The following is a 56,264-nucleotide window of genomic DNA, read 5'->3' as shown; positions in this document are numbered from 1 at the left end:
ATCGCGTACCTGGTGGACAAGCGGTCGCGCGGCTTCGACCTGTGCATCTACATGCTCGGCGCGGACCACCACGGCTACATCGGCAGGCTCAAGGCCGCCGCGTCGGCGCTCGGCGACGACCCGGCGTCGGTGGAGGTGCTCATCGGCCAGCTGGTGAACCTCGTCAGCGAGGGCAAGCCGGTGCGGATGAGCAAGCGCGCGGGCACCGTGATCACCATGCAGGACCTGGTGGACGCGGTCGGCGTGGACGCGGCCCGGTACGCGATGAGCCGGTCCTCGGTCGACTCGTCCCTGGACATCGACCTCGACCTGCTGCGCAAGCGGAGCAACGACAACCCGGTGTTCTACGTGCAGTACGCGCACGCGCGGCTGTGCTCGGTGCAGCGCAACGGCGCCGACCTCGGCGTCACGCCCGGCGACGCGGTCGACCTGCTCACCCACGACCGGGAGGGCGACCTGATCCGCACGATCGGCGAGTTCCCGCGGGTCGTCGCCACCGCCGGTGAGCTGCGCGAACCGCACCGCGTCGCGCGGTACCTGGAGGAGTTGGCGGGCACCTACCACCGGTTCTACGAGGCCTGTCGGGTGTTGCCGAGGGGCGACGAGGAGACGACCGAGCTGCACCGGGCCCGGCTGAGCCTGTGCCTGGCCACCCGCCAGGTGTTCGCCAACGGCCTCGCGCTGCTGGGCGTGACCGCGCCGGAGCGCATGTGATGCGCGCGCACCCGGCCGGTCCCCGGCACGCCGACGTCATGGTCCCGTCGAACACGGCGGGCAACCGACCGTCCTCCGCGCAGGCATTGGACGCGCTGCACCCTCAGGTGTGGCCCCGCAACGCCGAACGCGGCGACGACGGCGCGGTCCGCTTGGCGGGCGTGGACGTGCGCCAACTCGCCCAGGAGCACGGCACCCCGCTGTTCGTGATGGACGAGGCCGACTTCCGCGCGCGCTGCCGCGAGCACGCCGAGGCGTTCGGCGACCCGACCCGCGTGCACTACGCGTCCAAGGCATTCCTGTCCGTCGCGGTGGCCCGGTGGGTCGCCGAGGAAGGCCTCAGCATCGACGTGGCCAGCGGCGGCGAGCTGGCCGTGGCGCTGCGGGCCGAGTTCCCGCCGGAGCGGATCGCGCTGCACGGCAACAACAAGTCCGTCGCAGAGCTGACCACCGCGGTCGAGGCCGGTGTCGGCGCGGTCGTGCTGGACTCGTTCTACGAGATCGCCCGGCTGGACCAGGTCGCCCGCGAACGCGGCCGCGTGCAGCCGGTGATGATCCGGGTGACGGTCGGTGTCGAGGCGCACACGCACGAGTTCATCGCCACCGCGCACGAGGACCAGAAGTTCGGCTTCTCGCTGTCCTCCGGCGACGCGGCGGAGGCCGCCCGCCGGGTGCTGAAGTCCGACGGGCTGCGGCTGATCGGCCTGCACAGCCACATCGGCTCGCAGATCTTCGACGCCAGCGGCTTCGAGGTCGCCGCGCGCCGGGTCATCGGGCTGCTCGCGGAGCTGCGCGACGAGCACGGCGACGCACTGCTCGACCACGTGACCACGGTGGACCTCGGCGGCGGCCTCGGCATCGCCTACACCGCCGACGACGACCCGCCGCCGCCCGCGGAGCTGGCCAGGCAGCTGCGGAACATCGTGGCCAAGGAGTGCGAGCACGCCGAGCTGCCCGTGCCGAAGATCGCGGTCGAGCCCGGCCGCGCCATCGTCGGCCCCGGCACGGTGACGCTGTACGAGGTGGGCACCATCAAGGACGTCGAGCTGGACGCGGGGGTGGTGCGCCGGTACGTGAGCGTGGACGGCGGCATGAGCGACAACATCCGCACCGCCCTCTACGACGCGGTCTACGACTGCCGGCTCGTGTCCCGCGCCGCGGGCGAGGACGCGCAGCCGGTGCTGTGCCGCGTCGTGGGCAAGCACTGCGAGTCCGGTGACGTGGTCGTGCGCGACTGCTGGCTGCCCGACGACCTCGCGCCCGGCGACCTGATCGCGGTCGCCGCGACCGGCGCGTACTGCTACTCCATGGCCAGCGGCTACAACCGACTGCCCCGGCCCGCGCTCGCCGCGGTTGCGGACGGCCAGGCCCGGTTGCTGCTGCGCCGGGAGACCGAGGAAGACCTGTTCCGCCTGGAGGTATGAGAAGTGGCAAGCCACGAGGGCAAACCGATCAGGGTCGCGTTGCTGGGCTGCGGCACGGTCGGCACCGAGGTGGTCCGGCTGCTCACCGACCAGGCGGCCGACCTCACCGCGCGGGTCGGCGCGCCGGTCGAGGTGACCGGCATCGCCGTGCGCAGGCCGAACAAGCACCGCGACGTGCCCGCCGAGCTGCTGACGACCGACGCGGCGGCACTGGTGGCCTCCGACGACGTGGACGTGGTCGTGGAGGTCATCGGCGGCATCGAGCCCGCCCGCACGCTGCTGCTCGCCGCGTTGCGCGCGGGCAAGTCGGTGGTGACCGCGAACAAGGCGCTGCTGGCCGAGCACTCGGCGGAGCTGTTCGAGGCCTCCGACGCCTCCGGGGCCGACCTGTACTTCGAGGCGGCGGTGGCGGGCGCGATCCCGCTGCTGCGCCCGCTGCGCGAGTCGCTGGCCGGTGACCGCATCACCAGGGTGATGGGCATCGTCAACGGCACCACGAACTTCATCCTCTCGGGCATGGACTCCACGGGCGCCAGCTACGCCGAGACCCTGGAGGAGGCGACCCGGCTCGGGTACGCCGAGGCGGACCCGACGGCCGACGTGGACGGGTTCGACGCCGCGTCCAAGGCCGCGATCCTGGCGTCCCTGGCGTTCCACAGCCGGGTCACGGCCGCCGACGTGCACCGCGAGGGCATCGCGGCGGTCAGCGCCGCCGACATCGCCGCCGCCAAGGCCCTGGGCCGCACGGTGAAGCTGCTGGCGATCTGCGAGCGGGTCACGACCGAGGGCGCCGAGGGAATCTCAGTGCGCGTGCACCCGGCGATGATCCCCACCTCCCACCCGCTGGCCAGCGTGCACGGCGCGTTCAACGCGGTGTTCGTGGAGGCCGACGCGGCCGGCGAGATGATGTTCTACGGCCAGGGCGCGGGTGGCGCCCCGACCGCCAGCGCGGTGCTCGGCGACCTCGTCGCGGTGGCCCGCAACCGGGTGCACCGCGGGCGCGGTCCGCGTGAGTCGGCCTACGCGGCGCTGCCCGTCCGACCGATGGGCCAGACGCCGACGCGTTATCACATCAGCCTCGACGTCGCCGACCGGGCGGGCGTGTTGTCGCAGGTAGCGGCGGTGTTCGCGGAACACGACGTGAGCATCGCGGCGGTGCGGCAGGAGGGTCGGGTCGACGACGCCAGCCTGGTGATCGTCACCCACGCCGCGACCGACGCGGCACTGCGGTCGACCGTGGACAAAATCGGCGGGCTGCCCGTGGTTCGGGAAGTGGTCAGCGTGATGAGGGTGGAAGGCGAAGAAACATGACGATCCAAGCGGGCGTGCGACCGGGGTGGCCCGGCATCATCCACGCCTACGCGGACCGGATCGAACTCCCCGAGGGCGCCAAGGTCGTCACCCTCCACGAAGGCGGCACGCCGCTCGTCGCCGCCGAGCACCTGTCGGAGCTGACCGGCTGCGACGTCTACATCAAGGTCGAGGGCGCGAACCCGACCGGCTCGTTCAAGGACCGCGGCATGACCGTGGCCATGACGCACGCGCTGGCCAGCGGCATCCGCGCGGTGATCTGCGCGTCGACCGGCAACACGTCCGCCAGCGCGGCGGCGTACGCGGCCAAGGCCGGGCTCACCGCCGCGGTGCTCGTGCCGCGCGGCAAGATCGCGCTGGGCAAGCTCGCCCAGGCGGTCGCGCACGGCGCGAAGATCCTGCAGATCGACGGCAACTTCGACGACTGCCTGGAGCTGGCCTCCAAGACGGCGACCGAGTACCCGATCACGCTGGTGAACTCGGTGAACCCGGTGCGGTTGATCGGCCAGAAGACCGCCGCGTGGGAGATCTGCGACGTGCTCGGCCGCGCGCCGGACGTCCACTGCCTGCCGGTCGGGAACGCGGGCAACATCACCGCGTACTGGCGCGGTTACTCCGACTACCACGCCGACGGCGTGATCGGCGCCACGCCCCGGATGTTCGGGTTCCAGGCCGCGGGCTCCGCGCCGCTGGTGCTCGGGCAGCCGGTGGCGAACCCGGAGACCATCGCGACCGCCATCCGGGTGGGCAGCCCGGCGTCGTGGACCGGCGCGGTGGCCGCCAAGGAGGAGTCCGGCGGGCTGTTCGAGGCCGTGACGGACGAGAAGATCCTGGAGGCCTACCGGCTGCTGGCCTCGACGGAGGGCATCTTCGTCGAGCCCGCGTCCGCGACCAGCGTCGCGGGCCTGCTGGCCACGGTCGCGGACGGTCGGCTGCCGAAGGGCTCCACGGTCGTCTGCACGGTCACCGGCCACGGCCTGAAGGACCCCGACACGGCCCTGCTCGGCATGTCCGAGGTCAAGCCGGTGCCGGTGGACCCCGGCGCCGTCGCGACCGCCCTGGAGCTGGCGTGACGGCCATGGCCGCCCGCGGTGTCCGCGTCACCGTGCCCGCGTCCACGGCGAACCTCGGCTCGGGGTTCGACGCGCTCGGCATGGCGCTGGGCGTGCACGACGAGCTGGAGTTCGCCGTGACCGACGGCGGCCTGGTGGTGGAGGTGTCCGGCGAGGGCGCCGCCGACGTGCCGACCGACGAGCGTCACCTGGTCGTGCGCGCGTTCCGGGCGGCGTGCGAGCTGGTCGGCGTCGAGGCGCCGGGGCTGCGGCTGACGTGCCGCAACGCCATCCCGCACGCCCGGGGCCTCGGGTCGTCCGCGGCGGCCGTGGTGGCCGGTGTGGCGGCCGGATTCGCCCTCGCCGGTCGCGAGTCGGACACGAGCGCGTTGCAACTCGCCGCGGAGTTCGAGGGCCACGCCGACAACGCGGCGGCGGCGATGTTCGGCGGCGTGGTGATCGCGTGGACGCAGGGTGACCGCTTCCGCGCGGTCCGTGTGGACCCGCACCCCGGTGTGACGCCGGTCGTGCTGGTGCCCGCGGAGGAGTCGTCGACCCACACCACCCGCGGGCTGCTGCCGTCGAAGGTGCCGCACGAGGACGCGGCGTTCGCGGCGGGGCGGTCCGCGCTGGCCGTGCACGCGCTCACCGCGGACCCGTCGCTGCTCCTCGACGCGTTGGACGACCGGCTGCACGAGCCGTACCGGGAACCCGCCTGGCCTGCGACGACGCGGCTGGTGCGGTCCCTGCGGGAGGCGGGGGTGGCGGCCGCGGTGTCCGGTGCGGGACCCACGGTCCTGGCCCTGCCACCGGACGGGGTGGTGCCGCCCCGGGTGGACACGGCGGGGTTCCAGGCGCGTCGGGTGCCGGTCGACCTGGCCGGAGTCCGGGTTGCGCCACTCGGCTGAGTGATGCGACGCGCCGTGCCCCGGTTGTTGCACCCGGCCGGACCGGCGTCTACCCTCGGGGCCATCAGTCACCGCGCGCACGGGCGCCGGTGTGGTGCCCGGACGTTCGTTCCGGATCGCATTCCTCCAGTGACTTGGCTCTGTGCCGTATGGACGGGGCCGACGCTGGAAGGCACCCGCTCGCCGTGTGACCGAAGTCCCGCACCGGAGGACTCCGCTTTCGTGCGCGTTCCGCGCCGTCGCCAGGTCCGCCTGAACCGGGACGAAACTGCCGCACCGCATTCCGTCGGACGGCAGGTCCGCTGGAACGCGTAGGAGGCGCGCTCCGGTCAGGAAGGACATGTGTGACCAACACCGATGTACTGAGCAGCCAAGCTCCTGCTGCTCCCAATCCCGCTGCCAGTAGTTCCGGAGCCGAGGAGAACGCTCTGACCACCCCTTCGAACGGCAGCGCCACGCCGCGCAAGCGCGCGGGCCTCTCTGGAATGGTGCTGGCCGAACTCCGTGAACTCGCAGGTCAGCTGGGCATCACCGGCACGGCCGGCCTCCGCAAGGGCGACCTGATCGCCGCCATCAAGGAGCGGCAGGGCGGCACCTCCGGTCGGGGCAGTGCCGCGACGCCGCCCAAGGCCGAGAAGAAGGCCGAGGCTCCCAAGGCGGTCGTCGAGAAGGCGCCCGTCGCGGAGAAGAAGGCCGCCGAGGCTCCCACCGCGGTGGAGAAGCCGACCCAGCAGCAGCTCGACGTGACCGACCGTCCCGCCGAGGAGGAGGGCGGCCGCCGCGGCAACCGCCGCCGCCGTTCCGCCAACCGCCCCGCGGGCAGCCCCGAGGCCCCGGCCGCGGACGCCCAGCCGGCGCAGGCCGACCGGCCCGTCCAGGCGGACCGCGTCCAGACCGACCGCCAGCAGGGCGACGGCCGCCAGGACGGTCGCCAGCAGGGCGAGCGCGTCGAGCGGCAGGATCGCGCCGAGCGGTCGGACCGGGGTGACCGGCAGGACCGCGGCGACCGGCAGGACCGCTCCGAACAGCGCGAACAGCGCCAGGACCGGGGCGACCGCGGCAACCGCGGCGACCGGCAGGACCGCGGCGGGCGTGACGACCGCGGCGACCGCGGTGGCCGTGACCGTGACCGCGACCAGGGGCGCAACCGCCAGCAGAGCGGTCCGGGCGACGACGACGAGGACGGCGGCCGTCGCGGTCGCCGCTTCCGCGACCGCCGCCGTCGCGGTGGCCGCGGCGACGACACCGGTCCCGCCACCGACACGGAGGTGCGCGACGACGACGTCCTGCTGCCCGTGGCGGGCATCCTCGACGTGCTGGAGAACTACGCGTTCGTCCGCACCTCGGGCTACCTGGCCGGGCCGAACGACGTGTACGTGTCGTTGTCGCTGGTCCGCAAGTACGGGCTGCGCCGCGGCGACGCCCTGATCGGCGCCGTGCGGCAGCCGCGCGACGGCGAGCAGCAGCGGCAGAAGTTCAACCCGCTGGTGCGGGTGGACAAGATCAACGGCCTCGACCCGGAGGAGTCCCGCAACCGGCCGGACTTCACCAAGCTGACGCCGCTGTACCCGAACGAGCGCCTGCGCCTCGAGACGGAACCGCACATCCTCACCACGCGCGTCATCGACCTGGTGATGCCGATCGGCAAGGGCCAGCGAGCCCTGGTCGTGTCGCCGCCGAAGGCGGGCAAGACCTCGGTGCTCCAGTCGATCGCGAACGCGATCACGAAGAACAACCCCGAGTGCCACCTGATGGTGGTGCTGGTGGACGAGCGGCCTGAAGAGGTCACCGACATGCAGCGGTCGGTGAAGGGCGAGGTCATCGCCTCCACCTTCGACCGCCCGCCGTCGGACCACACCACGATCTCGGAGTTGGCCATCGAGCGGGCGAAGCGCCTGGTCGAGATGGGTCACGACGTGGTCGTGCTGCTGGACTCGATCACCCGGCTGGGTCGTGCCTACAACCTCGCGGCCCCCGCGAGCGGCCGGATCCTGTCCGGTGGTGTCGACTCGACCGCGCTGTACCCGCCGAAGCGGTTCCTGGGCGCGGCCCGGAACATCGAGGGCGGCGGCTCGCTGACCGTCATCGCGACGGCCCTGGTCGAGACCGGGTCCGCGGGCGACAGCGTGATCTTCGAGGAGTTCAAGGGCACCGGCAACGCCGAGCTCAAGCTCGACCGGAAGATCGCGGACAAGCGGACCTTCCCGGCGGTGGACGTCGACTCGTCCGGCACCCGCAAGGAAGACCTGCTGCTCTCGCCGGACGAGTTGGCGGTCATGCACAAGCTGCGCAGGGTGCTGCACGCCCTGGACAGCCAGCAGGCCATCGACCTGCTGCTCGACCGGCTCCGCAAGAGCCGGACGAACATCGAGTTCCTGATGCAGGTGGCCAAGACCACCCCGGGCGCGGACAACGACTGACCGCGTCCGACCACCGAGGGCCCGTCCGGCAGTCACGCCGGGCGGGCCCTCGGGCGTCTCGGGTGATCGGCAGGCGGGCGCTCGGGCCGGGGCGTGTCCTGGGTTGGCGGTGGCGCGGGCGGTCGGCTGGCGGGCGGTTCGGGCTGGTCGGCTGCGGCGCGGGTGGTCGGCTGCCAGGCCGTTCGGGCTGGTCAGGGGCCTGTCAGCAGGGTGGCGCGGGTGAGGCCAGACCGGCCTCGGCCAGCTCGGCGGTGCGGCGGCGTTCCAGGAAGTACTGGGCCACCAGCAGCGCGGTGACCGGGACGCCCAAGCCCACGACGGCCGCCACGGGCACCCGCACGCCGTCCAGGAGCACGCCGACCGCCAGCACGGCCGTCAGGTACGGCCAGCGCAGCCACGCGCGTTGCCACCGGGCGGTCCACGCGACCGTGCCCGAGGTCGCGACGCCGACGGCCACGCCCGCGCCGAACACGGGGCTCGTCAGGGCGAGCTGTGCCGGAGCACCCACCAGCAGGCCACCCAACCCGGTGAGGCCGAGGACGGCGATGCTGAACAGGAAGGGCACGGCCAGCCACGAGGTCAGTGACAGGGGACGCCCGACAGTGCAGAACACGCGGCCAGTGTGGCGTCCGCGCAACGTGGACCGCTGCTGTCTGTAGTTCAGCGGTTACCTCGTGCGCCAAATGGTCGACCGCCATCGGCGAGCGGTTGTGACACCAGCCACGGGGAACAAGCGTGCGAGGGCTCGCGTTGCAGTCGGTGACAGCCGATCTGGCACACTGTCGGGTCGAGTCCGGCTCCGGTTCACCTCGAAGAATCCCCAACGAGGACCCGGCGGCCACTTAGGAAAGGACAAGACGTTGAAGACCGGCATCCACCCCGAGTACGTGACGACCGAGGTCACCTGCGGCTGCGGCAACACCTTCGCCACCCGCAGCACCAAGACGTCCGGCGCCATCCACGTCGAGATCTGCTCCAACTGCCACCCGTTCTACACGGGCAAGCAGAAGATCATGGACACCGGTGGCCGGGTCGCGCGCTTCGAGGCCCGCTACGGCAAGCGCGCCAAGTAGCTGCCACGACGGCGTCCACCCCGACTTCGCGGGTGGACGCCGTTGTCGTCTCCGCACCACGCCAGACCCCTCGCCAGACGCTGAGACCGGAGCAAGATCGTGACGCTGGACGCCCTGCTGGCCGAGCACGCCGAGCTGGAAGCCAAGCTCGCCGACCCCTCGGTGCACGCCGACCAGGCGGGCGCGCGGAAACTCGGCAAGCGCTACGCCGAGCTGACCCCGATCGTGAAGACCGCTCGCGAGCTGGAGCAGGCGAGGTCCGACCTGGAGACGGCCCGTGAGCTGGCCGCCGAGGACGCGGTGTTCGCCGAGGAGGCCGAGCAGCTCGCCAAGACCGTCCCGGCGCTGGAGTCGAAGCTGACCGAACTGCTCCTGCCGCGCGACCCGCACGACAGCGCGGACGTCGTGCTGGAGATCAAGTCCGGTGAGGGCGGCGAGGAGTCGGCCCTGTTCGCGGGCGACCTCCTGCGCATGTACCTGCGGTACGCCGAACGGCACGGGTGGAAAGCCGAAGTGCTCGACGGCACGGATTCCGACCTGGGCGGCTACAAGGACGTCACGGTGGCCATCAAGAGCCGCGCGGACACCCCCGACGGCGTGTGGTCGCGGCTGAAGTACGAGGGCGGCGTGCACCGCGTGCAGCGGGTGCCGGTGACCGAGTCGCAGGGCCGCATCCACACCTCCGCCGCGGGCGTCCTGGTGTTCCCCGAGGTCGACGAGGTCGAGGTCGAGATCGACGAGAACGACCTGCGGATCGACGTGTTCCGCTCGTCCGGCAAGGGCGGGCAGAGCGTCAACACGACCGACTCGGCGGTGCGCATCACGCACCTGCCGACGGGCATCGTGGTGTCCTGCCAGAACGAGCGCAGCCAGCTGCAGAACAAGGCGCGCGCGATGCAGGTGCTCCAGGCCAGGCTGACCGCGCTGGCCGAGGAGAAGCAGCAGCAGGAGGCGTCGGACGCCCGGCGCACGCAGATCCGCACCGTGGACCGCTCCGAACGGGTGCGGACGTACAACTTCCCGGAATCACGCATCTCCGATCACCGGGTCGGGTACAAAGCCCATAACCTGGATCAAGTGCTCGACGGCGACCTCGACGCGGTGCTGGACGCCCTGGCGGCGGCAGACCGGGCGGAGCGACTCGCCGCCGGGTGAGGCGAGGACGAGGGGACGCGCGATGGCGGAAATCCTGGTGAACCCGCGGAGCGCTCCCCTCGATGCCGTGCTGGAGGTCCGGGTCGTCGACCTGCCACCGGACGAACGGGTCACGGTGAGCGCGTCCACGGGCGACTGGTCGTCCTCGGCGGTGTTCCTGGCCGACGAGCGCGGCGTGGTGGACCTGACCAGGCACGCGCCGGTCGAGGGCGACTACTCGGGCGTTGACCCGATGGGGTTGTTCTGGTCCATGACCCGGACGGGTGAGTCGGCCGGGCCCGCGCTGGTCGAGGTCGTCGGGGTCGGCAAGGTGGAGCTGGACCGGCGGACCGTGCCCGAAGGGGTGCGGCGGACCGAGGTGCGCGAGAACGGCCTGGTCGGGGTGCTGTTCGAGCCCGAGGGCGAGGGCGTGCACCCCGGCGTGCTGGTCCTGGGCGGGTCCGAGGGCGGGCTGCACGAGCTGGACGCGGCGCTGCTCGCCGGGCACGGGTTCGCGGCCCTCGCGCTGGCCTACTTCGGTGCGCCCGGCGTCGCCGAGGACCTGGTAGAGGTGCCGCTGGAGTACGTCGGGACCGCGCTGGAGTGGCTCGGCGCGCGAGCGGGGAAGCTCGGTGTCGTCGGCGGATCGCGCGGTGGTGAGCTGGCGCTGTTGGCCGGTGCGACGTTCCCGGCGGTCAAGGCCGTGGTGAGCGTGGTCGGCAGCGGCGTCGTCACGCAGTGCATCGGGCCGGGTTCGAGGTTGCTGCAGAAGCTGGAGCACGAGGCCGCGTCGTGGACCTGGCAGGGCAGGCCGCTGCCGTACCTGCCGTACGCGATCCCGGCGGAACTGCGCCGCGCGGTGGTCGACGGTGAGCCGGTGCCGCTGCGGTCGGCGTTCGACCTCTCCGACGGCATCCCGGAGGACGCCGAGATCCCCGTCGAGCGGGTCGAAGGCGGTGTGTTGCTGCTCTCATCCGGGCAGGACGAGTCGTGGCCGTGCGCGGAGCTGAGCGAGGTCGCGTGGCGCCGGCTGACCGGGCGTGGCCACGCGTTCCGGCACGAACGGGTGGTGTACCCCGAGGCAGGACACCTGATCGCGGGGCCCCCGCACCGACCGGCGACGGACGTCGTGGTGCCGGGCCCCGGCGTGCGGTTCGCGATGGGCGGCACGCCCGCCGCCACGGCCGCCGCGCGCGCCGACGCGTGGCGTCGGACAGTTGAGTTCTTGTCGGACCAACTGGGCACCTAATGTGTCGTTCATGAGCGCACACTTTGACGTCGTGGTCCTCGGTGCGGGGCCAGGCGGGTACGTCGCCGCGATCCGGGCGGCCCAGCTGGGGCTGAAGACGGCGGTCATCGAGGAGCGTTACTGGGGCGGGGTGTGCCTGAACGTGGGCTGCATCCCGTCGAAGGCGCTCCTGCGCAACGCGGAGCTCGCGCACCTGTTCACCCACGAGCAGAAGACCTACGGCATCCAGGTCGACGGCACGGTGAAGTTCGACTACGGCGTCGCCTACGACCGCAGCCGCAAGGTCGCGGACGGGCGCGTCAAGGGCGTCCACTTCCTGATGAAGAAGAACGGCATCACCGAGTACAACGGTCGGGGCACCTTCCTCGACGCGAACACCATCCAGGTGGGTGATGAGACCGTCACGTTCTCGCACGCGATCATCGCGGCGGGCGCGACGACCCGACTCCTCCCGGGGACGAAGCTGTCCGAACGGGTGGTGACGTACGAGGAGCAGATCCTGTCGCAGGACCTGCCCGAGAGCATCGTCATCGCCGGCGCGGGCGCCATCGGCGTGGAGTTCGCCTACGTGCTGCACAACTACGGCGTGAAGGTCACCATCGTCGAGTTCCTCGACCGGGTGGTGCCGCTGGAGGACGCCGAGGTGTCGGCGGAGCTGGCCAAGCGGTACAAGCGGCTCGGGATCGACGTGCGGACGTCGACGCGGGTCGAGTCCATCGACGACTCCGGGCCGCGCGTGCGGGTCACCGTGTCGAAGGACGGCGCGCAGGAGGTCCTGGAGGCCGACAAGGTCCTGCAGGCCATCGGCTTCCAGCCGCGGGTCGAGGGCTACGGGCTGGAGAAGACCGGCGTTCGGCTGACCGAGCGCGGCGCGATCGAGGTCGACGGGCGCGGGCGCACGAACGTGGAGAACATCTTCGCGATCGGCGACGTGACGGCGAAGCTGATGCTCGCGCACGCCGCCGAGTCCATGGGCATCATCGCCGCGGAGACCATCGCGGGCGCGGAGACCATGGAGCTGGACTTCGTGATGATCCCGCGGGCGACCTACTGCCAGCCGCAGATCGCGTCGTTCGGGTGGACCGAGGCGCAGGCGCGCGAGCGCGGGTTCGACGTGAAGGTGGCGAAGTTCCCGTTCACCGCGAACGGCAAGGCGCACGGCATCGGCGACTCGGCCGGGTTCGTGAAGCTGATCAGCGACGCCAAGTACGGCGAACTGCTCGGCGGTCACCTGATCGGGCCGGACGTGACCGAGCTGCTGCCGGAGCTGACGCTGGCCCAGCAGTGGGACCTGACCGTGCACGAGGTGGCGCGCAACGTGCACGCGCACCCGACGTTGGGCGAGGCGGTCAAGGAAGCCGTGCACGGGCTGGCCGGGCACATGATCAACTTCTGAGCGGCTTAGGCTGGGTCCATGACCCGACACCCGTTGCGGCTGGCCATCAACGAAGCGGAACGCGTGCTGGCCGCGGCGGGTGTCGACAGCCCGCGCGTGGACGCCGAGCTGCTGGCCGCCCACGTGCTCGGCGTCGAGCGCTCGCGCCTGCCCCTGATCCCGCTGGTCGACCCGCCGGTGGTGGAGGCGCTGCACAAGCTCGTGCGGCAGCGCGCGACGCGCGTGCCGTTGCAGCACATCACCGGGCGGGCGTACCTGGGCGCGGTGGATCTGGAGGTCGGTCCGGGCGTGTTCATCCCGCGGCCGGAGACCGAGCTCATGCTGGAGTGGGGTCTGTCCACTGTGGAGTCGAAGGACCCGGTGGTGGTGGACCTGTGCACGGGTTCCGGCGCGCTGGCGCTGGCGGCGGCGCACCGGTTGCCGGACGCGACCGTGCACGCGGTCGAGCGTGATCCGTCGGCGTTGGCTTGGGCGCGGCGCAACGCGGAGGCCCGGGCGGCACTGGGCGACACGCCGATCATCTTGCACGCCGGTGACGTGACGGTGCCGGATCTGTTGTCGGATCTGGACGGGCAGGTCGACCTGGTGCTGTGCAACCCGCCGTACGTGCCGGACGGGACCGAGGTGCAGCCGGAGGTGGGTGAGCACGACCCGCGGCACGCGGTGTTCGGCGGTGCGGACGGGCTCGAGGTGATCCGGCACGTGGTGGCGTTGGCGGCGCGGTTGCTCAAGCCGGGTGGGCACGTGGCGATCGAGCACGACGACAGCCACGGTGTGGTGGTGCCGGAGTTGCTGGCGTCGCGTCGGGTGCTCACGGACGTCGAGGATCACCGTGACCTGGCGTGGAGGCCGAGGTTTGCGACGGCGCGGCGGGTGTAGGCGGGTGTGTAGGGGTGTTGGGGTGTGTTGGGTGTGGGTTCAGGGGGTAGAGCGGTCGACCATGGAGGACAGGCGGGATCTGGTCAGGTCCCACTCCTCCGGTGGGCCCGCCGAGTAGAGGACGTATTCGACGCCGGCGGATTCCCAGAACGCGGTGGCGACCCGTTTCGGGCCTGATGGGGTGTTCTCGTCGAATTCCCAGGTGACGGCCGGGTGATCGCGGATCGTCGTCGCGGTGAGGGTGACGCGGCGGTGGCCGGGTTCGCGTTCGCGGTCCGCGGCGGCGCGGGTGATGCGGTCGAGGAGTGGTGTCGCCGGGTCGGTGACCGGTGCGCCGCCGAGGCGGAGTTCACGGCGGGGGGACGTCGGGTCGGTGGCGACGAGGGTCGTGGCGACGGTGCCGGTGGTGACCGTCCAGTTGGCCGGGATGGCGGTGGTGAGGCCGCCCGGTGCTTCGACCCGTTGCAGGTCTGGGGGGAGGGTGGTGGTTGTGGTGGGTTGGGTCGTGGTGGGTGCGTTGGTGGTTGGTTGGGTGGTGGTTGGTTGGGTGGTGGTGGTGGTGATGGTGGGTAGGAGTGCGGCGGCGGTGGGTGGTGGTCGGGTCGAGGTCAGGTAGCCCGCGGTGCCGGCCAGGACGATGTACAAGGCGGTGCAGGTCAGCGCCAAGGGGAGGGCGCCGAGTTGGTTCTTCGCATTCACTGGACGCCTCGCCATCGGGATAATCTGGACGTCAACGCTCCGCCGAGTCAATCGGAGAACCCGCGATGGCTGTCAATGGGCCGAACGAGTGGAGCGAACTGCGGGAATGGTTGACGGCGCGCATCACCCGCGTCGACCTGACCGATTTCGACGATCCCGATCGCGTGCGCTTGGCCCGTGCGTTGACTGCGCTGACCGCGGCGTTGGGCGAGGGTCATGACGACGAGAGCCACGTGGCCGCCGCGGTGGTGCGCGGTGAGCTGGGACGTGGCGGCGCGCCTCGGGCCGATGACGTGCTGCGGACGCACCTGGCCATCGCGCTGGCGGCCCGGACGGCGGAGGTGCGCAGCGTGACGCCGGAGGGTGCGCTGATCGTGACGGACGCGCGCCAGGTGGCGGAGTGCCGGGCGTTGGCCGAGGAGATCCTGGCGCTCAGCCCGCACCCGGAGCTGATCGCGTTCGCGACTGATCTGCGGAGGCGGTTGGACGCGGCGCAGGGGTGGCGGTGGGTGGAGCCGGACGTGTGGACGGCGGCGGTGGTCGGGCTGGCGGTGCTGGTGCTGCCGTTCGTGGGTGGGGCGATCGGCAACGCGGTGGTGACGGTGGCGGGTGTGGCGGTGGGAGGGGCGCTGGTGTTCGGGTTTGTGGTGGCGCATCGGAAGCGGCAGTGGGCGGTGGACGCGGATGCGGCGTTTGGGCGTGGTTGAGTTCCGTCCGGTGGTGTCGCTCGGGTCCGGCTCGATTTGACATGGGGCCCTTACGGGCACTCCAGGCAGGCCAAAGCCGGCAGGCCCGGCGGGGTAAAGCGCCGGCAGGCCCGGCGGGGTAAAGCGTCCCGCCAGGCCTGCCGGCTTCGACCAGCCTAAAGCACCCGAACCCATGTCAAATCGGGCCTCTGCGGGGCGGTTGCGGGTCCGTTGTGCGGCCGAGTTCTTCGATATGAACGTTCCTGGCTGGCGGACCGGGCGTTTGAGTGTGACCTCGGCCGCTGGGGTTGGGTCTGCTGTGCTTGGATCAGCAGGGTGAGCACGATCTACGATTGTGGTGTCCAGGCTGATCGCGCGGCGGGGCTTGAGGCTGCGGCGGGAGCGGTGAGGGCTGGGCGGTTGGTGGTGTTGCCCACGGACACCGTGTACGGCATCGGGTGTGACGCGTTTGATGCGGCGGCCGTTCGTGGGCTGTTGGAGGCCAAGGGGCGTGGGCCCGACATGCCGGTGCCCGTGTTGGTCGGGTCCTGGACGACGATCGACGGGTTGGTCCTCGGGGTTCCCCGGCAGGCGCGGGCGTTGATCGAGGCGTTTTGGCCCGGTGGGTTGTCGCTCGTGCTGCCCCACGCGCCGTCGTTGGCGTGGGATCTCGGTCACACTCGGGGCACGGTGATGTTGCGGATGCCGTTGCACCCGGTCGCGTTGGAGTTGCTGCGGGACGTCGGGCCGATGGCCGTGTCGAGTGCCAACAAGTCGGGCTTCCCGCCGGCGGGGACGGTGCAGGAGGCCTGGGACCAGCTTGGCGAGGAGGTCGGCGTCTACCTGGACGGTGGGCCGGCGGCGGAGAACATCGCGTCCACGATCGTGGATCTGACCGGTCCGGACCCCGTGGTGCTGCGGGAGGGTGCGGTGGCGGTCGGTCAGGTGTCCGAGGCTCTCGGGGTCGAAGTCGAGGTTGCCCGCTAGTGGATCTTCCCGGTCGGAGTAGCGTGGTGCTCCCGTCGCACGAACCACCCGACACCCCATCGCCGAGGGGCTAGCTTGCCGTGGGCCAGTTGCCTGCCGTGTCCAACGTCCTCCCCGTCCGGGAGTACCTGCTCGTCGCGCTGACCGCCGCGGTCGTGACGTTCCTGCTCGTCGGCCTGGTGCGCGCGTTGGCGTTCCGGATCGGCGCGGTCGCCTACCCCCGCCAACGCGACGTGCACGTCCAACCCATGCCGCGGATGGGCGGCCTCGCCATGTACGGCGGGGTTCTCGGCGGCATGCTCCTGGCGCACCAGCTGCCGGTGCTGCGCTCGGCGTTCGACTTCTCCTACGACCCGTACGCGGTGATCGTGGGTGGTGGCGTGATCGTGCTCGTCGGCGTGCTGGACGACCGGTTCGAGCTGGACTCCCTGACGAAGCTCGCCGGCCAGGTGACGGCGGCGGGCATCCTGGTGCTGTTCGGGCTGCAGTGGCTGCTGTTCTGGGTCCCCTGGGGTGACGACGGCGAGGGCACCGGCTCGCTGCTGTCGCTGGACCAGAACCAGGGCGCGATCCTGAGCGTGCTGCTGGCCGTGACGATGGTCAACGCGATGAACTTCGTGGACGGCCTGGACGGGCTGGCGGCGGGGATCGGGCTGATCGCGGCGGCCGCGACGTGCGTGTTCTCGATCGGGTTGCTGGCGAACAACGGCGGTGACGTGGGCGCGTACCCGCCCGCGCTGATCGCGGCCACGTTGGCCGGCGCGTGCCTCGGCTTCCTGCCGCACAACTTCAACCCGGCGCGGATCTTCATGGGCGACTCCGGGTCGATGCTGATCGGGCTGATGCTCGCGGCGGCGACGATCTCGGCGTCGGGGAAGATCAACTACGAGTCGGTGCGGGCCACCGACGTGCTGGGCCTGCTCTCGCCGTTGGTGGTGGTCGCGGCGGTGCTGTTCGTGCCGCTGCTGGACCTGCTGATGGCCGTGGTGCGGCGGACGCGGCGGGGTGAGAGCCCGTTCTCCGCGGACAAGATGCACCTGCACCACCGGCTGCTGGAGATCGGCCACTCCCAGCGCCGCGCGGTGCTGCTGATCTACTTGTGGGCGGGCGTGCTGGCGTTCGGCGCGGTGGCGCTGACGCTGTTCGACGTCGTCGTGGTGGTGTGGTGCCTGGCGATCGGACTTGTTCTCGCGTTGTTGGTCTCCGCGATACCAAGACTTCGTGAAGTCCGCCGCACATGACCCCCGATGGTGGGGTGAGAACCAAGGCTTCTTTACACTCGGTCTCGACCAGTGGACAGTGCTTGGCCCTTTGGGGGTGACATGAGCCAGGACAAGACGGAGTGGACCCACGAAGCCGTCGTGCAGCGACTCGCGGGGGAGATGTACCGCAGCGCGCTGTGGGCGGCGCTCGCGACGGTGGTCGCCGGAGCGATCCTCTGGACTGTGCTGGCCGGTGTCCCCGGCCTGGTCGCCGCGCTGATCGGCGGCGCGCTCGCGTGCCTGTCGTCGGCGGGCACGTTGCTGCTGATGCACCGCACCGCCGCCATGCCCCTCCAGGTGATCATGGTCGCGGCGCTCGGCGGGTTCATGGGCAAGCTGATCCTGCTGTTCGCGGTGGTCGCGCTGCTGCGCCAGTTCCCCGTGCTGCACGCCAACGCGCTCGCGTTGACCATGGTCGCGACCATCGTGGTCGCCACGGTCATGGAGGTGCGCGCTTCCAAGCGCAGTCGCAGTCAGATCATCATCCCGACCCCTGGAAACACCTGATCTACCGACTGGTACGGTGCGCGCAGGACGGGACACCCAGGTAGGTGGGGTGCCTCTCGCGGGCGCTTGCGGTCCGTAAGGTACGTTAAGTCCCGATCGTGACGATTCCCCCGGCGGAGTGAACGCCGGCCGGGAGAACCGGAAGGAACACAGTGACCACGATGGTGCTGGCTGCGGGTGATGAGTTCGTCGCACCCGGAGTGAAGGACTTCTTCCTCCCACCGATCTTCGGTGAGGTCACCAAGCCCATGGTGCTTCTGGTGCTCTCGATCTTGATCATCGGTGCGTTCTTCATCGCGGCGACCCGCAACCTCAAGCTCGTTCCCGGCAAGTTCCAGTTCGCCGCGGAGTCGCTCTACGACATCGGGCGCAACTCGATCGCACGCGAGCAGATCGGCGCCAAGGACTTCAAGCCCTTCGTGCCGCTGATCCTCACGGTCTTCACCTTCATCCTGGTGAACAACCTGTTCGGGCTCATCCCCGTCGTGCAGTTCCCGACGATGTCGCACATTGGATTCCCGCTCGCCGTCTCGGTGCTGGTGATCTACCCGGTGTACCACTTCGTCGGGTTCAAGCGCCACGGTTTCGTCGGTTATCTGAAGAATCAGACCATGCCGCCCGGCGCGCCGTGGTTCGTGCTGATCCTGCTGATTCCGATCGAGTTCTTCCAGAAGTTCATCCTGAACCCGCTCACGCTCGCGATCCGAGTTTTCGCGGCCATGTTCGCGGGTCACCTGCTCTTGCTGGTGTTCACCCTGGCCGGTGAGTACCTGCTCTTCTCCGGCGGCATCACCGTCGTGGTCGCGCCCATCGCGTTCGCCTTCGCCATCGGGCTGACGTTCCTGGAAGCGCTGATCATGGTGCTGCAGGCCTACATCTTCGCGTTGCTGTCCGCCAACTACATCGGCGCGGCGCTGGCCGAAGAGCACTGAGAAATCACACGCCTCCGATCCGCGAGCGTTCGCGGACCGAGTTGGAAAGGGAACACCACAAGTGAGCGCTATCGTTCTTGCCCAGGAAGCCGCGACCGTCAACCTCAACCAGGGTCTCGCGGCCATCGGCTACGGCCTCGCGGCGATCGGCCCCGGCATCGGCGTGGGTCTGATCTTCTCCTCGGTCATCAACGGCACCGCCCGTCAGCCCGAGGCTCGCGGCGTGCTGCTGAGCCTTGCCTGGACCACCTTCGCCATCGTCGAGGTCCTCGCGCTGCTCGGCTTCGTCGTCTACTTCCTCGCCATCGGCTGATCTAGGTTCATCGCAATAAGGAAGGTTTGTGATGACTACCCTCATCCTGGCGGCGGAAGAAGGGGCCATCAACCCCGTTCTCCCACACCCGTCCGAAATCATCATCGGCCTGATCGCGTTCCTGCTGCTGCTCTTCGTCATCAAGAAGTTCGTGTCACCGCGCTTCGAGACGTTGTACGCGGAACGTGCCGCCAAGATCGAGGGCGGGATCGAGAAGGCAGAGCAGGCGCAGGCGCAGGCACAGGCGACGCTCGAGCAGTACAAGGCGCAGCTGGCCGAGGCCCGCGCCGAGGCCGCCCGCATCCGTGACGACGCCCGCATCGAGGGCGAGCAGATCATCACGGAGCTGCGCACCAAGGCGCAGGAGGAGTCCGCGCGGATCATCGCCGCCGGGCAGACCCAGCTGGAGACGCAGCGCGCGCAGATCGTCGCCGAGCTGCGTGGCGAGCTGGGCCGGCTGGCCATCGACCTGGCGGACCGGGTCGTCGGCGAGTCGCTGGAGGACGAGGTGCGCCGTCGGGGCACCGTCGACCGGTTCCTCTCCGAGCTCGACGGCACGTCGGCTCCGGCCGCCAAGTGAGGGAACGCCGATGACGCTGCACGCCGCTAGCCGTGACGCCCTGGCCGCCGCCGAACTGCGGCTGCTGGAGGTCGTCGACGGCACGAAGGACAGCTCCGCCCTCGGCAAGCTGGGCAGCGAGCTGTTCGCGGTCGTCAGCCTGCTGTCGGCGCAGCCCGCGCTGCGCCGCGCGCTGGCCGACAACTCCTCGGACCCCGAGTCCCGGGAACAGCTGCTGCACGGCCTGCTCGACGGCAAGGTCGCCGACGTGACCGTGCAGGTGCTGGCCACGGTCGTCACCGCGCGCTGGTCCAGCCCGCGCGAGCTGGTCGACGGCGTCGAGTCGCTGGCCCGCACCACGCTGCTGGTGCGGGCGGAGCGGGACGGCAAGCTCGACTCCGTCGAGGACGAGCTGTTCCGGCTCGGCCGGATCATCGCGGGCAACCACTCGCTGGAGCTGGCGCTGTCCGACCCGGCGGCCGAGCCCGCGGGCAAGGTCGCGCTGGTCGACAGCCTCGTGTCGGGCAAGGTCGACGAGACCACCAAGACCCTGGTGGACCAGCTCGTCCGCGAACCGCGCGGTCAGGGAGTCGTCAACGGCCTCGGCGACCTCGCGTCGCTCGCGGCCAAGCGCCGGGAACGTTCCGTCGCCTACGTCCGTTCCGCCGTCGAGCTCGACGCGGCGCAGCAGGACCGCCTCGAGGCCACGCTGACCCGGATCTACTCCCGGCCGATCGCGTTGCACGTCGAGGTCGACCCCACGCTGCGCGGCGGTCTGCTGATCAAGATCGGCGACGAGGTCATCGACGGAAGCGTGGCCGGTCGCCTGGCGTCACTGCGCCGCGACCTCGCCGGCTGACCGACCGGAACCGCGGCCCACAAGCCCCTTTCCCAGAACGAAGTGAGAGCAGGAACGACATGGCGGAGCTGACGATCTCGTCGGACGAGATCCGCAGTGCGATCGAGAAGTACGTCTCGACCTACTCCCCGGAAGTCAGCCGGGAAGAGGTCGGCGTCGTCGCGGAGACCTACGACGGCATCGCCATCGTCGAGGGTCTGCCCGGCACCATGACCAACGAGCTGCTGGAGTTCCCCGGCGGCGTGCTCGGTGTGGCCCTGAACCTGGAAGTCCGCCAGATCGGCGCGGTCATCCTGGGCGACTTCGACAAGATCGAAGAGGGCCAGGAGGTCAAGCGGACCGGCCAGGTGCTCTCCGTGCCGGTCGGCGACGGCTTCCTCGGCCGCGTGGTGAACCCGCTCGGCCAGCCGATCGACGGCCTCGGCGACATCGTGGCCGACGACAACCGCGCGCTGGAGCTGCAGGCGGCGTCCGTGCTGCAGCGGCAGCCGGTGAACGAGCCGATGCAGACCGGCATCAAGGCCATCGACTCGATGACCCCGATCGGCCGCGGCCAGCGCCAGCTGATCATCGGCGACCGCAAGACCGGCAAGACCGCGGTCTGCATCGACACGATCATCAACCAGAAGAAGGCCTGGGACTCGGGTGACCCGCAGCAGCAGGTCCGCTGCGTGTACGTCGCCATCGGCCAGAAGGGCTCCACCATCGCGGGCGTCAAGGCCGCGCTGGAGGAGGCGGGCGCGCTGGAGTACACCACCATCGTCGCCGCCCCCGCGTCCGACTCGGCCGGCTTCAAGTGGCTCGCGCCCTACACCGGCTCGACCATCGGCCAGCACTGGATGTACCAGGGCAAGCACGTCCTGATCGTGTTCGACGACCTGACCAAGCAGGCGGAGGCGTACCGCGCCATCTCGCTGCTGCTGCGTCGCCCGCCGGGCCGCGAGGCCTACCCCGGCGACGTCTTCTACTTGCACTCGCGCCTGCTCGAGCGCTGCGCGAAGCTGTCCGACGACATGGGCGGCGGCTCGATGACCGGCCTGCCGATCATCGAGACCAAGGCCAACGACGTGTCGGCGTACATCCCGACCAACGTCATCTCGATCACCGACGGCCAGTGCTTCCTGGAGTCCGACCTGTTCAACGCCGGTGTGCGCCCGGCCGTCAACGTGGGTATCTCGGTCTCCCGCGTCGGTGGCGCCGCGCAGATCAAGGCGATGAAGACGGTCTCCGGCTCGCTGCGCCTCGACCTGTCGCAGTTCCGCGAGCTGGAGGCGTTCTCCGCCTTCGCCTCGGACCTCGACGCGGCGTCCCGCGCCCAGCTGGAGCGCGGCGCGCGCCTGGTCGAGCTGCTCAAGCAGGGCCAGTACTCGCCGGTCCCCGTCGAGGAGCAGGTCGTCTCGATCTACCTCGGCACCAAGGGCCACTACGACGACATCCCGGTGGGCGACATCCGCCGGTTCGAGTCGGAGTTCCTGGACCACGTCCGGCGCAGCCACGAGGTCATCCTGTCCGACATCCGCGAGTCCAAGAAGTTGTCGGACGACACGGAGAAGGGCATCGTGGACGCCGTCACCGCGTTCAAGCAGCAGTTCACCGCGTCGGGCGGCGCGACCACCGTGGTCAACGAGGCGCCCGCCAACGCGATGGACGCCGACAAGGTCGGACAGGAGTCGGTGAAGGTCAACCGGCCCGCTCCGACCGAGAAGTGACGTAGGCATGGCGGCACAGATCCGGGAGCTGCGCCAGCGGATCCGCTCGGTCAACTCGACCAAGAAGATCACCAAGGCGTACGAGCTCATCGCCACGTCCCGTCTCGCCAAGGCGCAGACGAGGGTCGCGGCGTCGCGTCCCTACGCGGAGGAGATCACCTCGGTCCTCTCCGCGCTGGCGACCGCGTCCGCGAACCTCGACCACCCGCTGCTGACCGAGCGCAAGAACCCCCGCCGCGCCGCTGTCCTGGTCGTGACCAGCGACAAGGGCATGTGCGGCGGCTACAACGCCAACGTGCTGCGTGCCGCGGAGGAGCTGCTGTCGCTGCTGCGGTCCGAGGGCAAGGAGCCCGTGCTCTACGTCATCGGCCGCAAGGGCGTCGGCTACTACAAGTTCCGCGGGCGGACCATCGCCGGCGAGTGGACCGGTTTCTCGCAACTGCCGCACTACGTCAACGCGGTCGAGGCCGGTGACGCGCTGGTCAAGGCGTTCGTGGCGGGCAGCGACGACGAGGGCGACAAGCCCGGCCCCGACGGCGTGCTCGGCGTCGACGAGCTGCACGTGGTCTACACCGAGTTCAAGTCGATGCTGAGCCAGACGCCGGTCGCCAAGCGGATCGCGCCGATGGTCGTCGACTTCGACCCGGAGCCGCAGAAGCTCCAGTCGGTGTACTCGTTCGAACCGAACGCGGAGACGCTGCTGGGCGCGCTGCTGCCCAAGTACGTGAAGACCAGGCTCTTCTCGGCACTGCTGGACGCGGCGGCCTCGGAGTCGGCGGCGCGCCGGACCGCGATGAAGGCGGCGACGGACAACGCCACCGAGCTGGTCCGCAACCTCAGCCGCCAGGCGAACCAGGCCCGTCAGGCCCAGATCACCCAGGAGATCAGCGAGATCGTCGGTGGCGCCTCCGCGCTTACCGGGGGCGCAGGAAGTGATGAGTGACATGAGTGCTACTGCCACCACCACCCGCACCGGCCGTGTGGTCCGGGTGATCGGTGCCGTCGTCGACGTGGAGTTCCCGCGTGACGCGGTGCCGGAGCTGTTCAACGCCCTGCACGCCGAGATCACCGCCGAGGCGGTGGCCAAGACGCTGACCCTGGAGGTCGCCCAGCACCTGGGTGACAACCTGGTCCGCACCATTTCGATGCAGCCCACCGACGGCCTCGTCCGCGGCGCCGCGGTGTCCGACACGGGCAAGGCGATCAGCGTGCCCGTCGGCGACGTCGTCAAGGGCCACGTGTTCAACGCGCTGGGCGACTGCCTGGACGAGCCCGGCCTCGGCCGCGACGGCGAGCAGTGGGGCATCCACCGCAAGGCGCCCGCGTTCGACCAGCTCGAGGGCAAGACCGAGATCTTGGAAACGGGCATCAAGGTCATCGACCTGCTGACCCCGTACGTCAAGGGCGGCAAGATCGGCCTGTTCGGCGGCGCGGGCGTGGGCAAGACGGTGCTCATCCAGGAGATGATCACCCGTATCGCCCGCGAGTTCTCCGGCACGTCGGTGTTCGCCGGCGTCGGCGAGCGCACCCGTGAGGGCACCGACCTCCTCCTCGAGATGGAGGAGATGGGCGTGCTCGGCGACACCGCCCTGGTGTTCGGTCAGATGGACGAGCCGCCCGGCACGCGCATGCGCGTCGCGCTGTCCGCCCTGACGATGGCGGAGTACTTCCGCGACGTGCAGGGCCAGGACGTGCTGCTGTTCATCGACAACATCTTCCGGTTCACCCAGGCGGGTTCCGAGGTGTCGACCCTGCTGGGCCGCATGCCGTCCGCCGTGGGCTACCAGCCGACGCTGGCGGACGAGATGGGTGAGCTCCAGGAGCGCATCACCTCGACGCGCGGCAAGTCGATCACCTCGCTGCAGGCCATCTACGTGCCCGCGGACGACTACACCGACCCCGCGCCGGCCACCACGTTCGCCCACCTGGACGCGACGACGGAGCTCTCCCGTCCGATCTCCCAGAAGGGCATCTACCCGGCGGTGGACCCGCTGTCCTCGTCCTCCCGGATCCTCGAGCCGTCGATCGTCGGCGAGGAGCACTACCGGGTGGCGCAGGAGGTCAAGCGGATCCTGCAGAAGTACAAGGAGCTGCAGGACATCATCGCCATCCTCGGCATGGACGAGCTGTCCGAGGAGGACAAGGTCCTCGTCGGCCGCGCCCGTCGCCTGGAGCGCTTCCTCGGCCAGAACTTCATCGTGGCCGAGAAGTTCACCGACCAGCCGGGCTCCTTCGTGCCGATCAAGGACACGATCGAGGCGTTCGACCGCGTCTGCAAGGGCGAGTTCGACCACTACCCGGAGCAGGCGTTCTTCTCCTGCGGCGGGTTGGACGACGTCGAGGCCAACGCCAAGCGGCTCGCCGGCAAGTAAGTCGGGTTTCGTCGAAGGGCCGTTCCCCGCTCGGGGGACGGCCCTTCGGGCGTTCACGGGGAGGCCCAGCCGAGGGCGCGTGAGATGGCCAGGCCGCACGTGCGCACGGCGGGCACGACGGTGTCCGTGCGGGTGCCGGTGGGCACGACGACGGACACCGCGGCCACCACGTCGCCGTCCGGCCCGCGCACCGGCGCGGCGACCGAGTAGGTGATCATCTCGATCTGGCGGTCGCTGATGGCGTACCCGTCGCGGCGCACGCGGGCCAGCGTCTCCCGCAGCTCCGGCGCCGACACGATCGTCCTCGGCGTGAACCGCTTGAGCGGCGCGGCCAGCACGGCCTCCTGCACGGCGACGGGCGCGGCGGCCAGCAGCACCAGGCCGACGCCCGTGCAGTGCGTGGGCATCCGGCTGCCGACCCGCGTCACCACGTTCACCGCGTCGTGCGCCGAGATCCGCTCCACGTACACGACCTCCGTGCCGTCGCGCACGGCCAGCTGCACGTTGTGCCGCGTGACCTCGTACAGGTCCTCCAGGAACGGCAGGGCCCGGTCGCGCAGGTCCAGGCTGCCGGGCGACAGCGCGCCCAGCTCCAGCAGCCTCAGGCCGACGCAGTAGCGGCCGTCCGGGGCGCGGTCCAGGGCGCGCAGCTCCACCAGGGACGCCACCAGCCGGTGCGTGGTGCTCAGCGGCAGGCCGGAGTGGCGGCTCAGCTCGGACAGCGTGACCGCCGGTCGGTCCACGGTGAACACCGACAGCAGCGAGAACGCGCGCTCCAGCAGGGACTTCGGTGGCGGCACGGGCCCAGTCTCCCAGCGGCCTTCCACCCATCGGAAACCACACTGCCCGGACCCAGGTGACCCGCGTCACCCTCGCGGTGGGACAACCGGGTGCTCCCGCTGGGCTGGACGGTGGTGCTGCTGCGGGCGTCGGCGCGGGGGCCGGCCGACTGTTCCGGCCCGGTGTGCGGCGGTCGACCATCGGCTGGTTCGCCGCGTCGGCGGCGTTTCCTCGGCGTGCTGGGCGTACGGCTGCCGACCGTCGGCGTGCTGGCGGCGGCGCTCGGCGCGGTCGCGGTGACCGCCGTCGGAGCGGCTCGCGGGCGGGTCGCGGGCGGGTCGCGGCGGGCCGTGACGGCGTCTGGGGGTGGCTGGTGCGGCGGGGTGTTCCGGTCACCGTTTAGACTGCGGTTGACTCCAGTCGACTCAGGGAGATGCGCGTGGCCGAGATGACCGTCCAGTTGGTCGCGGTGGAACGCCGCCTGTGGTCCGGCACGGCCACCACGGTGGTCGCGCAGACGCTCGAAGGCGAGATCGGCATCCTGCCCGGCCACGAGCCGGTGCTCGGCCAGCTGGTCGAGGGCGGCGTGGTCCGGATCCGCACCACGGACAACGAGCTCGTGACGGCGGCCGTGCACGGCGGGTTCCTCTCCGTGACCGGTGAGGGAGTGAGCATCCTCGCCGAGGACGCGGAGCTCTCCCACGAGATCGACGTCGAACAGGCCCGGTCGGACGCGCAGAACGCGGACGACGTGCAACGGGCCAGGGCCATCGCGCGGCTTCGCGCCGCCGGACACTCGGCCTGACGCGGACGAGCGGACGAACGCCGTGGGGATCGCCGAACTGGTGGGAGTGGTCCTCTTTGGCGCGGTGCTCGTCCTCGCGTACCTGGCGTGGCGCCGCGTCCGGCTGCTGCGCGCGGGCGGTGTGCACGTCGCGCTGAGGTCGAGACTCGCGGGCTCCGGCCGGGGCTGGCACCTGGGCGTCGGGCACTACCGGGGTGACGAGTTCACCTGGTTCCGCGTGCTGAGCCTGAGCTCCGGCCCGGACATGGTCATCTCCCGCGAAGGCTTCGAGATCGACGACCGCCGCGAGCCCACCGCACCGGAGGCGTACGCGATGCCCGCGGGCGCGGTGGTACTCCGCTGCCGCGGCAACAAGGGCGAGGTCGAGATCGCGATGGGCCCGGACGCGCTGACAGGATTCCTCTCCTGGTTGGAGTCAGCGCCTCCGGGCCGATCCATTCCCTGGGCCTCCTAAGTTCAGGCGACGTCGAGGCCGCCGGCCGCGGTGAACGCGGTGACGGCGGGCGTGCGCACTCTCACCACCTTGGACGTGGTGCCCTCTCGGCCGTCCTCGGCGCTGACGGTCAGCGTCACCCGGTAGTCGCCGTCGGCCGCGTAGCGGTGCTGCGGGTGGTCGCCTTCGCCGGTCGTCCCGTCGCCGAATTCCCAGCGCGTGGTGAACGGCCCGGACGCGTCGGGCACCTCGGTGAAGTCGTAGAACGTGACGTCGCCGAGCGTGGACGGCGTGATCGGGTAGTGGGAGAAGCGGGGCACGATCGGTCGGGCGACGCCGATCACGAACCGCATCGGCGCCGGATCGGCGTAGTCGGTGGTGAGGCGGACGTGGTACGTCGTGCCCGCCGTCGCGCGGAAGGTCAGGCTGCCGAACCGGGCGCAGCCGATCGCGGTGAGGCTCCCGAGCGCGGGTCCGGTGTAGACCTCGAACCGCGCGCCGGCGGTCGACGGTGAGAGCGTCACCGGCGTGGTCACGGGCAGCGTCACGGCGTACCAGAGCGACTGCGTGGTCGGTCCGCACTCGCTGCTCGGCTCGGCAGGCTCCGCGGTCGCCGCGGACAGTTCGGCGGCGTCCACGGCGTGGGGCAGGGCGGTGACCGGTTCGGCGCCGGCGAACGCGTCGTTCGCGGGTGCGGGCGTCGCCCGTTCGGTCACCGAGAAGGTCAGCGACCCGGCCGACCCGGCGCGGTAGGCGCTGACCGCGAAGTGGTAGCCGACGCCGGCGACGACCGGGATGTCGACGCGCGACTGGGACGTGCCCTCGGCCTCGTCGTTGCACCCGACCTGGGTAAGCGCGCCACGCGTGCCGGTGTGCGCGGACAGGGTCGTGTCGTAGCCGCTGCCCGCCGTGGACGCTGTGACGACGCCGTCGGCCCGCGCGGTGTAGGTGAACCACACCGAGTGGTGGGACGAGTAGCAGTGGGACGGGTCGTCGTCGGCCGAGGTCGCCTCCTCCGCGGGCTGGGTGGTGCTGAACGGCAGGGTGGCGATCGGCGCCGCTCGGTCGAAGTCGTCGTTCGGGGGCGGCGCGGCGTGCGCCACCCCCGGGACGAGCAGGCCGAGCAGCGCGATCGCCACGACCAGTCCGGATCTTCGTGTTCCGCGCACGGCGGGATACCCCCTTGTCGAGTGGACGCCCCCCGGCGTCCGGCCCGACCGAGTGAACCGGAGAACGATCAGAGAGTCGAACATCTGATCGAGAAGGCACTCGATCGGCCCAACGGCGCGCCACTCGTGCCGGGGTCAGGCGGGCTGCTTGATGCTCTCGTAGATCCGGGCGAAGCCCTCCTTGCCGTGACCGGCGTCGACCTGCCGCCGGATCAGCTCCTGCACCACGCCGACCACCTCCGTGGAGATGCCCTGCGCGGCGCTCGCGTCGAGCATGTCGCCGAGGTCGGAGAACTCCAGGCTCTGCTGCCCCGGCACGGTGTAGTCGCCACCGTCGACCACGGCGGCGAACCCGGCGAACCCGCCGGTCATCGCGGACAGCCACGGCGCGGCCCGCCGGGCGAACTCGGTCGCCGACACGCCCGCGCCCGCGACCATCGCCGCGCCGTGCAGGAAACCGGCGAACATCACGTACATGCCGGCGAGCAGGGCCAGGTCGTACAGCGACGCCAGGCCCGCGTCCTCGCCGAAGTACGCGCTCTCGCCCCACAGGTCCAGCAGCGGGCGGTGCTGCTCGAACGCGGTCGCCGAACCGCTGTAGAGGATGGACGAGCCGGGCTGCCCGATCATGTGCGGCACGGCCATGATGCCGCCGTCGAGGTACGTCACGCCGTGCGCCGCCGCCCAGCCGGCGATCTCCCTCGACTGGTCGGGCGTGGTCGTGGTGACGTTGACCAGCGTGCGGCCGGTGAGCACGTCGGCCACCGGGTCGAGCACCTCGTGGACCGAGTCGGCGTCGAAGAGGCAGGCGATCACCACGTCCGCCGCGGCCACGGCGTCGTGGACGGTGTCGGCGGCCGTGGCGCCCAGGTCGACGAGGGTGTCGGCCTTGCCGGGCGAACGGTTCCAGACCGTGGTGGCGTGCCCGGCGCGCACCAGGGCCGCGGCGAGGGCGGCGCCCATCGCGCCGAGCCCGAGAACAGTCACCTTCGTGGTTGTCATGCCAAGATCGTCGCCCGTACCGTTACGGTTGACCAGTACGGACTATTTTGTGCAGTACCCACCTTTTGGTGAGCACCCCTCCGGGAGGGTCGATGGCGGCTCGACGTGGTCCCTACTTCTGCGGCATCGACGCCGCGATGGACGTGGTGTCCGGGAAGTGGAAGTCGCTGATCCTGTGGGAGCTGGCGGAGCACGGCGTGCGGCGGTTCGCCCAGCTGCGCCGCGGCCTGCCGGGCGTGAGCGAGAAGATGCTGGTCCAGCAGTTGCGCGAGCTGGAGGAGGACGGCCTCGTGCACCGCGAGGTGTTCCCCGAGGTGCCGCCGCGGGTGGAGTACGCGCTGACCGAGGACGGGGTGTCGCTGAACGAGGCGCTCGCCCCGCTGGGCGAGTGGGGCGTCGAGCGGATGCGGCGCATCGGCGCCGAGAAGGTGGTCTACGCGCCCTGACCGGGCACGCGCACGGCGGGGCTCGGCCGGCGGAACAGGGCGCCCAGCCGGCGCAGGGCGTCCTGGTCGCCGGAGGCCGAGGCGGCGCCGGACGCGATCTGGTCCGCCAGGCTCGACCGGCCGTCCGCCAGCGCGGCGAAGACGTCCTCGTCGGTCTCGATCACCGCGTCGGGGTGCTCGGCGGGGCCGTGCCCGGCGTCGACCGTGCCGTCGTCCACGCGGACGTGGAACACGTGCTCGCCGACCCGGAACTCGTAGCCGGCCCGCACGCCCGCGGCGGCCTCCGGGTCGAAGAACGCCTCCATCGCCAGCACGGCCCAGCCGGGGTGGAACGCCTCGCCCGGCCGCCGTTCGCCCATGGCCCACTTCGTGCCCCAGCGGGCCAGGGCGAACACGGCCGGCCCGAGTTCCCGGCCCGCCTCGGTGAGGGCGTAGGCCGGGGTCCGGGCCGGCGCGGGCAGCGTGACCTTGTGCGCGAGGCCTTCCCGTTCGAGGTGCTTCAGCCGGGCCGCCAGCAGCCCGGTGCCCAGGCCGCGCAGGCTGCCCTGGAGGTCGCCGAACCGCTTCGGCCCGGTCAGCAGTTCGCGGATCAGCAGGAGCGTCCAGCGCTCGCCGACGAGGTCGAGCGTCCGCGCGGTGGCGCAGTACTGGTTGTACGTCCGCTGGTCCACCGGCTCATCCTAGGGTCGTCGCCTCCCTGCTCCCGACGCCCAGCAGCACGTCGGCGATGCTCTTCGGGTCGGTCAGCGGCACGTTGTGCGGCCCGTCGACCGGCACCGCCCGGTAGCCGAGGTCGGCGGCGAACCGGGCGAACGGGAACGTCTCCGGCACGCAGTGCACGCCCGTGCCGGGGATGCGGTCGACCGCGCCGGTGAGGCGGGTCGGCTCGGTGAACGTCCGCAGCGAGTGGGGGTGCAGCCGCCGTTCGAGCCACTGCGCGTCGTCGGGGTCGGTGATGCCGAACGACGCCGGCGCGGGCGGCGGGATCAGGCCGTCGGCGTTCGCGGCGGCGGTGACCCAGGCGGTGAACCGGTCCGGGGCCAGGTCGGTCAGGCTCGCGCCGTCCGGCCCGGCCCAGCCGTCGACCAGGACGAGGTGGGCCACCCGGTCGGACCGCCGGTCGGCCGCCTGCCGGACCACCAGGCCCGCGTAGCTGTGGCCGACCAGCACCAGGTCCGGGTCGGTGACGGCGTCGATCACGGCCACCACCTCGTCGACGTGGTCGGACAGGCCGACGTCGCGGTCGTGCGTGAGGTCGGGCGTGACGACGTGCGCGCCGGCCGCCGTGAGCAGGGGCGTGACCCGCTCCCAGGCCCAACCGCCGTGCCACGCGCCGTGGACGAGGACGTGAGTGGTCATGGGCGACCTCCCGGTAGGCGTACTTCCTGTTTTTGAAGTCTAAGCTTCAAAAACAGGAAGTGCCACCGTCGGAGGTCAGGCGTTCGCGCCCGGCTGCCAGAGCACGTCGCCGTCCGGGTTGGCGACCCTGGCCAGGATGAACAGCAGGTCGGACAGCCGGTTCAGGTACTTCGCGGTCAGCGCGTTCGTCTGCTCGGCCTCGACCTCGATCAACGCCCACGCGCCCCGCTCGGCCCGCCGGGCGATCGTGCGGGCCTGGTGCAGCAGCGCCGCGCCCGGTGTGCCACCGTTGAGGATGAACGACTCCAGCTTGCCCAACCGGGAGTTGAACGCATCGCACCACGACTCGAGCCGGTCCACGTAGGCCTGGGTGACCCGCAGCGGCGGGTACTTGGGGTCGGGCACGATGGGCGTGCAGAGGTCCGCGCCGACGTCGAACAGGTCGTTCTGGACCTGCCGCACCACGTCGGCGACATCGGGTTCCAGCGCACCGAGCGCCAGTGCGACGCCGAGCGCGGCGTTGGTCTCGTCCACGTCGGCGTACGCCGTGATGCGGGGCGATGTCTTGGGCACCCGGGAGAAGTCGCCGAGGCCGGTGGTCCCGTCGTCGCCGACACGGGTGTAGATCTTCGTCAGGTGCACGGCCATGCGAAGCACTGTAGACACCGCGCGACACGGCGGTGGCCCACCACGGACGGGCACGATTCAGACCGTACGTAGGATTGCGGCACAACGAGCAAGGAGTTCCTTACGTGAGTGAGCACTTCCGGGTTCATGGCGGTGGACGGCTCGTCGGCGAGGTCGCCGTCGTAGGCGCGAAGAACAGCGTGCTCAAGCTGATGGCGGCGGCACTGCTGGCCGAGGGCACCACCACCATCACCAACTGCCCGGAGATCCTCGACGTGCCGCTGATGGCGGACGTCCTGCGCAGCCTGGGCTGCGAGGTGGCGATCGAGGGCCGGGTCGTCACGATCACCACGCCGAAGGAGCTCAACCACCGCGCCGACTCCGAGGCGATGGGCAAGCTGCGCGCGTCCGTGTGCGTGCTCGGTCCCCTGGTGGGCCGGTGCAAGCGGGCCGTCGTCGCGCTGCCCGGTGGCGACGCGATCGGCAACCGGCCGCTGGACATGCACCAGAACGGCCTGCGCAAGCTCGGCGCGCACAGCGAGATCGAGCACGGCTGCGTGATCGCCGAGGCCGAGGGGCTGCACGGCGCGCAGATCTGGCTCGACTTCCCCAGCGTGGGCGCGACGGAGAACATCCTGATGGCGGCGGTGCTGGCCAACGGCACCACGGTCATCGACAACGCCGCCCGCGAGCCGGAGATCGTGGACATCTGCGTGATGCTGCAGCAGATGGGCGCGAAGATCGAGGGCGCGGGCACGTCCACGCTCACCGTGCACGGCGTGGAGTCGCTGCAGCCGACCGAGCACCGGGTGATCGGCGACCGGATCGTCGGCGCCACCTGGGCGTTCGCCGCCGTCATGACCCGCGGTGACATCACCGTGCGCGGCGTGGACCCGCACCACCTCGACCTGGTGCTGGAGAAGCTGCGGATGGCGGGCGCGGACGTGACGACGCTCGACGACGGCTTCCGCGTGGTGCAGACCGACCGGCCGCGGTCGGTGGACTTCGTGACGCTGCCGTACCCCGGTTTCGCCACCGACCTGCAGCCGTTCGCGATCGCGCTGTCGAGCGTGTCCGACGGCACGTCGATGATCACCGAGAACCTGTTCGAGGCCCGGTTCCGGTTCATCGAGGAGATGGTGCGGCTGGGCGCGGACGCGCGCACCGACGGCCACCACGCGGTGGTGCGTGGCGTGGAGCGGCTGTCCAGCGCGCCGGTGTGGGCGTCGGACATCCGCGCGGGCGCGGGGCTGGTGCTGGCCGGGCTGTGCGCGGACGGCGCGACCGAGGTGTACGAGATCTTCCACATCGAGCGCGGCTACCCGGGCTTCGTGGAGAACCTGCGCAAGCTCGGCGCCACCGTGGAGCGCGTCAGCGCCTGATTCACCTCACCCGGTGTCGGGTGTTCGCCGGACACCGCCTGAGCAGCGGTTTCCCTAGAGTCGGTGCACGTTGGCCGACTTCAGGGGGAAGACACATGAGGGAATTGTTCGGCGGGCGGGGCCGGCGCGGGAGGGCGCTCGGCCTGGTCGCCCTGACCGTGGGTGCGGCGGCCATCGCGTTCTCCACGCCGGCGTCGGCCGCGGAGGCGCCTCGGTGCACCGCGATGACGGAGATGGTGCGATCGGGTCGCACGATCGTCGTGCCGACGACCAAGGGCAGCGCCTTCTGCCAGATCGGCCGCGACTACGCGGCGAACGCGACGGTCGTGTCCCGGTTCCAGTTCACCATGCGCCGGTGCTACCCGACGTTGAACCTGGCGTCGCCCTACTCGGACGAGAAGGTGGGCGACCTCTACGCCGACGGCAGCTTCGGCTCGCGCACCGAGGCCGCGTTGAAGGCCGTGCAGCGCCACATCGGCACCGCCGCGGACGGCATCTACGGCCCGAACACCCGCGACCGGATGAAGTTCACGACGCCGGACCGCGTCTACTGCTACGGCTACTGAGTTCAAGGGGGAGATCGGGATGAAGAAGGGTTCAGGGTTGCGCCGGTTCGGCGCGGGTGTGGCGGCCGTGCTCATGGCCGTGACCGGGGTGGTCGCGTCGGGGGGATCGGCGTCCGCGGCGACCGACCTGTGCGTGAAGATGGTGTCGCGCTACGTCGGCAGCAACATCATCCTGGTTCCGGCCAGCAGCGCGAACAGCCAGACGTGCCTGATCGGCAGCGGCCTGGTGGCGAACTACAAGATCGTGGTGCAGTTCCAGGCCACGATGGTCAAGTGCTACGGCGGTCTCCGGATGGCGTCGCCGTACGGGGACGAGTACGTCCGCGACCTCGACACGGACGGCAGCTTCGGCCCGCGCACCCAGGCCGCGTTGAAGGCGGTGCAGAAGAACATCGGCGCCACGGTCGACGGGTCCTACGGCCCCAACACCCGCGACCGGATGAAGTTCATCGACGACCGCAATCGCTACTGCTACGCCTACCGCTGAGCGACCGCGCACCGGACAGCCGCACCGGAGAGCCCTCCTGACCCGCCCGGTCAGGAGGGCTCTTCGCGCAGCAGGAGCTTGGCGTCGGGGGCGTCGGCGGGGAACACCAGCAGCCGGTGCGACTCGCCGCGGCGCACCACCGTCACCTTGATCCGGGCGGCGCGCAAACGCTTGGCGAGCACGTCCGCGGCTTCGGGGGTGGGCACGGCGGTGACTTCGGTCAGCAGGCCGAAGTCGTCGCCGGTGTAGTCGGGCACGGCCCGGCGGTCGATGCCGAACGCCCAGAACAGCACGAGGGCGAGCAGCCCGAACACGATGACCAGCAGCAGGAACGTGGTGAGCGTGGTCACGCCGTCCATCTTCCCGCAGCTTCGATTCAGTGAGCAACGGCACGCGCGGGCTGTGTTACTCGTCAGTACGCTACGGGGGACCACCTCCCCAGAGGAGACCCGACCGCGAGGTCGCGTCGATCGTTCGCGACTCATTTGCCGGCGATCACGCTTTTCGATCGTCGGGAAATCAGGCGCGAACGGTCGACTTCCAGGCGACCTCGCCCGCCGTCTGCGGAGCAGCGGCCATGAGACAGGGGTTGCTGTGCCGTACCCGGCAGACCGAGAGCGCGACCGCCCGTGGGTGATGCGGACGTACGCGGGCCACTCCAGCGCCACCGCCTCCAACGCGCTGTACCGCCGCAACCTCGCCAAGGGCCAGACGGGCCTGTCCGTCGCCTTCGACCTCCCCACGCAGACCGGCTACGACCCGGACGACGAGCTGGCCAGGGGTGAGGTCGGCAAGGTCGGCGTGCCCGTCAGCCACATCGGCGACATGCGGCAGCTGTTCGACGGCATCCCGATGGGCGAGGCGAACACGTCCATGACCATCAACGCGACGGCCATGTGGCTGCTCGCGCTGTACGTGAGCGTCGCCGAGGAGCACGGCGCGGACCGCGCCACGCTCGCGGGCACGACGCAGAACGACATCATCAAGGAGTACCTGTCCCGCGGCACGTACGTGTTCCCGCCCGGGCCGAGCCTGCGGCTGATCACCGACGTGGTCGCGTGGACCGTGTCGAACGTGCCGAAGTGGAACCCGATCAACATCTGCTCGTACCACCTGCAGGAGGCGGGCGCGACGCCCGTGCAGGAGATCGCGTACTCGCTGTCCACCGCGATCTCGGTGCTGGACTCGGTGTTCGACTCCGGCCAGGTGCCCGAGGAACGGCGCGGCGAGGTCGTCGCCCGCATGTCCTTCTTCGTCAACGCCGGCGTGCGGTTCGTCGAGGAGATGTGCAAGATGCGGGCGTTCGTCCGGCTGTGGGACGAGATCACCCGCGACCGGTACGGCATCGCCGACCCCAAGCACCGCCGGTTCCGGTACGGGGTGCAGGTGAACTCGCTCGGGCTGACCGAGGCGCAGCCGGAGAACAACGTGCAGCGGATCGTGCTGGAGATGCTGGCCGTGACGTTGTCGCGGGACGCGCGCGCCCGCGCGATCCAGCTGCCCGCGTGGAACGAGGCGCTCGGCCTGCCCCGGCCGTGGGACCAGCAGTGGGCGCTGCGGATGCAGCAGGTGCTGGCCTACGAGACGGACTTGCTGGAGTACCAGGACATCTTCGCCGGCTCGCACGTCGTCGAGGCCAAGGTGGACGAGCTCGTCGAGGGCGCGCGGGCCGAGATCGACCGCGTGCAGGCGATGGGCGGCGCGGTCGCGGCGGTCGAGTCCGGCTACATGAAGTCGGCGCTGGTGTCGTCGTTGGCGGAACGGCGCCGGCGGGTGGAGTCCGGTGAGGACGTCGTGGTGGGCGTGAACAAGTTCGCCACCACCGAGCCGTCGCCGTTGCAGGCCGAGGGCGCGAACGCGATCGAGCAGATCGACCCCGTCGTGGAGCAGCACGCCGTCGAGGCGGTCCGGGCGTGGAAGTCCTCTCGGGACGACGCGCTGGTGCAGTCCACTTTGGCCGATCTGCGCGCGGCGGCGAAGACGGACCAGAACCTGGTCGAGGCCACGATCGCGTGCGCGAAGGCGGGCGTGACGACGGGCGAGTGGTCGCAGGCGTTGCGCGAGACGTTCGGCGAGTACCGCGCGCCGACCGGGGTTTCGGCGGCTTCGGCGTCCGGTGACGCGGGCGCGGAGATCGGCCGGGTGCGCGAGCGCGTGCGGGCGACCGGCGAGGAGCTGGGCGAGCGGCTGCGGATCCTGGTCGGCAAACCCGGCCTCGACGGCCACTCCAACGGCGCCGAGCAGGTGGCCGTGCGGGCCCGCGACGTCGGCTTCGAGGTCGTCTACCAGGGCATCCGGCTCACACCCGCGCAGATCGTGGCCGCCGCCGTGCAGGAGGACGTGCACGTGGTCGGCCTGTCGATCCTGTCCGGCTCGCACCTGGAGGTCGTGCCCGCGGTGGTCGACGGCCTGCGCGCGGCGGGCGCGGGTGACGTGCCGGTCGTCGTCGGGGGGATCGTCCCGCCCGACGACGCCGACAAGCTGCGCGAACGCGGCGTGGCCCGGGTTTTCACGCCCAAGGACTACGAGCTGACCCAGATCATGGACGAGATCGTGACCGTGGTGCGTGAGGGGAACGGTCTCCAGACCGGCCGTTAGAGCACGTCGTCGGTCGACACGATCTCGGCGAACCCGCCGCCGCGCAGGTTGGCGACGGTCGCCCGGGACAGTTCGTCGGCGGTCAGGCCCTCCAGGTCGAACGTGAACGTGGCGTCGAGCACGACCCTGACGCGGTAGCCGAGGTTGCCGCCGACGCGGGCGGTCGTCTCGACGCACATGTTCGTCTGGATCCCCGCGAGCACGATGTCGGTGATGCCGCGTGCCTTGAGCCACGCGTCCAGGTCGACCTCGCCGTGGAACGCGGAGTTGACGTCCTTCGCGAAGACCAGGTCGGGCTCGGCGCGGTCCAGTTCGGGCTTGAACCGGTTGCCGTCCTGGCCGGGCCGAAGCGGCGAGCCGGGCTCGGTCGAGTCGTGCCGGACGAGCACCAGCGGGCCGGTCCAGGCGTCGAGGAGACGGGCGGTGTTGGCCTCCGCGTCGGGGTTGTTCCGCTTGCCCCAGGACGGGTCGTCGAAGCCGCGTTGCACGTCGATCAGGATCAGGGCGGTGTCGGTCATGGCGTCGAGTCTGCGCTGGTCACCGGGCCGGGTGGGAGTGGCAGACCTGGCACGTTGGGATACTATCCTGCCATGCGGACGGTGGGTGTGCTCCTGCTGGCGGGCAGTCGGATGTTCGACATCTCGGTGGTGAGCGAGGTGTGGGGCGTCGACCGCGTCGACGCCGGTGTCGGCCCGTTCACGTTGAGGCTGTGCGCGCCGGGGCGGGTGGCGACGGCCGTGGAGCCGGTGGGCGTCATCCCGGCGACGCACGGCCTGTCCGGACTGCGCGACTGCGACCTGGTGGTGGTGCCCGGCCGGGTGGATCCGCTCGCGCCGGTGCCGTCAGCCGCGGTGCGCGCGCTGCGGTCGTTCTCGGGGACGGTGGCGGCGCTGTGCTCCGGCGCGTTCACGTTGGCGGCGGCGGGGATGCTGGACGGGCGTGCGGCGACCACCCATTGGCGGCTGTTGGACGCGCTGGAGGCCGCCGCGCCCCGCGCCCGCGTGGTGCGGGACGTCCTGTTCACCGACGACGAGGTGCTGACGTCGGCCGGCGTGGTCGGCGGCTTGGACCTGTGCCTGCACCTGGTGCGCCGGGCGCACGGCGCCGACGTGGCCGCCGCCCTGGCCCGCCGCCTGGTGATGCCGCCGTCGAGGGAGGGAGGCCAGCGCCAGTACGTCGACCCACCCCTGCCGCACCGCCCCGAGCGCGCCGGCCTGGCGTCCACTGTGGACTGGGCGGTGGACCGCCTGTCGTCGGACGTCGGCGTGGCCGGGATGGCCGCGCACGCGGGGATGAGCGAGCGCACGTTCCACCGGGCGTTCCTGGCCGCCACGGGCAACACGCCCGGCCGCTGGCTCCAGGTGCAGCGGGTCCGGCTGGCCCAGCGCCTGCTGGAGACCACGGACCTGCCGGTGCACCGCGTGGCCGAACGGGCGGGCCTCGGCACCCCGGCGAACCTCCGCCGCCGCCTGCGCGCGGAACTCGGCGTGACCCCCGACGCCTACCGCCGCACGTTCCGCGTGCCCGCCTCCTGACCCGGTCAGTTCCGCGTCACGGGGATGATGGTGCTGTCCTCCTCGAACACCAGCACCCGCGAGCCCAACGGCCTCGACAGCTTCACGGGGTAGTACTGGGACCGGTAGATCGCGGCGCGAGCGCACTGGCCGACGGTCCCGATCGTCCGCACGCCGATCACCACGGACGTCTCGGTCTCCGTCACCACGGGCTCGTTGACGGCAGGGGTCTCGTCGGGGTGGCAAGGCGACGGGGCCGCGCCCAGCTCCACCTCCAGCTCCACGCCGTCCGACGTCTTGGCGTGGTGGCTCCCGTCGATGACCTCACCCTGCTTCCAGAACGCCGCGGGCGTGACCGCGGGCCAGGCGTAAACGCTGCCGAACGAGGACCGGAACAGCCACGCCGGCAGCTCCAGGTCACCGCGGTCGGTGTTGAACACCGCCTTGCCCAGCTCGGCGTTCACCAACTCCAGCGGCTCACCCTCGCGGGCGTCCGCGGACATCGCGGTCAACGCGTCGCGCACGCCGATCAGCGGGAACGTCGTCGTGCCGTCGGGCAGCACGACGGGCGCCGGCGCGGGCGCGGGCGGCTCGACACCGGTGAACCGGTAGCCGTAGCCCACCGCCAACTTCTCCTCACCGAGGCCGCGCCACTCCACGGTCACCAGCTTCGGCAGGAACAGCACGATCGGGCGGGGGACGGCGTTCACCGGGAAGTCCGTCGGCGGCGGCGGGTTGGGCGTGGCGGTCTGGGTGGAGGTGCCGGGATGGCCGGGGTCGACCGGCAGGGTGTGCGATGCCTGCGAAGCGCAGCCAACGAGCAGCGAAGCGCCCAGGAGCACCGGTAACAGACGAAGTCTCATGCACCCAGGACGGACGTCCCCCGGCGAGTGGTTGCACGGCCGGTTACCGTCGCGACATGGCCGAATACCAGCACATCCGCGTCGACCGCACGGATGACGTCGTGCGGATCACCATGGACCGCGCCGCCCGGCGCAACTCGCTGTCCGCCGAGCACCTGGCGGAGCTGCTGACCGCGTTCCGCGACGTCGCCGCGTCGGACGCGGTGGGCGTGGTGCTCGCGGGCGAGGGGCCGGTGTTCTCCGCCGGGCACGACTTCGCCGACGTGTCCGCCCGTGACCTGGAGGGCGTGCGCGAGCTGCTGACGCTGTGCACGGACCTGATGCGCACGATCGAGTCCGTGCCGCAGGTCGTGATCGCGCGCGTGCACGGCCTGGCCACGGCGGCGGGCTGCCAGCTGGTGGCGTCCTGCGACCTGGCCGTGGCCGCGGAGGAGGCCGGGTTCGCCCTGCCCGGCGGCAAGGGCGGCTGGTTCTGCCACACCCCGGCGGTGCCGGTGGCCCGCGCGGTCGGCCGCAAGCGGCTGATGGAGATGGCGCTGACCGGCGACACCGTCGACGCGCGCACCGCCGAGCAGTGGGGCCTGGTGAACCGGGTCGTGCCGCTCGCTGAGCTGGACGACGCCGTGGCCGAGCTGATGCGCCGGGCCACCCGCGGCAGCCGGGCGAGCAAGGCGCTGGGCAAGCAGACGCTCTACGCCCAACTCGACCGGCCGGAGGCCGACGCCTACGCCATCGCGGTCGAGGTGATGGCGGCGGCGTCGCAGACCGCGGCGGCCAAGGAGGGCATGTCGTCGTTCCTGGAGAAGCGCCCGCCCGTCTGGACCGACTGACGGCTAGCTCGCCGCCCCCAGCACGAGGGACGCGACGGCGAGGGCGAGGAACGTGCCGGGGAAGGCGATGTTGTGCCACACCCGGAGCCGCACGTGCAGCCCGACCGCGCCCACGAAGAACACCACCAGCCCGATCGCCGCCGCCGTCCCGACGACGTGCGCCCCGAGCAGTCCCAGGAGCAGGCCGACCGCGCCCGCGGCCTTCAACGCGCCCAACGTGGGCACCCACGAGTGCGGCACGCGGACCTCGGCCGAGTTCGCCAGGACGAAGCCGGCTTTCGCGAAGTCGGCGACGGCGGCCGCGGCGTTGGCGAGGATCGCGAGGACGGTGACGACGACGTGTGCGGTGGACATGACACCTCCGGGTGAGCGGACAAGAACTCCTGCTCACCCGACGTGCGAGCGGCGTGGGAGGTGACCGGCTACCCCACCCGCTTCCTCCACCGCGTCAGTCAGCACGTCGGTCAACGCCTCCGCGCACGCCACCAGCTCGGCGGAGGTCAACTCCGCGATCCCGACGGTCCCGGTCCCGGTCCCTGGTCCGGTCACGGTTGCGCGTGCTCGTGCAGCAGGAGCAGCGTGTACGCGGCGATCGACTGGGCGTCGGTGATCTCGCCCCGCGCGATCATCGCCTCGAACTGCGCGCGCGGGAACCACGCCGAGCGCATGTCCTGCTCCTCGTGCTCCCGCTCGTGGAAGCCCTCCCGCAGGTCGGTGGCCAGGAACACCCGGCCGCGCTGGCTGGACATGCCCGGCGCGACGTCCAGCAAGCCGAGCTGCACCAGCTTGCCCGCCCGCAGCCCCGTCTCCTCCCGCAGCTCGCGTTCGGCCAGCACCAGCGGGTCCTCGTCCGCGCGTTCGGGCGCGGTGCCCTGCGGGAACTCCCAGCGCCGCATGCCGATCGGGTAGCGGAACTGCTCGACCAGCCGCAGCCGCTCGCCGTCCATGGGGATCACCAGCGCGAAGTCGGGCTTGTCCACCACGCCGTAGATGCCGGTGGTCCCGTCCGCCCGTCCGATGGCGTCCTCCCGGACCACCATCCACTGGTTCGCGTACACCTCACGCGATCCGAGGGTCTCCACGATCACTCTCCCTGTGCCGAATGCTCCGGGCCGCCGGACCGCGATCGGGCCAGTTCCGATCACGCCGCCCTCATGCGAAGTACACCACCAAACCGGTGGCCGACCGGAAGCCGAAGGTCAGCCACGTGGCGGTACCTGCCGGTGCGCCGGAGCCCGCACCCCGTAGCCTGTCGGCCGTGCGCCTCGTCATCGCTCGCTGCCAGGTCGACTACGTCGGACGCCTCACCGCCCATCTGCCGATGGCGCAGCGGCTGCTGCTGATCAAGTCGGACGGCTCGGTGTCGATCCACTCCGACGACCGCGCGTACAAGCCGCTGAACTGGATGAGCCCGCCGTGCTGGCTGATCGAGGACCCGGACGTGTGGGTCGTGCAGAACAAGGCGGGCGAGAAGCTGATCATCACCCTGGCCGAGGTGCTGCACGACTCCAAGCACGAACTCGGCCCGGAACCCGGCCTGGTCAAGGACGGGGTCGAAGCGGACCTGCAGAAGCTGCTGGCCGAGCACGTCACCACGCTCGGCGACGGCTGGACCCTGGTCCGGCGCGAGTTCCCGACCCCGATCGGCCCGGTCGACCTGATGTGCCGTGACGCGAAGGGCGGCTCGGTGGCGGTCGAGATCAAGCGCCGCGGCGAGATCGACGGCGTCGAGCAGCTGACCCGCTACCTGGAACTGCTCAACCGCGACCCGCTGCTGGCGCCGGTGAGGGGCGTGTTCGCGGCGCAGCAGATCAAGCCGCAGGCGCGCACCCTGGCCGAGGACCGCGGCATCCGCTGCGTCGTGCTGGACTACGACGCGCTGCGCGGAATCGAGTCGGACGAGTTCCGCCTGTTCTGACCGCCGCCGCGTCGAGGGGGATCCGCCGGAAAACCGGTTGATCGTTCCCGCGCGCCGATTACTCTGGGCCACGCACTCCCGGTGCGAAGTCCGGCGGCTACTTCTTCAGGTGAAATCACGCCGCAGGACGTCTGGATCTCGGGAGCACACAACTTCACACGTGCCCGGTGCGCAGGCGAGGGTTACTTCCACTGATAATGGGGATGTCGCGGGTTCGAGTCCCGTCACCGGCCCTGGCCGGTGTAGCTCAGGTGGTAGAGCACCTAATGTACCTTCACCGATTTGATCTCGGGCACGTGTGGAGCCTGTCGTCGCTCCCCCTCGGCAATTGAGGGGCGGAAATGAGCAAGTTCAACTTCGGTCGCGTGCGCGCGGCCGTGTCCAGCCCGGTCAAGTCCGAGGCCGTGGCGAGCGGGCGCACCCATGAGGGTTCGCCGGGATATGCGCGGAACCCCAAGTCGGAACTTTTCCTGCTCGCGGTCACCAACATGGTGGGCGAGCGGACGTTCTACGGGGACGCGGGCGAGCGGGACGACCGCTACGCCGCGCTGGTCCGCGCCACGACCGACGCCGACCCGGAGTGGACGGCCCGGTTCCTGGCGTGGCTGCGCGGCGAGGCGAACATGCGCACGGCGGCCGTCGTCGGCGCGGCGCACTTCGTCAAGGCACGGCTCGACTCCGGTGCGCCCGGCCTGTCCCGGCAGGTCGTCGACTCGGTGCTGCGCCGTGCCGACGAGCCGGGCGAACTGCTGGCCTACTGGACCTCGCGGCACGGTCGCGCGCTGCCGAAGCCGGTCAAGCGCGGCATCGGTGACGCGGTGCGGCGGCTGTACGACGAGCGCGCGTTGGCGAAGTGGGACTCCGAGGCGCGCGCCTTCCGGTTCGGCGACGTGCTGAACCTGACCCACCCGTCGCCGCGCGCCGACTGGCAGGGCGACCTGTTCACCCACGCCCTCGACCGCCGCAACAACCGCGCCGACGACGTGCCCGAGTCACTCGCCGTCCTGCGCACCCGCGCGGAACTGCTGGCGTGGCCGGTGGAGCGTCGGCGGGCGCTGTTCCGCGAAGACCGCGACACCGTCGCCGCGACCCTGCGCGCGGCGGGCATGACGTGGGAATCGGTCGCCGGCTGGCTGCAGGGCCCGCTGACGGCCGACGTGTGGGAGTCGCTGATCCCGTCGATGGGGTACATGGCCCTGCTCCGCAACCTCCGGAACTTCGACGCGGCGGAGGTGTCGGACGCGGTGGCGGCGGAAGTGGCGGCGCGGTTGGCCGACGCCGAGCAGGTGGCGCGGTCGCGGCAGTTGCCCATGCGGTTCCTGTCGGCGTACCGGGCGGCGCCGTCGTTGCGGTGGGCGTGGGCGTTGGAGCAGGCGATCACGCACTCGCTGGGCAACCTGCCCGAGCTGCCCGGCCGCACGCTGGTGCTGATCGACACGTCGTACTCGATGAACGCGCCGTTCTCGAAGGACGGCACGCTCATGCGGTGGGACGCGGCGGCGGTGTTCGGGATCGCGCTCGGGTCGCGGTGCGAGCGGGCGGACGTGGTGTCCTACTCCGACAGCACGCGCCCGTTCCGGCTCAACCGGGGCGAGTCGCTGCTGAAGGCGGTCGACCGCTGGAAGTCCGACGGCTACTTCATCAGCGGCGGCACGGCCACCGCGCGCGCGGTGCGGTCGCACTTCAAGCTGCACGACCGGGTCGTGATCATCACGGACGAGCAGGTGGGCGACGGCGACGTGCACCGGGCGATGCCCGACGACGTGCCGCTGTACACGTGGAACCTCGCCGGGTACCGGTACGGCCACACGCCAAGCGGCGGCCGTGATCGACACACGTTCGGCGGGCTCACCGACCAAGCCTTCCGGATGATCCCGCTGCTGGAGAGCGGTCGGAACGCCGACTGGCCGTTCTGACGTCGTCCGGTGTCGTTCCGGGTCGGTCCCGGTCGGTCCAGGTCGTTCCGGGAGACGTGCCAAGGCGCCGCCGGTCCGCTTCGCGCGGGCCGGCGGCGCCTGTCCCTGTCCGCACTTCTCGGGACGCGGTAAGCCGTTCGGGCGCGTGGCAGGGCGGATTTCGCGATATACGCTGACTTCCCCGTCAACGGGCCTGGAGGCGCGTGGTGCGAAGACCTCGAAGACGAAGATCCGGCCCTCCCGCCCTGGTCTTGTCGGTTCTGCTGTCAGCACTCCTGGCGGTGGCGGGCTGTGTGTCGCAGGCGCCCCTGTCGGCGCCACCGATCGTCGCGGCGTTCAGCTCCACCGCCGCGCCCCCTTCCGCCGCGCACCTCGCGGCACATCCCGTCGCCGGTCAGGCCGGTGGCGAAGTCCGGCTCAGCGGTGAGGGCTTTCCCGCACACGGTCGGGTGGTCTTCACCTTCCACGGCCGACCGGTCGGCGACACCACCGCGGACGCGGTCGGGCGGTTCGCCGAGGTCCCCGTCCGGGTGCCCGAGTCGTTCGGCGATGCCGCGCCCGGCACCCGGTTCGCCATCGGCGCCACCTCCGGTCCCGTCTCCGCCGAGACCCGGTTCGTCCTCACCCGCTGACGCGTCCACCTGAGGTTTAGCGCGGGGTAGTTCAAACCGGCGGAGCGCACCGAGGTGCACTACCGTCGGCTTGATCGGCTGTGCGGTGGTGCGCGGTCCTGCGTGGTCGTGCGCGGCGGTGTTCGGGGCTGTTCGGATCAGGGAGGTGGGCGGAGGTGCCCGTACTGGCCCAGGTGGACCTCAGGCTGGACGCCGGTCCGTTGGACTACACCTTGCTGGCGGTCTACTTCGTGTTCGTCCTCGGGATCGGCTTCCTGGCCCGCAGATCCGTCTCGTCCAGCCTGGACTTCCTGCTCTCCGGCCGCTCGTTGCCCGCGTGGGTGACGGGGCTGGCGTTCATCTCCGCCAACCTCGGCGCGATCGAGCTGCTCGGCATGGCGGCCAACGGCGCGCAGTACGGCATGGCGACGGTGCACTACTACTGGATCGGCGCGATCCCGGCCATGGTGTTCCTCGGCCTGGTGATGATGCCGTTCTACTACGGCTCGAAGGTCCGCAGCGTCCCCGAGTTCCTGCGCCGCCGCTTCGGCAAGGGCGCGCACCTGGTCAACGCGATCAGCTTCGCCGTCGCCCAGGTGCTGATCGCGGGCGTGAACCTGTACGCGCTGGCGTTCCTGCTGAACCTGATGCTCGGCTGGCCGATCCCGCTGTCGGTGGTCATCGCCGCGGCGATCGTGCTGACGTACACGGCGCTGGGCGGCCTGTCCGCGGCCATCTACAACGAGGTGCTGCAGTTCTTCGTGATCGTCGCCGCGCTGCTGCCGCTGACGATCGTCGGCCTGCACAAGGTCGGCGGGTGGGACGGGCTGGTCGAGAAGGTCACCGGCGGTCCCGGTGGCGCGGAGCAGCTGTCGGCGTGGCCGGCGACGGAGTTGACCGGCATCCAGAACCCGGTGCTCAGCGTGATCGGCATCGTGTTCGGCCTGGGTTTCGTGCTGTCGTTCGGGTACTGGACGACGAACTTCGCCGAGGTGCAGCGCGCGCTGTCGGCCAAGAGCATGTCGGCCGCCCGGCGCACGCCGATCATCGGCGCGTACCCGAAGATGCTGATCCCGTTCGTGATCATCATCCCGGGCATCATCGCCGCGCTGGTCGTGCCGGAGATGGCCGCGCTCAAGGCCGGCGAGGAGAGCGGCGTCGTCTACAACAACGCGCTGCCCGCGCTGATCGGCGAGCTGCTGCCCAACGGCATGCTCGGCATCGCGATCACGGGGCTGCTGGCGTCGTTCATGGCGGGTGTCGCGGCGAACGTGTCGTCGTTCAACACGGTGTTCACGTACGACCTGTGGCAGGACTACGTGCGCAAGGACCGCCCGGACGAGTACTACCTGCGGGTCGGGCGGCTGGCCACGATCGGCGGCACGGTGGTCGCCATCGGCACCGCGTTCCTCGCCGCCGGTTACGGCAACATCATGGACTACATCCAGGCGCTGTTCTCGTTCTTCAACGCGCCGTTGTTCGCCACGTTCATCCTGGCCATGTTCTGGAAGCGGATGTCGGCGGCGGCGGGCTGGGCGGGCCTGGTCGCGGGCACGCTCGGCGCGGTGGCGGTGTTCGTGCTCGCCGAGACCGGCGTGCTCGACCTGCCGGGGCAGGGCGCGAGCTTCCTCGGCGCGGGCGTGGCGTTCGCGGTGGACATCGTGGTCAGCGTCGTGGTGACCACGTTCACCCGGCCGGTGCCGGAGGAGCGGCTGGTCGGGCTGGTCTACAGCCTGACGCCCAAGGAGGACCGCAGGCACTCGACCACGGGCGAGGACGCCGGGTGGTACCGCTCGCCGCTGCTGCTCGGCATCGGGGTGCTGGTCCTGACCGCCGTGCTCAACATCGTCTTCGGCTGAGGGAGGTCGTCGTGGCGCGCAAGGCCGGTCTGTTCGACCTGCGACTGGTGATCGCGGTGCTGTTCGCCATCTACGGCGTGGTGCTGCTGGTGGTCGGGCTCGGCTTCACCGAGGAGGCCGACCTGGCCAAGGCGGACGGGCTCAACATCAACCTGTGGACCGGCATCGGCATGGTCGTGCTGGCGGCGCTGTTCGCGGTGTGGGCGACCCTGCGGCCGGTCATCGTGCCCGACGTGCCTGACACGCCCGACCTGCCGACCGGGCAGCCGTCGGGCACGGAGGGGTGAAGCCCCGTCAGCGCTTCGGGTGGACCGGGTTGAAGGCGACCGGGTTGAAGGCCTCGACCGTCCAGGTGTCGAGCCAGCGGACGGCGCGGCGGATGCGGGTGCGCATGTGGTGGTGGTCCTCTCGTCGGGTTGGTTCCGGTGTCACCAGGGTCAGCGCGTCGATCTTCTGAATCGTTCCCGAAGGCCGTCGTGAGGACGGACACAGGGTTCGTGCCACGAATGGAGCACTCGGTCGCTACCGTGCACCACGTGCCCCGTCTCGTCGCCGTGTTGAGCTTGATCCTGCTGCTGGCCGGCTGTGCCGGGGCGGATCTCGCCAAGCAGAAGTTCCCGCGCACCACGATCCCGGCCGAAGCCGAGAACGTCTCCGACCCGAGCGGGTCGAGCGAGAAGCCGCCGCCACCCTCGGACGGTCGGCCGGTCGACCCCGCGTTCGCCGCGGACAAGCTGCGGCTCACCGACCCGTGCGAGCTGCTGGACGAGGACGTGCTGAAGCGGTTCGGCACGCCCGGCGACCGGTCGCGCAGCGGGTTCAGCCGGTGCTCGAACTTCATGAAGGACAAGGGCGGCAAGGACCTGGCGGTCACCGTCGAGGTCGGCCAGACCATGACCACCGAGCTGAAGAAGGCGGACAAGCAGCTCGCCGGCCTGCGCAGCTACGAGCAGGTGCTGGACAACAGCGCGTGCTTCGTCTCGGTCATCACGCAGGAGGAGCCCGGGCTGGGCCTCACCGTGCAGATCGGGTACGAGGACGGCGACGCGTGCGCGCCGGGGCGTGAGATGGCCGAGGCGGTGGTCAAGCAGATCAAGGAGCGTTCGGCGACCCGGACGCCCGCCAAGGGCTCGCTGATCACGCTCGACCCGTGCGCCATGCCGGACAAGGCGGCGGTCGACGCGGCGGCGGGCGCCGATTACCGTGTGTACCCGTACGGGCTGCACAACTGCGCCTGGGTCGGCGACGACCGCGAGCTGACGCTGGCGTTCCGCGAGACCTACATCCCCGACGACCGCTCGTTCGACGACAAGCAGACCGAGGTCGACCTCGGTGGCGGTGTGGTCGGCTACCAGGTGTCCAGCAGCACGTCGTTCCCGTCGTGCGAGGTCAAGTGGGTGCAGCTGGTGGGATCGGACAAGGAGGGCGAGATCGTCCAGATCAAGTCGGCCGCGCCGAAGGCGTCCGAGTTCGACCGCTGCGCGACCGCCGTGACGTTCGCCAAGACGATCATCGGCAAGATCCCGAAGGGCTGAACGGGGGCTGACATCACCCCCTGTTACCCGTTACTGTCGAGTAACACCCGTGTTCGTGCTTGCGCTTGGAGGGTCCGATGACGCAGACCGTTCCCACCACTCCGGCGCGGGCCGACGACGGGCAGCGCCGGTTCGCCTCCCTCGACCCCCGTACGGGTGAGGTCGTCGACCACCACGTGGTGGCGTCGGAGGACGACGTCCGCGAGGCCGTGCGGGTCGCTCGCGACGCCGCGGTGTTCTGGGCGGAGTTGGGGTTCGACGGCAGGCGGGCGCGGTTGGACGCGTGGCGCAAGCTGCTGCTCAAGCGGCTGGACGAGTTCCAGGTGCTGATCAGCGCGGAGACCGGGAAGTCCGCTGACGACGCGCGGACCGAGCTGGCGCTGGTCATCGACCACCTGCACTGGGCGGCGAAGCACGCGCCGAAGGTGCTGGGCAAGCGCAAGGTCTCGCCGGGCATGCTGATGTACAACCACGCGGCGAGCTTGGAGTACCGGCCGCTGGGCGTGGTCGGCGTGATCGGGCCGTGGAACTACCCGGCGTTCACGCCGATGGGTTCGATCGCGTACGCGTTGGCGGCGGGGAACGCGGTGGTGTTCAAGCCGTCGGAGTTCACGCCGGGGGTCGGGGTGTTCCTGGCGTCGACGTTCGGCGAGGTGGTGCCGGAGTTCCCGGTGCTGCAGGTGGTCACCGGGTTCGGCGAGACCGGGGCGGCGTTGTGCGCCTCGGGCGTCGACAAGCTGGCGTTCACCGGGTCGACGGCGACGGGCAAGAAGGTGATGGCGGCGTGTGCCGCGTCGTTGACGCCGGTGTTGGTGGAGTGCGGCGGCAAGGACCCGCTGATCGTGGCCGAGGACGCGGACGTCCGCGCGGCGGCGGACGGTGCGGTGTGGGGCGGGATCTTCAACTCCGGGCAGACGTGCGCCGGCGTCGAGCGGGTGTACGTCGCGGACGCGGTGTACGACGAGTTCATCGGGCTGGTGGTGGAGAAGGCGAAGAAGTTGCGGCCCGGCGGCGAGGCCGACGCCCACTTCGGGCCGATCACCATGCCCAAGCAGGTGGACGTGATCCAGTCGCACGTGGCCGACGCGTTGGAGCGCGGCGGGCGGGCGGTCGTGGGCGGGCTGGAGTCGATCCGGCCGCCGTACGTCGAGCCGGTGGTGCTGGTGGACGTGCCCGACGACTCGACCGCGGTGACGGAGGAGACGTTCGGGCCCACGCTGGTGGTCACGCGGGTCGCGGACGCGGACGAGGCCGTGCGGCGGGCCAACTCGTTGGCTTACGGGCTGGGTGCGTCGGTGTACTCGCGGAACCGGGGTGAGGAGTTGGCGGACAAGCTGCGGTGCGGGATGGTGTCGGTCAACTCCGTGCTGGCCTTCGCGTCGGTGCCCGGGTTGCCGTTCGGCGGGGTCGGGGATTCGGGGTTCGGGCGGATTCACGGGGATGACGGGTTGCGGGAGTTCACTTACGCGCACGCGGTGACGCGGAAGCGGTTCGGGGCTTTGCTGAACCCGATGACGTACGACCGCGGGTCTCGGACGATTCGCCACGTGGTGCGGCTGGTCCGCGTCCTCTACGGCCGCTGACCCCCGCGCGTGTGTCGAACGCTCAGGTCGCGCGTGTCCTACGTTCAGAACGCGCGTGTCCTACGTTCAGAACGGGCGTGTCGAACGTTCAGAACGGGCGTGTCGAACGTTCAGAACGGGCGTGTCGAACGTTCAGAACGGGCGTGTCGAACGTTCAGGTCGTGCGTGTCGAACGTTGAGGGCGCGAGAGTCCTACGTTCGCGGTGCGAGAGTCCTACGTTCAGGACGTGTGAGTTCAACGCTCAGGTGCTCTGGGTTAGGCGCGGTGGTGAGTCCGGCTCGATTTGACATGGGGCCCTTACGGGCGCAGGCCAAAGCCGGGCAGGCCTGGCGGGAAGAGCGTCCGCCAAGCCTGCCCGGCTTCGACCAGCCTAAGGCACCCGAACCCATGTCAAATCGGGCCTCAGCGGTGGTGTGGCGGGTCCGATGTGCGGCAGTTGGGTGAGGGAGCCAGCGAGGTATGGGGGTGGGTTGGTGGGTTAGTTGGTGAGGGTTTGTTCCAGGTCGGTGAGGACTTCTTCGGCGGCGAGGACGCCTAGGCCGAGGAACCAGGTTTCGTCGCTGACTGGTTTGGCGTGGCCGGACTTGACGGCGGTCAGGGTTTGCCAGAGGGGGCCGGCCAGGACTTGTTGTTGTGCGGTTTTGGTTTGGTCGCCGTAGGTGCCGATGAGGATCCAGTCGGCGTCGGCTTGGGCGATTTGTTCGGTGCTGATCTCGACGGCGAGGTCGTCCGCCTGGCTGGCCGGGGGTTGGGGGATGCCCGCGTCGATCAGGATCGTGCCGATGAAGCTCTTCTTGGCGTAGAGCCTGTTCTTGCCCGGCAGGAAGCGGAGCATGGTGACGGTGGGGCGCTTGCCCGTCTTGGACTCGATGTTCGCGCCGACCTGCTTGGCGTGGGTCTCGTAGTCGCTGATGAGCTTCTCGGCCTCGGTGGAGCGGTCCAGGGCGGCGGCGTTCAGGCGGAAGTTCTCCTTCCACGTGTAGCCCGGACGGGCGGCGAAGACGGTCGGGGCGATCTCCGAGAGCTTCGGGTACTGCTGTTCGGCGCGCAGTTGGGAGCCGATGATGAGGTCGGGCTGGAGCTTGGCGATCGTCTCCAGGTTGAGGCTCGTGATGCCGCCGACGTTCTCCGGGTTCCCCGCCTTGTCGCCGATGTAGCTGGGCATCGTGGGCGCGCCGTCCGGGTAGGCGACGCCGACCGGCTTGACGCCCAGGGCGACCACGTTGTCCAGCTCGCCGCCGTCGAGGACGACGACGCGTTCCGGGCGCTTCTCGATCACCGTCTCGCCCATGGCGTGCTTGATCGTGCGGGGGAACTGGCCGGGCTGGGCGTCGGTGCCGAAGCCGGCGCTCTTCTCTCCTGCCTTGCCGAACTCGGAGCCGCCTTGGGCCACGGCGGGCTTGTCGGTGGGTGTCTCGGTCTGGCCGCACGCGGCGAGGGTGAGGGCGGCTGCCAGCAGGGCCGCGATCCTGGTGTTCGACACTCCGGGGTTCCTCCACTACTCCAGGTCACTGACCTGCTGTTCTTAGGGTTGCCTCACCGTAGCTTCCGCTTTCGGCGCCGCGCGCGGTGGAGTAGTAATGGGCTGATCAGCGTCGATCGGGAGGTCCCTCCGTGAAGAAGATCATCAACGATCCGGCGACCGTGGTGGTCGACGCGTTGCGCGGGATGGCGCTCGCGCACGCCGACCTGCTGGAGGTCCGGTACGACCCGGCGGTGGTGCTGAGGGCGGACGCGCCGGTGTCGCGGAAGGTGGCCGTGATCTCGGGCGGGGGTTCCGGGCACGAGCCGCTGCACGGGGGTTTCGTCGGGCGGGGGATGCTCGACGCGGCCTGTCCCGGCGCGGTGTTCACGTCGCCCACGCCCGATCAGGTGGCGGCGGCCGTGGCGCACACCGATGGTGGCGCGGGCGCGTTGTTGATCGTGAAGAACTACACGGGTGACGTGCTGAACTTCGAGACCGCGGCCGAGTTGGCGGCGGCTGAGGGCGTGGACGTGCGGACCGTCGTGATCGATGACGACGTCGCGGTGAAGGACTCGCTGTACACGGCGGGACGGCGTGGTGTCGGCGGCACGGTGCTGCTGGAGAAGATCGTCGGCGCCGCGGCGGAACGCGGGGTCGACCTGGACGGCTGCGAGGCGTTGGCCCGGCGGGTCGTCGGGCAGGTGCGGTCGATGGGGTTGGCGTTGACCGCCTGCACGGTGCCGCACGCGGGCGAGCCGTCGTTCACGCTGGCCGACGACGAGATGGAGCTGGGGATCGGCATCCACGGTGAGCCGGGACGGCGGCGGGTGGCCGTGGGGTCCGCGGATGACATGGTGCGGGCCCTGCTCGACCCGATCTTGGAGGACCTGCCGCTGGCCGAGGGCGACCGGGTGCTGCTGTTCACGAACTCGATGGGCGGCACGCCGCTGATCGAGTTGTACTTGGCGCACGGGATCGCGGAGCGGTTGTTGGTGGAACGCGGGGTTGTCGTGGAACGGCGGCTGGTCGGGCCGTACATCACCAGTTTGGAGATGCAGGGCATGAGCTTGACGTTGTTGAAGCTGGACGACGAGATGATCGAGTTGTGGGACGCGCCCGTGCACACCGCGGCGCTGCGGTGGGGCGTCTGATGGACTGCACGGCGGAGTCGGTCGCGGGGGCGATGCGGACGGTGGCGGCGGTCGTGGTCGAGCACCGCGAGGAGCTGAACCGGTTGGACCGCGAGATCGGCGACGGGGACCACGGCGAGAACCTCGCCCGCGGGCTCAGGGCGTTGGAGTCCAAATTGGACGAGGTGCCGTCGTCGCCCGGCGGGGTGTTGAGGCTGGCGGCCACGACGTTGATCTCCACGGTCGGTGGGGCGGCGGGCCCGTTGTACGGGACTGCGTTCCTGCGCGCGGCCACGTCGGTGGGCGATGTGGCCTCGGTGGACGGCACGGCGGTGGCGGCGGCGTTGCGGGCGGCGTTGGGGGGGGGGGGGGCGCGGGGCAAGGCGGCTCTGGGCGACAAGACGATGGTGGACGCGCTGACGCCCGCGGTGGCGGCCGCGGAATCCGTGGCGGTGACCGGTGGCGGGGTGGCGGAGGTCCTGAGCGCGGCGGCCGACGCGGCTGAGCTGGGCGCCGACTCGACCGTGCCGATGGTGGCGCGGAAGGGGCGGGCGTCGTACCTGGGCGAGCGCAGCGCGGGGCACCTCGATCCGGGTGCGCGGTCGACGGCGTTGTTGTTGCGGACGTTGGCGGGGAGGGCGCGGTGATCGGGCTCGTCGTGGTGTCGCACAGCCGTCGGCTGGCCGAAGGGGTGGCGGAGTTGGCCGGGCAGATGGCGCCGTCGGTGGCGATCGTGCCGTCCGGTGGCGATGGGACGGGTGGGTTGGGCACGGACTACGTGGCGGTCGGCGAAGCCATCGCGCGGGCCGATTCCGGCTCTGGGGTGGTCGTTCTGTTTGATCTCGGCAGCGCGAAGATGGTGGCCGACATGGCCGCTGAGGAGGCGGAAGGGTCGGTCGTCGTGGTCGACGCGCCGTTGGTCGAAGGGGCGGTGGCGGCGGCTGTCCGGGCGCAGGGCGGGGCGGGGTTGACGGAGGTGGCCGCGGCCGCGTCGTCCGCCGGGGCCGTTTCGGCGGCGTCGGTGGTGGACGGGGACGTGGTGCGGGCCGACGTGGAGCTGACGAACTCGGTGGGGCTGCACGCGCGGCCGGCGGCGTTGGTGGTGCGGGCGCTGGATTCGCTGGACGCGTCGGTGGTGGTGCGGTTCGGGGACGAGTCGGCGGACGCCAAGAGCGTGCTGGCGTTGATGGGGCTCGGCGCGCCGGGCGGTGCGCGGGTGGAGGTCGTGGCTTCGGGCGTCGACGCGTCGGAAGCCGTGCGGCGGGTGGAGGAACTCGCCGCCAGGCGGTTCGACGAGTGAGCCGTGCCTGGACCGATTTACTTGCTCGATACGGATGGTGAAGCTCACGCTCACGACGCGTGACGACCGTGGGATAGTCGCGGTCAAGTTACCGTCCGGTAGCCACTCCGGTGAGTGGGAGGTCAACAGTGACGCGCCAGTTCAACACGGTCGGTGTCGTCGGTCTCGGCACGATGGGCGCCGGTATCGCCGAAGTCCTCGCCCGGACCGGCATCACTGTGGTGGCGGTCGACGTGGACGACGCGGGCCTGGCTCGCGGCCGCGGCCACCTGGACCACTCGACGGACCGCGCGGTGGCGGGCGGCAAGTTGTCGTCGGACGAGCGCGACGCGACGCTGGGCCGCATCTCCTATGCCACGTCGTTGGACGCGCTGGCCGGCGTCGACCTGGTGATCGAGGCGGTGCCGGAGCGGATGGAGCTGAAGGCCGCCGTGTTCGCGGAGCTGGACCGGATCTGCGGCCCGGACACGGTTTTCGCGTCGAACACGTCCGCGCTGTCGATCACCGAGATCGGTGTCCACACCGGACGGCCGGGCAAGGTCGTCGGCCTGCACTTCTTCAACCCCGCGCCGGTGCTGAAGCTCGTCGAGGTGATCCGCACGGTCGTCACCGAGCCGGACGTGGTGACCGATGTGGTCGCGTTCGCCGAAGGGCTGGGCAAGACGCCGGTCGTCATCGGGGACCGGGCCGGGTTCATCGCCAACGCGCTGCTGTTCGGGTACCTCAACCACGCGGTGCGGATGTACGAAACCCGTTACGCGACAAGGGAAGACCTCGACGCGGCCATGCGGTACGGGTGCGGCTACCCCATGGGTCCGCTGGCGGTGCTCGACCTCATCGGGCTGGACACGGCCTACGAGATCCTCGACACGATGTACCACCAGTCCCGCAACCGGCTGCACGCGCCGGCGCCGTTGCTGAAGCAGATGATCACGGCGGGGCTGCTGGGGCGCAAGAGCGGGCGCGGCTTCTACACCTACGACGGGCCGGACTCGCCGGTGGTCGTGCCGGACGTGCTCACGCCGGTCGCCTCGGCCGAGGACGACGCCGCGCGCGAGGTGCAGCGGGTCGGCGTGATCGGCACCGGCACCATGGCCACCGGGATCGTCGAGGTGTTCGCCAAGCGCGGGTACGACGTCGTGCTGCGGGCGCGGTCGGAGGAGAAGGCCGCCGCGGCGGTCGGCAAGGTGCGGAAGTCGTTGGAGAAGGCCGTCTCGCGGGGCCGGTTGTCGGCGGAGGACCGGGACGCCGCGCTGGCCAGGGTGACGCCGGTGGTCGACTTCGCGGGCCTGGCCGACTGCGACCTGGTGGTCGAGGCGGTGGCCGAGGAGCTGTCGATCAAGAAGGCGGTGTTCGAGGCGCTGGACGAGGTGTGCAAGCCGGGTGCGGTGCTGGCCACCACGACGTCCTCGCTGCCGGTGATCGAGTGCGCCGCGGCGACCGCGCGTCCCGGTGACGTGGTCGGGCTGCACTTCTTCAACCCGGCGCAGGTGATGAAGCTGGTCGAGGTCGTGGAGACGATCTCGACGTCCGCCGACGTCGTCGCCACGGCCCGACGGGTGTGCCTCGACCTGGGCAAGGTGCCGGTGCACTGCGGCGACCGCGCCGGGTTCATCGTGAACGCGCTGCTGTTCCCGTACCTGAACGACGCGGTGAAGATGCTGGAGGCGCACTACGCGTCGGCCGACGACATCGACAACGCGATGAAGGTCGGCTGCTCGTTGCCGATGGGGCCGTTCGAGCTGCTCGACGTGGTCGGGCTCGACGTGTCGCTGGCCATCGAGCGGAGCCTGTACCTGGAGTTCCGCGAGGCGGGTTTCTCGCCCGCGCCGCTGCTGGAGCACCTGGTGAAGGCCGGGCGGCTGGGCCGCAAGACCGGCAAGGGTTTCCGCGACTACGTGGCCTGAGGGCTTCGTTGAGCGGGCTGATGGCGTGTCGGGTTTCGGCGTTTGGCATCGTGGTCACCATGCGGCGTGTGGTGATCTCGCTCCTGGTGGCGGCGTTCGGTCTGACGAGCGCCTGCGCGTACACGGTCAACGGCACCCCGGTGGCGGAGCAGGTGCTCGACGTCGACCCGCCGTTCACGTCGGCGCCGCGCACGCCGACGGGGTCCGCGGACCCGTCCGACGAGCCGACCGGGGACGTCGGCGACATCTGCGCGTTGATGGGGTGGAAGGACCTGCCCTACGACGTGCCGGACAAGGACGCCGAGCCGACGGAGACCGGTTACGACTCGTCGTTCGACCAGTCGTGCAAGTGGCAGACGTCGGTCGACTCGCTGGACGTGGGCGTGACCCTGCGGTTCCGCGAGGGGCGGGCGATCACGCTGGAGCAGAGCAACGGCGAGTTCGACCTGGGTGACCGGAAGGTGACCTACTTCGACCGGACGACGGACACGTCCGTGCAGCCGTCGTGCGTGTTGGTGATGGACTACGCCGGTGGTGGGCTGGGGATCATCGTGATCGACGGCTCGGCGCGCTTCGGCGCCATCTGCGACCAGGGCAAGAAGGTGGCCGAGGTGCTGCTGGAGAAGGAACCGGCCGGCTGAGTCGCGGGTCGGGCCCGGGGTGCTGAATAGTGCTGATGGTGCTGATGATCGCGGCGGGCGGCCTGGGCTCGTCCTGGCTTGTGCCGGACTTGTCCTAGGCCGCCGGTCGCGCGTCGACGTCGGTCAGCTGCAGCAGCCGCCGCCGCAGCACCCGCCTCCACCACCGGCGGGCGCGTCCGCTTTGCCGCTCAGACCGGCCATGGAGAGCAGCTTCACGGTGTCGTCGTGGCCGTTCGGGCACGGTGCGGGCGCGGAGGCCTCGTCCATCGAACGCTTCACGTCGAAGGTCGAGCCGCACGCCTTGCACCGGAATTCGTAGGTTGGCACGGCGCTCATTGTCCTCGGCGCGGCGGTGCGAGCAACAGCAAGGGCACCCCAACGGCCGATACGGTCGCGAGCAGCGTCAACAGTGGCAGGCTGTGCACCCAGCCGAGGCCTGCGGCGGCCAGGTGGGTGCCGGTGAACGTCGCCACCCACATCCGCGAACTGGGCCTCAGCCACACCGGTGCCAACGCCGACAGCGCCGTGACCAGCATCAACATCGTCGCACCGAGCAGCACGCCCTGCCGGAGCCCGCGCGGCTGGCCGACTGGCACGTCAGGCTCCTGCAAGACGGTCCGCGACTCGTGACCAGGCACGACGTCCGGCGGCGACGGTTCGACGAGCAGCCCGCGCACCACCGGCAGCAGGGTCACGGCCACCTCGGTCATCAGGAGCAGGGTTAATACGACACGTTGCCACTTGCTCACCCAGTGGACCGTAGGCGATCACCCAGCGCGAGCCCGGATACCCTCGTTTCTCGTGCCACGTCGTAACCGCCCGCAACGCCCGGACGAGCCCTCACCCATCGGTGGGCACGGTTGGGCACGCGCCGAAAGCGCCCAGGACGGCGAGTGGCTGGTGCGCACCGTCTCCGGCAGCGCCACCACCAAGACCTACCGCTGCCCAGGTTGCGACCACGAGATCCGCCCCGGCACCGCGCACGTCGTGGCCTGGCCGGCCGGCGACTACGGCTCGGTAGACGACCGCCGCCACTGGCACCAGGGCTGCTGGTCGTCCAGAACCCGCCGAGGCCCCACCCCCCGCCGCTGG

The 56,264-nt window shown here is 70.8% G+C and carries 61 protein-coding genes and 1 tRNA gene (1 of these 62 running past the window's edge); 45 read left to right on the top strand and 17 right to left on the bottom strand.

All coding sequences use genetic code 11. The features are described from left to right. From argS to rho, 6 genes are all read left to right on the top strand, one after another. Positions 1-714: the end of an arginine--tRNA ligase gene (gene argS / locus ADK67_RS41045; protein ID WP_053721991.1), read on the top strand. The gene continues 930 nt to the left of window position 1, outside the view; only the last 714 of its 1,644 coding nucleotides appear in the window; its start codon lies beyond the left edge, outside the window; the stop codon is at positions 712-714. Next, entirely contained in the window at positions 714-2,138 is a 1,425-nt protein-coding gene (lysA, locus tag ADK67_RS41040; protein ID WP_053722004.1) for a diaminopimelate decarboxylase, read from the top strand. Before argS ends, lysA begins: the two co-directional genes overlap by 1 nt. A gap of 3 nt (positions 2,139-2,141) precedes the next feature. Further along, positions 2,142-3,449: a homoserine dehydrogenase gene (locus ADK67_RS41035; protein WP_053721990.1), complete on the top strand. Its 1,308-nt coding sequence runs from the start codon at positions 2,142-2,144 to the stop codon at positions 3,447-3,449. Further along, positions 3,446-4,522, top strand: a complete 1,077-nt coding sequence (gene thrC, locus ADK67_RS41030) for a threonine synthase (RefSeq protein WP_053721989.1) — start codon at positions 3,446-3,448, stop codon at positions 4,520-4,522. Before ADK67_RS41035 ends, thrC begins: the two co-directional genes overlap by 4 nt. A gap of 5 nt (positions 4,523-4,527) precedes the next feature. Next, positions 4,528-5,409, top strand: coding sequence for a homoserine kinase (thrB, locus tag ADK67_RS41025; protein ID WP_197289862.1), 882 nt, complete (start codon positions 4,528-4,530; stop codon positions 5,407-5,409). A gap of 344 nt (positions 5,410-5,753) precedes the next feature. Further along, a complete protein-coding gene (gene rho / locus ADK67_RS41020; RefSeq protein ID WP_082404577.1) occupies positions 5,754-7,829 on the top strand; it encodes a transcription termination factor Rho in 2,076 nt (691 codons plus the stop codon). Positions 7,830-8,031: 202 nt separating this feature from the next. On the opposite strand, the gene ADK67_RS41015 is transcribed toward rho, so the two are convergent. Beyond that, positions 8,032-8,442, bottom strand: coding sequence for a hypothetical protein (locus tag ADK67_RS41015; RefSeq protein WP_053721987.1), 411 nt, complete (start codon positions 8,440-8,442; stop codon positions 8,032-8,034). 247 nt (positions 8,443-8,689) lie between these two features. Here ADK67_RS41015 and rpmE point away from each other — a divergent pair, with 247 nt between their 5' ends. The 5 genes from rpmE to prmC all read left to right on the top strand — a co-directional run bounded on the left by rpmE (position 8,690) and on the right by prmC (position 13,560). Beyond that, entirely contained in the window at positions 8,690-8,902 is a 213-nt protein-coding gene (gene rpmE, locus ADK67_RS41010) for a 50S ribosomal protein L31 (protein WP_053721986.1), read from the top strand. 99 nt (positions 8,903-9,001) lie between these two features. Then, entirely contained in the window at positions 9,002-10,057 is a 1,056-nt protein-coding gene (gene prfA, locus ADK67_RS41005; protein WP_231648607.1) for a peptide chain release factor 1, read from the top strand. A 22-nt stretch (positions 10,058-10,079) separates the two neighbouring features. Then, on the top strand, positions 10,080-11,285 hold the full coding sequence (locus ADK67_RS41000; protein ID WP_053721984.1) for an acyl-CoA thioester hydrolase/BAAT C-terminal domain-containing protein: 1,206 nt from the start codon (positions 10,080-10,082) through the stop codon (positions 11,283-11,285). Positions 11,286-11,295: 10 nt separating this feature from the next. Next, the gene (gene lpdA / locus ADK67_RS40995; RefSeq protein WP_053722002.1) at positions 11,296-12,681 is read left to right on the top strand and encodes a dihydrolipoyl dehydrogenase; all 1,386 of its coding nucleotides are present in this window, start codon (positions 11,296-11,298) and stop codon (positions 12,679-12,681) included. 18 nt (positions 12,682-12,699) lie between these two features. Beyond that, positions 12,700-13,560 (top strand): peptide chain release factor N(5)-glutamine methyltransferase, encoded by an 861-nt coding sequence (prmC, locus tag ADK67_RS40990; RefSeq protein WP_053721983.1) that lies wholly within the window; start codon positions 12,700-12,702, stop codon positions 13,558-13,560. A gap of 39 nt (positions 13,561-13,599) precedes the next feature. Here the strand turns inward: prmC and ADK67_RS51745 are convergent, their stop codons facing one another. Next, a complete protein-coding gene (locus ADK67_RS51745) occupies positions 13,600-14,274 on the bottom strand; it encodes a hypothetical protein (RefSeq protein ID WP_157621463.1) in 675 nt (224 codons plus the stop codon). A 50-nt stretch (positions 14,275-14,324) separates the two neighbouring features. On the opposite strand from ADK67_RS51745, the gene ADK67_RS40980 reads away from it, so the two are divergent. From ADK67_RS40980 to atpD, 11 genes are all read left to right on the top strand, one after another. Beyond that, positions 14,325-14,966: a hypothetical protein gene (locus ADK67_RS40980; RefSeq protein WP_157621461.1), complete on the top strand. Its 642-nt coding sequence runs from the start codon at positions 14,325-14,327 to the stop codon at positions 14,964-14,966. A gap of 315 nt (positions 14,967-15,281) precedes the next feature. Continuing rightward, on the top strand, positions 15,282-15,932 hold the full coding sequence (locus tag ADK67_RS40975) for an L-threonylcarbamoyladenylate synthase (protein ID WP_053721980.1): 651 nt from the start codon (positions 15,282-15,284) through the stop codon (positions 15,930-15,932). A gap of 80 nt (positions 15,933-16,012) precedes the next feature. Further along, a complete protein-coding gene (locus ADK67_RS40970) occupies positions 16,013-17,173 on the top strand; it encodes a glycosyltransferase family 4 protein (RefSeq protein WP_082404575.1) in 1,161 nt (386 codons plus the stop codon). Between the two features lie 81 nt (positions 17,174-17,254). Then, positions 17,255-17,701, top strand: a complete 447-nt coding sequence (locus ADK67_RS40965; protein ID WP_053721979.1) for a hypothetical protein — start codon at positions 17,255-17,257, stop codon at positions 17,699-17,701. Between the two features lie 152 nt (positions 17,702-17,853). Then, entirely contained in the window at positions 17,854-18,633 is a 780-nt protein-coding gene (gene atpB / locus ADK67_RS40960) for a F0F1 ATP synthase subunit A (protein ID WP_157621459.1), read from the top strand. A 61-nt stretch (positions 18,634-18,694) separates the two neighbouring features. Beyond that, entirely contained in the window at positions 18,695-18,946 is a 252-nt protein-coding gene (locus tag ADK67_RS40955; RefSeq protein WP_053721978.1) for an ATP F0F1 synthase subunit C, read from the top strand. Between the two features lie 31 nt (positions 18,947-18,977). Continuing rightward, the gene (locus tag ADK67_RS40950; RefSeq protein WP_053721977.1) at positions 18,978-19,526 is read left to right on the top strand and encodes a F0F1 ATP synthase subunit B; all 549 of its coding nucleotides are present in this window, start codon (positions 18,978-18,980) and stop codon (positions 19,524-19,526) included. Between the two features lie 10 nt (positions 19,527-19,536). Next, complete coding sequence (locus ADK67_RS40945; RefSeq protein WP_053721976.1) at positions 19,537-20,364, top strand: F0F1 ATP synthase subunit delta; 828 nt, start codon at positions 19,537-19,539, stop codon at positions 20,362-20,364. A gap of 59 nt (positions 20,365-20,423) precedes the next feature. Continuing rightward, positions 20,424-22,073: a F0F1 ATP synthase subunit alpha gene (gene atpA / locus ADK67_RS40940; RefSeq protein WP_053721975.1), complete on the top strand. Its 1,650-nt coding sequence runs from the start codon at positions 20,424-20,426 to the stop codon at positions 22,071-22,073. A 7-nt stretch (positions 22,074-22,080) separates the two neighbouring features. Beyond that, positions 22,081-23,016, top strand: a complete 936-nt coding sequence (locus tag ADK67_RS40935) for a F0F1 ATP synthase subunit gamma (protein WP_053721974.1) — start codon at positions 22,081-22,083, stop codon at positions 23,014-23,016. Then, complete coding sequence (atpD, locus tag ADK67_RS40930) at positions 23,009-24,445, top strand: F0F1 ATP synthase subunit beta (protein ID WP_231648606.1); 1,437 nt, start codon at positions 23,009-23,011, stop codon at positions 24,443-24,445. Before ADK67_RS40935 ends, atpD begins: the two co-directional genes overlap by 8 nt. A gap of 53 nt (positions 24,446-24,498) precedes the next feature. Here the strand turns inward: atpD and ADK67_RS40925 are convergent, their stop codons facing one another. Continuing rightward, complete coding sequence (locus tag ADK67_RS40925; RefSeq protein WP_053721972.1) at positions 24,499-25,245, bottom strand: IclR family transcriptional regulator; 747 nt, start codon at positions 25,243-25,245, stop codon at positions 24,499-24,501. Positions 25,246-25,664: 419 nt separating this feature from the next. Between ADK67_RS40925 and ADK67_RS40920 the strand changes: the two genes are divergently transcribed. Both ADK67_RS40920 and ADK67_RS40915 read left to right on the top strand, forming a co-directional pair. Continuing rightward, positions 25,665-26,030, top strand: a complete 366-nt coding sequence (locus tag ADK67_RS40920) for a F0F1 ATP synthase subunit epsilon (RefSeq protein ID WP_053721999.1) — start codon at positions 25,665-25,667, stop codon at positions 26,028-26,030. Positions 26,031-26,052: 22 nt separating this feature from the next. After that, positions 26,053-26,484, top strand: a complete 432-nt coding sequence (locus tag ADK67_RS40915) for a DUF2550 domain-containing protein (RefSeq protein ID WP_053721971.1) — start codon at positions 26,053-26,055, stop codon at positions 26,482-26,484. 2 nt (positions 26,485-26,486) lie between these two features. Here the strand turns inward: ADK67_RS40915 and ADK67_RS53085 are convergent, their stop codons facing one another. Together ADK67_RS53085 and ADK67_RS40905 are read right to left on the bottom strand one after the other, a co-directional pair. Next, the gene (locus ADK67_RS53085) at positions 26,487-27,632 is read right to left on the bottom strand and encodes a PKD domain-containing protein (RefSeq protein WP_197289861.1); all 1,146 of its coding nucleotides are present in this window, start codon (positions 27,630-27,632) and stop codon (positions 26,487-26,489) included. Positions 27,633-27,767: 135 nt separating this feature from the next. Continuing rightward, complete coding sequence (locus tag ADK67_RS40905) at positions 27,768-28,634, bottom strand: NAD(P)-dependent oxidoreductase (protein ID WP_053721969.1); 867 nt, start codon at positions 28,632-28,634, stop codon at positions 27,768-27,770. 92 nt (positions 28,635-28,726) lie between these two features. Between ADK67_RS40905 and ADK67_RS40900 the strand changes: the two genes are divergently transcribed. Then, positions 28,727-29,080 (top strand): winged helix-turn-helix transcriptional regulator, encoded by a 354-nt coding sequence (locus ADK67_RS40900; protein WP_053721968.1) that lies wholly within the window; start codon positions 28,727-28,729, stop codon positions 29,078-29,080. On the opposite strand, the gene ADK67_RS40895 is transcribed toward ADK67_RS40900, so the two are convergent. The 3 genes from ADK67_RS40895 to ADK67_RS40885 all read right to left on the bottom strand — a co-directional run bounded on the left by ADK67_RS40895 (position 29,068) and on the right by ADK67_RS40885 (position 31,087). Continuing rightward, a complete protein-coding gene (locus tag ADK67_RS40895; protein WP_053721967.1) occupies positions 29,068-29,751 on the bottom strand; it encodes a winged helix-turn-helix transcriptional regulator in 684 nt (227 codons plus the stop codon). The genes ADK67_RS40900 and ADK67_RS40895 overlap by 13 nt on opposite strands. A 4-nt stretch (positions 29,752-29,755) precedes the next feature. Next, positions 29,756-30,439, bottom strand: coding sequence for an alpha/beta fold hydrolase (locus ADK67_RS40890; RefSeq protein ID WP_053721966.1), 684 nt, complete (start codon positions 30,437-30,439; stop codon positions 29,756-29,758). Between the two features lie 75 nt (positions 30,440-30,514). Further along, positions 30,515-31,087: a cob(I)yrinic acid a,c-diamide adenosyltransferase gene (locus ADK67_RS40885; RefSeq protein ID WP_053721965.1), complete on the bottom strand. Its 573-nt coding sequence runs from the start codon at positions 31,085-31,087 to the stop codon at positions 30,515-30,517. A gap of 104 nt (positions 31,088-31,191) precedes the next feature. Here ADK67_RS40885 and murA point away from each other — a divergent pair, with 104 nt between their 5' ends. The 3 genes from murA to ADK67_RS40870 all read left to right on the top strand — a co-directional run bounded on the left by murA (position 31,192) and on the right by ADK67_RS40870 (position 33,501). Further along, positions 31,192-32,448 carry a UDP-N-acetylglucosamine 1-carboxyvinyltransferase gene (gene murA / locus ADK67_RS40880; protein WP_053721964.1) on the top strand — a complete coding sequence of 419 codons (1,257 nt, stop codon included), beginning with the start codon at positions 31,192-31,194 and terminating at the stop codon, positions 32,446-32,448. Positions 32,449-32,543: 95 nt separating this feature from the next. Continuing rightward, entirely contained in the window at positions 32,544-33,014 is a 471-nt protein-coding gene (locus tag ADK67_RS40875; protein WP_082404571.1) for a peptidoglycan-binding domain-containing protein, read from the top strand. A gap of 19 nt (positions 33,015-33,033) precedes the next feature. Beyond that, a complete protein-coding gene (locus tag ADK67_RS40870) occupies positions 33,034-33,501 on the top strand; it encodes a peptidoglycan-binding domain-containing protein (protein WP_053721962.1) in 468 nt (155 codons plus the stop codon). Positions 33,502-33,551: 50 nt separating this feature from the next. On the opposite strand, the gene ADK67_RS40865 is transcribed toward ADK67_RS40870, so the two are convergent. Then, a complete protein-coding gene (locus tag ADK67_RS40865; protein WP_053721961.1) occupies positions 33,552-33,860 on the bottom strand; it encodes a hypothetical protein in 309 nt (102 codons plus the stop codon). Positions 33,861-34,095: 235 nt separating this feature from the next. Here ADK67_RS40865 and ADK67_RS40860 point away from each other — a divergent pair, with 235 nt between their 5' ends. Continuing rightward, positions 34,096-36,099, top strand: a complete 2,004-nt coding sequence (locus tag ADK67_RS40860) for a protein meaA (RefSeq protein WP_053721960.1) — start codon at positions 34,096-34,098, stop codon at positions 36,097-36,099. On the opposite strand, the gene ADK67_RS40855 is transcribed toward ADK67_RS40860, so the two are convergent. Further along, positions 36,096-36,617, bottom strand: coding sequence for a cysteine hydrolase family protein (locus ADK67_RS40855; RefSeq protein WP_053721959.1), 522 nt, complete (start codon positions 36,615-36,617; stop codon positions 36,096-36,098). The two genes, ADK67_RS40860 and ADK67_RS40855, sit on opposite strands and share 4 nt — an antisense overlap. A 72-nt stretch (positions 36,618-36,689) precedes the next feature. Here ADK67_RS40855 and ADK67_RS40850 point away from each other — a divergent pair, with 72 nt between their 5' ends. Continuing rightward, a complete protein-coding gene (locus ADK67_RS40850; protein WP_053721958.1) occupies positions 36,690-37,634 on the top strand; it encodes a GlxA family transcriptional regulator in 945 nt (314 codons plus the stop codon). A 5-nt stretch (positions 37,635-37,639) separates the two neighbouring features. On the opposite strand, the gene ADK67_RS40845 is transcribed toward ADK67_RS40850, so the two are convergent. Then, positions 37,640-38,476, bottom strand: a complete 837-nt coding sequence (locus ADK67_RS40845; RefSeq protein WP_157621457.1) for a hypothetical protein — start codon at positions 38,474-38,476, stop codon at positions 37,640-37,642. Between the two features lie 56 nt (positions 38,477-38,532). On the opposite strand from ADK67_RS40845, the gene ADK67_RS40840 reads away from it, so the two are divergent. Then, complete coding sequence (locus tag ADK67_RS40840; protein WP_053721956.1) at positions 38,533-39,306, top strand: enoyl-CoA hydratase-related protein; 774 nt, start codon at positions 38,533-38,535, stop codon at positions 39,304-39,306. Positions 39,307-39,309: 3 nt separating this feature from the next. On the opposite strand, the gene ADK67_RS40835 is transcribed toward ADK67_RS40840, so the two are convergent. The 3 genes from ADK67_RS40835 to ADK67_RS40830 are packed head-to-tail and all read right to left on the bottom strand — an operon-like array spanning position 39,310 to position 40,388. Then, positions 39,310-39,660, bottom strand: a complete 351-nt coding sequence (locus tag ADK67_RS40835) for a DoxX family protein (protein ID WP_053721955.1) — start codon at positions 39,658-39,660, stop codon at positions 39,310-39,312. A gap of 33 nt (positions 39,661-39,693) precedes the next feature. Next, a complete protein-coding gene (locus tag ADK67_RS51735) occupies positions 39,694-39,855 on the bottom strand; it encodes a hypothetical protein (RefSeq protein WP_157621455.1) in 162 nt (53 codons plus the stop codon). Then, the gene (locus ADK67_RS40830) at positions 39,852-40,388 is read right to left on the bottom strand and encodes an NUDIX domain-containing protein (RefSeq protein WP_053721998.1); all 537 of its coding nucleotides are present in this window, start codon (positions 40,386-40,388) and stop codon (positions 39,852-39,854) included. The genes ADK67_RS51735 and ADK67_RS40830 overlap by 4 nt, the downstream gene beginning before the upstream one ends. 176 nt (positions 40,389-40,564) lie before the next feature. Between ADK67_RS40830 and nucS the strand changes: the two genes are divergently transcribed. The 8 genes from nucS to ADK67_RS40795 all read left to right on the top strand — a co-directional run bounded on the left by nucS (position 40,565) and on the right by ADK67_RS40795 (position 48,728). Then, the gene (gene nucS / locus ADK67_RS40825; RefSeq protein WP_053721954.1) at positions 40,565-41,224 is read left to right on the top strand and encodes an endonuclease NucS; all 660 of its coding nucleotides are present in this window, start codon (positions 40,565-40,567) and stop codon (positions 41,222-41,224) included. Positions 41,225-41,386: 162 nt separating this feature from the next. Further along, positions 41,387-41,457 (top strand) — tRNA-OTHER (locus tag ADK67_RS51730). Between the two features lie 108 nt (positions 41,458-41,565). Then, entirely contained in the window at positions 41,566-43,140 is a 1,575-nt protein-coding gene (locus ADK67_RS40820; RefSeq protein ID WP_053721953.1) for a TROVE domain-containing protein, read from the top strand. A gap of 293 nt (positions 43,141-43,433) precedes the next feature. Further along, complete coding sequence (locus tag ADK67_RS40815; protein ID WP_053721952.1) at positions 43,434-43,772, top strand: hypothetical protein; 339 nt, start codon at positions 43,434-43,436, stop codon at positions 43,770-43,772. A gap of 155 nt (positions 43,773-43,927) precedes the next feature. Then, positions 43,928-45,610, top strand: coding sequence for a sodium:solute symporter family protein (locus ADK67_RS40810; RefSeq protein WP_053721951.1), 1,683 nt, complete (start codon positions 43,928-43,930; stop codon positions 45,608-45,610). Between the two features lie 11 nt (positions 45,611-45,621). Beyond that, entirely contained in the window at positions 45,622-45,897 is a 276-nt protein-coding gene (locus ADK67_RS40805; RefSeq protein ID WP_082404569.1) for a hypothetical protein, read from the top strand. 249 nt (positions 45,898-46,146) lie between these two features. Continuing rightward, positions 46,147-47,145, top strand: a complete 999-nt coding sequence (locus ADK67_RS40800) for a DUF3558 domain-containing protein (RefSeq protein WP_157621453.1) — start codon at positions 46,147-46,149, stop codon at positions 47,143-47,145. Between the two features lie 77 nt (positions 47,146-47,222). Further along, positions 47,223-48,728 (top strand): aldehyde dehydrogenase family protein, encoded by a 1,506-nt coding sequence (locus ADK67_RS40795; RefSeq protein WP_053721949.1) that lies wholly within the window; start codon positions 47,223-47,225, stop codon positions 48,726-48,728. A gap of 479 nt (positions 48,729-49,207) precedes the next feature. On the opposite strand, the gene ADK67_RS40790 is transcribed toward ADK67_RS40795, so the two are convergent. After that, positions 49,208-50,212, bottom strand: a complete 1,005-nt coding sequence (locus tag ADK67_RS40790) for an ABC transporter substrate-binding protein (RefSeq protein ID WP_053721948.1) — start codon at positions 50,210-50,212, stop codon at positions 49,208-49,210. Between the two features lie 131 nt (positions 50,213-50,343). On the opposite strand from ADK67_RS40790, the gene dhaK reads away from it, so the two are divergent. The 5 genes from dhaK (at position 50,344) to ADK67_RS40765 (ending at position 55,172) form a co-directional block, all read left to right on the top strand. After that, complete coding sequence (gene dhaK / locus ADK67_RS40785) at positions 50,344-51,345, top strand: dihydroxyacetone kinase subunit DhaK (protein WP_053721947.1); 1,002 nt, start codon at positions 50,344-50,346, stop codon at positions 51,343-51,345. Next, positions 51,345-51,971: a dihydroxyacetone kinase subunit DhaL gene (gene dhaL, locus ADK67_RS40780; RefSeq protein ID WP_053721946.1), complete on the top strand. Its 627-nt coding sequence runs from the start codon at positions 51,345-51,347 to the stop codon at positions 51,969-51,971. The genes dhaK and dhaL overlap by 1 nt, the downstream gene beginning before the upstream one ends. Beyond that, entirely contained in the window at positions 51,968-52,624 is a 657-nt protein-coding gene (gene dhaM / locus ADK67_RS40775) for a dihydroxyacetone kinase phosphoryl donor subunit DhaM (RefSeq protein ID WP_053721945.1), read from the top strand. The genes dhaL and dhaM overlap by 4 nt, the downstream gene beginning before the upstream one ends. Positions 52,625-52,752: 128 nt before the next feature. Next, positions 52,753-54,531, top strand: a complete 1,779-nt coding sequence (locus ADK67_RS40770; RefSeq protein ID WP_053721944.1) for a 3-hydroxyacyl-CoA dehydrogenase family protein — start codon at positions 52,753-52,755, stop codon at positions 54,529-54,531. Between the two features lie 59 nt (positions 54,532-54,590). After that, positions 54,591-55,172, top strand: a complete 582-nt coding sequence (locus tag ADK67_RS40765) for a DUF3558 family protein (RefSeq protein ID WP_053721996.1) — start codon at positions 54,591-54,593, stop codon at positions 55,170-55,172. A gap of 123 nt (positions 55,173-55,295) precedes the next feature. Here ADK67_RS40765 and ADK67_RS40760 read toward each other — a convergent pair whose 3' ends face one another. Then, positions 55,296-55,499, bottom strand: coding sequence for an FmdB family zinc ribbon protein (locus ADK67_RS40760; RefSeq protein WP_063797900.1), 204 nt, complete (start codon positions 55,497-55,499; stop codon positions 55,296-55,298). Between the two features lie 5 nt (positions 55,500-55,504). Continuing rightward, entirely contained in the window at positions 55,505-55,921 is a 417-nt protein-coding gene (locus ADK67_RS40755; protein WP_157621451.1) for a hypothetical protein, read from the bottom strand. Between the two features lie 52 nt (positions 55,922-55,973). Between ADK67_RS40755 and ADK67_RS40750 the strand changes: the two genes are divergently transcribed. Beyond that, positions 55,974-56,264: hypothetical protein (locus tag ADK67_RS40750; RefSeq protein ID WP_063797899.1), on the top strand; the 291-nt coding region annotated here is incomplete at its 3' end.

It is taken from the genome of Saccharothrix sp. NRRL B-16348, assembly GCF_001280085.1.
Taxonomy (GTDB): domain Bacteria; phylum Actinomycetota; class Actinomycetes; order Mycobacteriales; family Pseudonocardiaceae; genus Actinosynnema.
The sequence above is the reverse complement of the archived record's forward strand: the minus strand, read 5'-3'. Positions and strand labels throughout refer to the sequence as shown.

Coding starts and splice junctions, on each gene's coding strand:
- ADK67_RS40795 (WP_053721949.1), top strand. CDS start 47,223: ATGACGCAGACCGTTCCCACCACTCCGGCGCGGGCCGACGACGGGCAG.
- ADK67_RS40885 (WP_053721965.1), bottom strand. CDS start 31,087: ATGGCCGTGCACCTGACGAAGATCTACACCCGTGTCGGCGACGACGGG.
- ADK67_RS40875 (WP_082404571.1), top strand. CDS start 32,544: ATGAGGGAATTGTTCGGCGGGCGGGGCCGGCGCGGGAGGGCGCTCGGC.
- ADK67_RS40935 (WP_053721974.1), top strand. CDS start 22,081: ATGGCGGCACAGATCCGGGAGCTGCGCCAGCGGATCCGCTCGGTCAAC.
- atpA (WP_053721975.1), top strand. CDS start 20,424: ATGGCGGAGCTGACGATCTCGTCGGACGAGATCCGCAGTGCGATCGAG.
- ADK67_RS40865 (WP_053721961.1), bottom strand. CDS start 33,860: ATGGACGGCGTGACCACGCTCACCACGTTCCTGCTGCTGGTCATCGTG.
- ADK67_RS40835 (WP_053721955.1), bottom strand. CDS start 39,660: ATGTCCACCGCACACGTCGTCGTCACCGTCCTCGCGATCCTCGCCAAC.
- lysA (WP_053722004.1), top strand. CDS start 714: ATGCGCGCGCACCCGGCCGGTCCCCGGCACGCCGACGTCATGGTCCCG.
- prmC (WP_053721983.1), top strand. CDS start 12,700: ATGACCCGACACCCGTTGCGGCTGGCCATCAACGAAGCGGAACGCGTG.
- ADK67_RS51745 (WP_157621463.1), bottom strand. CDS start 14,274: ATGGCGAGGCGTCCAGTGAATGCGAAGAACCAACTCGGCGCCCTCCCC.
- ADK67_RS40820 (WP_053721953.1), top strand. CDS start 41,566: ATGAGCAAGTTCAACTTCGGTCGCGTGCGCGCGGCCGTGTCCAGCCCG.
- ADK67_RS41000 (WP_053721984.1), top strand. CDS start 10,080: ATGGCGGAAATCCTGGTGAACCCGCGGAGCGCTCCCCTCGATGCCGTG.
- ADK67_RS40845 (WP_157621457.1), bottom strand. CDS start 38,476: ATGAGACTTCGTCTGTTACCGGTGCTCCTGGGCGCTTCGCTGCTCGTT.
- ADK67_RS40980 (WP_157621461.1), top strand. CDS start 14,325: ATGGCTGTCAATGGGCCGAACGAGTGGAGCGAACTGCGGGAATGGTTG.
- dhaL (WP_053721946.1), top strand. CDS start 51,345: ATGGACTGCACGGCGGAGTCGGTCGCGGGGGCGATGCGGACGGTGGCG.
- thrB (WP_197289862.1), top strand. CDS start 4,528: ATGGCCGCCCGCGGTGTCCGCGTCACCGTGCCCGCGTCCACGGCGAAC.
- thrC (WP_053721989.1), top strand. CDS start 3,446: ATGACGATCCAAGCGGGCGTGCGACCGGGGTGGCCCGGCATCATCCAC.
- ADK67_RS40840 (WP_053721956.1), top strand. CDS start 38,533: ATGGCCGAATACCAGCACATCCGCGTCGACCGCACGGATGACGTCGTG.
- ADK67_RS40870 (WP_053721962.1), top strand. CDS start 33,034: ATGAAGAAGGGTTCAGGGTTGCGCCGGTTCGGCGCGGGTGTGGCGGCC.
- ADK67_RS40765 (WP_053721996.1), top strand. CDS start 54,591: ATGCGGCGTGTGGTGATCTCGCTCCTGGTGGCGGCGTTCGGTCTGACG.
- ADK67_RS40950 (WP_053721977.1), top strand. CDS start 18,978: ATGACTACCCTCATCCTGGCGGCGGAAGAAGGGGCCATCAACCCCGTT.
- ADK67_RS40965 (WP_053721979.1), top strand. CDS start 17,255: ATGAGCCAGGACAAGACGGAGTGGACCCACGAAGCCGTCGTGCAGCGA.
- ADK67_RS40855 (WP_053721959.1), bottom strand. CDS start 36,617: ATGACCGACACCGCCCTGATCCTGATCGACGTGCAACGCGGCTTCGAC.
- ADK67_RS40900 (WP_053721968.1), top strand. CDS start 28,727: ATGGCGGCTCGACGTGGTCCCTACTTCTGCGGCATCGACGCCGCGATG.
- ADK67_RS40945 (WP_053721976.1), top strand. CDS start 19,537: ATGACGCTGCACGCCGCTAGCCGTGACGCCCTGGCCGCCGCCGAACTG.
- ADK67_RS40890 (WP_053721966.1), bottom strand. CDS start 30,439: ATGACCACTCACGTCCTCGTCCACGGCGCGTGGCACGGCGGTTGGGCC.
- ADK67_RS40850 (WP_053721958.1), top strand. CDS start 36,690: ATGCGGACGGTGGGTGTGCTCCTGCTGGCGGGCAGTCGGATGTTCGAC.
- atpD (WP_231648606.1), top strand. CDS start 23,009: ATGAGTGACATGAGTGCTACTGCCACCACCACCCGCACCGGCCGTGTG.
- lpdA (WP_053722002.1), top strand. CDS start 11,296: ATGAGCGCACACTTTGACGTCGTGGTCCTCGGTGCGGGGCCAGGCGGG.
- ADK67_RS40905 (WP_053721969.1), bottom strand. CDS start 28,634: ATGACAACCACGAAGGTGACTGTTCTCGGGCTCGGCGCGATGGGCGCC.